Origin of the sequence: Brooklawnia cerclae (assembly GCF_011758645.1) — a bacterium.
Taxonomy (GTDB): Bacteria; Actinomycetota; Actinomycetes; order Propionibacteriales; family Propionibacteriaceae; genus Brooklawnia; species Brooklawnia cerclae.
The window spans coordinates 1662728-1719796 of sequence record NZ_JAAMOZ010000001.1 but is presented as its reverse complement, the minus strand read 5'-3'; the positions used below and the strand labels follow the sequence as shown (position 1 = coordinate 1719796).

Genomic DNA, 57069 nt, shown 5'->3' with positions numbered 1-57069 from the left:
AGGGGCTGCCGTGCTGCTCGTGCTGGCGTTCAACGCGTCGGTGACTGCCTTGATCCAGCTGTACGTGGTGGGTGTGTTCGTGTCGTTCACGCTCAGCCAGACCGGCATGCTGCTCCACTGGACGCGCCATCTGCGCACGGAGACGGATCCGTCGGCTCGCGCGAAGATGTTCCGGGCCCGCACGGTCAACGCGGTGGGGCTGGCCATGACCGGGACGGTGCTCATCATCGTTCTCGTGACGAAGTTCCTGCGGGGCGCCTGGATGGCGATCCTCGCGATGGCGCTGCTGTTCGTCCTCATGAGGCTCATCCACCGGCACTACGACGACGTGGTGGAGGAGACCGCTCTGACCGACTCGTCCGACCGGGCCCTTCCCAGCCGGGTGCGAGCGATCGTCCTGGTCAACGCGGTGAACAAGCCGACGGTCAAGGCCGTGCAGTTCGCACGCGCCTCGAAGGCCAGTACCGTTGAGGCGGTGACCGTGGCGGTGGACGCGGAGGACACCTCGCGTTTCGTCATGCGATGGGAGAGCGAGGACATGCCCGTGCCTCTCAAGGTGATCGACTCGCCCTACCGTCAGGTCACCCAACCCTTCATCGACTACGTGAAGCAGGTGCAGTCGAACAACCCGCGCGACGTCGTGTGCGTCTACATCCCCGAATACGTGGTGGGGCATTGGTGGGAGAGTCTCCTGCACAACCAGACGGCGCTGCTCATCCGCACGCGGCTGCATTTCATGACCGGTGTGATGGTCACCTCCGTGCCCTATCAGCTGAAGTCCGGACGCTCGACCGCGGCCAGGGCGAAGGCCGCAGCGGTTCGTGGTGCCGACCGTGGGCACTGACCGCCAGGCCCGGGCGACGGAGCCTCCTGCGATCGTGGAGGGTGCCGTGGCGGGCCCGATCGAGGTCGGGCCCATCGCCCACGGGGGACACTGCGTGGCCAGGCTCGACGGGCGCGTGGTGTTCGTCCGCCACGCGCTCCCGGGCGAGACGGTCACGGTGCGGATCACCGACACGTCGCACGAGCGCTTCTGGTGGGCCGACGCCGCCACGGTGATCGCGCCGTCCCCCGACAGGGTGTCGCCACCGTGCCCCATCGCCGGCGTGTGCGGAGGATGTGACTTCCAACACGTCCGGGTGGACGCGCAGCGCGGCCTGAAGGCGGACGTGGTGGCCGAGCAACTGTCGAGGCTGGCCGGTATCCACCGGAGCGTCACGGTGGAGGCGGTACCCGGGGACGACGGCGGATTGGGGTGGCGGACGCGGATGCGCTACCTGCTGGCCGACGGCCGGGTGGGGATGCGGGCCTGGCGATCGGGCAGGCTCGTCCCCCTGCCGGACGGCGGATGCCTGTTGGCCCGTCCGGAGGGACGTGACGAGCCGTTCGCCCACACGTCGGAAACCGGAGAACTGCAGGTGGTCGTCGCCTCCTCGGGCATGACGGTGCTCCGGGACGGCGAGGTGCTCGCGGGAAAGGCAGTCGTCGAGGAACGGGCGTCCGGCCGCGCCTACAAGGTGCGGGCCGACGGATTCTGGCAGGTGCATCCGGGGGCCGCTGACGCCTTGGTGGAAGCGGTGATGGCCGGGCTGCGTCCGGAGACCGGGGAGCACGCGATCGACCTGTACTGCGGCGTGGGGTTGTTCGCGGGCGCTCTGGTGGACGCGGGATGCCGGGTGACCGGGGTGGAGAGCGATCGTGCGGCGGTCGAGTTGGCCCGGGGCAACGTTCCGGAGGCCCGATTCCACACCGGGCGCGTCGAACGGACGCTCGGTCGCCTGCCTCGGCGTGCCGACCTCGTGGTGCTCGATCCGCCCCGCACCGGCGCGCGCGCGGCGGTCGTCCGCCATGTCGTCGGGCTCGGTGCCCGGCGGATCGCCTACGTGGCCTGCGACCCGGCGGCCCTGGCTCGTGACCTCGCGACGTTCGCCGACGAGGGGTACGAACTGGCGAGCCTCCGGGCGTTCGACCTGTTCCCGATGACCCACCACATCGAGTGTGTGGCGATCCTGACCCCGGCGGTCCGCGAGTCGTAATACGACCCGCGGACCGTTATTGGGGTGGATCGTGGGTCATAGTCGACCCACGATCCACCCCAATACCTGCTGACAGGTCTGCCTACGCGGTGATCAGTCGAGCGGGATGGCGTAGTACTTGGTCTCGAGGAACTCCTCGATGCCCAGTTGGCTGCCTTCGCGGCCGAGCCCCGACATCTTGACGCCGCCGAAGGGGGCCGCCGCGTCCGACACCACACCGGTGTTGATGCCGACCATGCCGGTCTCGATGCCCTCACCCACACGCATGGCGTTCTTGAGGTCGCGTGAGAAGACGTAGGCGGCCAGCCCGAAGTCGGTGCCGTTGGCGATGTCGATCGCCTCCTGCTCGGTCGAGAACGGGATGATCGGCGCGAACGGGCCGAAGATCTCCTCGGTGAGGATGCGGCTGCCCGGCTGGATGCCGGAGATCACCGTGGGTTCCATGAAGTAGCCGGGCCCTTCGATCGGGTTGCCGCCGACCTCGACCTTGCCGCCCTTGTCGATGGAGTCCTGGACGAACCCGAGCACCTTGGAGCGCTGCTCGTCGTCGATCAGGGGACCGACGTTGACCGAGTCGTCGAGGCCGTAGCCGACCTTCTGCGCGGCCATGCGCTCGGTGAACCGCTTGGTGAACTCGCCCACGAGCGACTCATGGACGATGAACCGGTTGCCTGCGGTGCACGCCTCGCCGAGGTTGCGCATCTTGGCGTCCATCGCACCCTGCACCGCGACATCGAGATCGGCGTCGGCGAGGATGACGCAGGGAGCGTTGCCGCCCAGTTCCATGGACGAGCGCAGCACCCGGTCCGCGGCCTGCCGGAGCAGCCCCACTCCGACCTCGGTGGAACCGGTGAAGGTGATCTTGCGCATGCGGGGATCGGCGATCAGCGGGCCGGTGGTCGCGCCCGAGTGGTTCGTGGTGAAGCAGTTCACCACACCGGCGGGCAGGCCGACGTCCTCGAGCACCTTGCAGAACAGCAGGGTGGTGAGCGGGGTCAGCTTGGCGGGCTTCACCACGACCGTGCAGCCGGCCGCCAGGGCGGGCGCGATCTTACGGGTGGCCATGGCCAGCGGGAAGTTCCACGGGGTGATCGCCAGCACGGGGCCGACGGGCACCTTCTCGGTGAGGATCCGCTTGCCGGAGCTGGGGGCGATCGCGTTGTAGCCCTCGATGCGACAGGTCTGCTCCGAGAACCACCGGACGTACTCGTTGCCGTAGGCGACCTCGCCGAGCGACTCCTTGTAGGTCTTGCCCATCTCCATGGTCATCAGCGCGGCGAAGATCTGCTTGCGCGATTCGATCAGGTCGAACGCCCGCCGCAGCAGTTCGGCTCGTTCGCGTGGCTTCCAGGCGGCCCATTCGCTCGCGGCGTCGCAGGCCGCGTCCAGGGCCGTCTTCGCCAGTTCTGGTGTGGCGTCGGCGACCTCGGCGAATGCCTCGCCCTTGGCCGGGTTGATCACCGGGATGGTGGCGTCGGTCTCCACCCACTCGCCGCCGATGAACAGGCCGTGGGGCAGGGCGTCCAGCACCTGCTTCTCAAGCTCTTCGATCTGTGTCGACACGTGTTCTCCTGATTGATTTCGATTCGGGCAACTGTGGTTCGCCGATGTCAGCCGGCGATGTAGAGGCCGCCGTTGATGGGCACGTCCACGCCGGTGACGAACGACGCGGCGTCCGAGCAGAGGAAGGCGACGACGCTGGCGACCTCGTCGGGCCGGCCGTTGCGTCCCAGCGGGGTGCGCGCGATGAGCTCGGGGCCGGTCTGGGCGACCGACTGGGCGGTCATGGGGGTTTCGATGATGCCGGGCGAGACGGTGTTGGCCCGGATGTTGCGTGGCCCGAGCTCCTGCGCGAGGCTGCGGGACAGGCCGATGAGCGCGGCCTTCGAGGTCGCGTAGGCCGCCTTGCCCTCGCTGCCGCGCTTGCCGGCCCGGGACGAGAAGAACACCATGGAGCCGCCGTCGGCCATCAGGGGGACGAGCTCACGGGTGACCTGGAACACAGCGCGCACGTTGATGGCCATCGTCAGGTCGAAGTGCTCGTCGGTCATTTCCTCGAAGGGCTGGCCCCGGTAGATCCCCGCGGCGGGGATGAGGATGTCGAGCCCGTCCATCCGCTCCCGGACGACGCCGGCCAGTTCGCGGATGTAGTCGAGACTGGTCACGTCGCCGGCGACGTGGTGGACCTCGGTGGCCCCGGCGTCCGTCACTTCCTGGGCGACCGTCTCCAAGCGCGGGACGTCACGGTCCGACAGGACGAGCCGGGCACCTTCCCGCGCCATGAGGAGGGCGGTCTCGCGACCGATGCCGCTGGCGGCCCCGGTTATGACCACCCGGCGTCCCTTGAAGTCAAACAGCATACGATTCAGGCCTCCTTGCCGAAATGTATCCATCTGTGGCTCTCGCTGCCATTCTGTGGCTCCACGTTGCGAGAAGTCGATTGGATTGGATACAATACAACCACGTTTGATGCACAACCTGCAAGTGCATCCACAGCCCAGGCACCCTGGTGGAGAGGTCCCAATGAGTCACGAAGAAGTGCTTTCTCCGGCCGTACCGTGGAAGCAGATCAGCACGACCCCGGAAGACTGGGACGCGGCTGATCCCGCGCTCCTGCGAGCGATGCTCGTCCAGATGCAGATCATCCGATCGTTCGAGGAGGTGGTCCTGAAACTGGCCGGCGCCGGTGCGCTGCATGGTCCCGCGCATTCGAGCATCGGCCAGGAGGGCGGGGCCGTGGGGTCGATCATCGGCCTTCGTCCCACGGACGCCGTCAACGGCACCCATCGCGGGCATCATCAGTTCCTGGCCAAGGGGCTCAACTACCTGCGTGGAACGTCCTTCGACATCGACAACCCGATCGACGACGAGGTGCACGCGTTCATCAAGAAGACCCTCGCCGAGATCCTCGGGCTCGATCAGGGCTTCAGCCACGGTCGTGGCGGCTCGATGCACCTGCAGTGGAAAGAGGCGGGCAACCTCGGGACCAACGCCATCGTCGGCGGCGGCGTCCCGCTGGCCAACGGCAGCGCGTTCTGCCAGAAGCACGCCCAGGCCGACGAGCCCAAACCGGGCGGCTCCGACGTCACCGTCACCTACTTCGGCGACGGCGCGTCCAACATCGGCTCGACGCTGGAGACGATGAACCTGGCCAGTGCGTGGCATCTGCCGTTGTGCTTCTTCATCGAGAACAACCTGTACGCGGTGTCGACGAACGTGTTCGAGGCGACGAACGAGCCCCGGCTGTCGGCGCGCGCGTCCGGCTTCGGCATGCCCGCATGGAAGGTCGACGGCATGGACCCGCTGGCCGTGTACCTGGCGATGCAGCAGGCCGCCGAGTACATGCGCGCCGGAAAGGGCGCGGTGGTCGTCGAGGCCGATCTCTACCGCTACTTCCACCAGAACGGCCCGTTCCCCGGCAGCGCGTTCGGGTACCGCAGCAAGGAGGAGGAGGCACAGTGGCGTGAGCGCGACGCGATCAAGCGCGTCGCCACCGAACTCATCGCTCGTGACCTCACCACTCAGGCCGCCGTCGAGGCCATGACCGACAAGATCGACGCGGTCGTGCAGAGCCTCATCACCGAGTTCACCGAGGACGATCCCGATTCCAAGCGCCCCAGCAAGCGCATCAAGCCGCAGCTGTGGCCCGATCCGTCGTTCGTCGACTACGGGATTCGCGGGGACGCCTCGGAACTGGCGTCCTGGCAGGCCCTCGAGGACGATCAGGTGACCGCCTGGCGCGAGGTGAAGTTCGCCGATGCGGCCGCCGACGTCATGCAGCGTCGCATGGAGACCGACAAGCGCTACGTGACGATGGGGGAGGACGTCCACCGGCTCAAGGGCGGCACGAACGGTGTCACCCGCGGGCTCAAGGCGGAGTTCCCCGACCGCATCCTCGGCACGCCCATCAGCGAGAACGGCTTCGCGGGCCTGGCCGGTGGCATGGCCATGGACGGCAGATGCCGCCCGGTGGTCGAGTTCATGTACTCCGATTTCATGTGGGTCGCCGCAGACCAGGTGTTCAACCAGATCGGCAAGGCGCGTCACATGTTCGGCGGCGAGCACGGCGTGCCGTTGGTGCTGCGGTCGAAGTGCGCCATGGGTGCGGGCTACGGCTCCCAGCACTCCATGGAGCCCGCGGGGGTCTATGCGGCCCACCCGGGCTGGCGCATCGTCGCGCCGTCGAACGCGTTCGACTACGTGGGACTCATGAACGCCGCCCTGGCGCTCGAAGACCCCGTCATGGTGATCGAGCATGTCGACCTCTACGAGAAGAAGGATCGGGTCCCCGAAGGGGATCTCGACTACATCATCCCGCCGGGAACCGCGAAGATCAGGCGTACCGGCAGCGAACTCACGATCCTGTCGTACCTCAACATGGTGGAGCTGTCGCTCCAGGCCGTCGAGGCGGAGGGGATCGATGCCGAGGTCATCGACCTGCGCTGGCTCGATCTGGCCTCGCTCGACTGGGACACGATCGGCGAGTCGATCAAGAAGACGAACAACGTGCTGCTCGTCGAGCAGGGTTCGCCCGGCCCGGGCTACACCGCACGCATCGCCACCGCGATCACCGAACGCTACTTCGACTACCTTGACCAGCCCGTGCAGCGCGTGTACGGGTCGCAGTCGACGCCGACGATCTCGAAGGCGCTCGAGCGGGCGGCGCTCGCCTATGAGCCCGAGATCCGCGAAGGCATCAAGGCCATCCGCCGCAACCTCGGCCAGCAGGCCTGAAAGGACGCGAAATGGCAACCATCATCCAGATGCCGGCGGTCGTCGCCGATGCCGAGGACGCGGTGCTGACGTCGTGGCTGGTCGCCACGGGCGAGTCCGTGACGAAGGGCCAGGCACTCGCCGAGATCGAGACCGACAAGGCCAATGTGGAGGTCACCTCCGACGTGGCGGGGACGGTCGGCCGGCTGCTGGCCACCCCCTCGCAGCGGGTCGCGGTCGGCGCGCCGATCTGCGCGATCCTCGCCGCGGGGGAGGACCCGTCGGCCGTCGACGTCGCACTCGGCGCCCAGCCGGCCCCCGCGCAGTCCGCGCCGCCTCCCGAGCCCGCCGCTGTCGCCGTCGCGGCAACCACGTCGGGGGGCGAGCCCGTCAGGACCGACGGGACGCGTGTCTTCGCATCGCCGCTGGCTCGCCGGATAGCGGCCGAGCATGGCGTCGACATCGGGCTCGTCCAGGGCCGGGGGCCCAGGGGACGCGTCATCCGCGCGGACGTGGAGGCCTATCTCGAAGCTTCCGCGCAGGCCGTGGAAGCCCCCGTGGCTGCGGCGGCGCAATCGGCGGCCGTCGTCCCGCAGCCTGCTGCCACGCCGCAGGCGACGTTTGCCGCCGAGCCGGCACCGAGCGCCGGCGGGGCCTACGTGGATATCCCGCTCACGGGAATGCGGCGGGCCATCGCCCGGCGCCTCACCCAGTCGAAGACCACCGTGCCCCACTGGTACGTGACGGTGGACGTGCGCATGGACGCACTGCTGGCCTACCGCAAGCAGCTCAACGCCGTCGCCTCGGTGAAGATCAGCGTGAACGACCTGATCATCAAGGCGATCGCGGGCGCGCTCCAGGCGCTCCCGGCGGCCAACGCCGTCTGGAACGGCGACTCGATCCGGCAGTACTCGACCGTGGACGTGTCGGTCGCGGTCTCCACGGACAAGGGCCTGGTCACGCCCGTGGTTCGTGGGGTCGAGCGGCTCGGCCTCGAGGCCCTTGCCCGCACGACGCAGGAGTTGATCGAGCGTGCCCGTGCCAACAAGCTGAAGCAGGACGAGATCGAGGGTGGGTCGTTCTCGATCAGCAACCTGGGCATGTACGGGGTGCGCGAGTTCGCGGCGATCCTCAACCCGCCGCAGTCGGGAATCCTCGCCGTGGGGGCCGCCGAGCAACGGCCCGTCGTGATCGACGGTGAGCTCGCCGCCGCGACCGTCATGACCGTCACGTTGTCGTCCGATCATCGCGTCGTGGACGGCGCGCTGGCCGCCCAGCTCCTGCAGGCCCTCAAGGCCCGTCTGGAGAACCCGGCGCTCATGGCGCTGTGACGGGGGACGTGGCATGAAGGCCGTGGTGAAGTTCGCTGCGGGGCCTGCCAACGTGGAGCTCCGGGACGTCCCGGAGCCCACGCCCGGCCCCGGGCAGGCGCTGCTGGAGGTCATCTACACCGGTGTGTGCGGCACCGACCTGCACGTGATGCACGACGAGTACAAGCTGCACCTGCCGGTCGTCATGGGCCATGAGGTGCTGGGACGCGTCATCGGCGTCGGGCCGGACGCCGACCCGGCGTGGGTCGGCAGGCGTGTCGTGGTCGAGACGTTCTTCCGGTGCTGCGAACGGTGCGAGATGTGCCGTGCGGGCCGCAGGAACATGTGTGAGAACCGGGAGTCGATCGGGTCGTTCCGCGACGGCGGGTTCGCCGAGCGGCTCGTCGTCCCCACCCTGAACCTGCATGCGGTGCCCGACAACGTGCCGGACGAGCTCGCGGCTCTCGCCGAGCCGCTCGCATGCACCTGCCATGCCTTGATCCTGCGCAGCAGCATCAAGGCGGGGTCGCGGGTACTGGTCACCGGACCGGGACCGATGGGTTACCTGGCCGCACAGGTGGCCAGGGCGAGCGGGGGACAGGTGACCCTGGCGGGGATCCCCAAGGATGCCGAGCGCCTGGCGGGGCTGGCGGGCACGGGCATCGAGACGACCGTCGAGACACCTCCCGAGATGGCCTACGACGTGGCCATCGAGTGCTCGGGATCGGGGCCGGGCGCGGGGAACGCCATGCGGGCGACCAAGCGCGGCGGTTCGTACATCCAGGTCGGGATCTTCGGGCGCGACGTCACCGTCCCGCTCGACATCCTCATCCTCCGGGAGCTCGTCATGACGGCCGGCTTCTCGCACTCGCCTCGCGCGTGGGATCTGGCCCTGGACCTCATGGGGCGCGAGGTGATCGATCTTCGTCCCGCCGTCGGGACGATCTTCCCGATCGGCGAGTGGAAGCAGGCCCTGGACGCGATCACGGACGGCAAGACCATGAAGGTGCTCATCGACCCCAGGCGATGAGCACGAACAGTCGGGGCCGGCAGGCCCCGAGGAAAGCGAGGAACGACCCATGAGCATTCCCGGTATGAGGGGCATGGACCATGTCGGGTTCACCGTGCCCGATCTTGAGCAGGCCCACGATTTCTTCGTCGACGTGCTCGGGTGCGAGTACTTCTTCGAGCTCGGTCCCTTCGAGTCGAAGGGAGGTACCTGGCTGTCCGAGCACGTCAACGTCGATGACCGGGCGGTGTTCCGCAACCGGCACTATCGCTGCGGGAACGGCTCGAACTTCGAGATCTTCGAGTACGAACTCGACGGGCGGGACGAGCAGCAGCCCCTCAACAGCGATGTCGGCGGGCACCATCTGGGCTTCTACGTCGACGACATCGATGCCGCGATCGAATACCTGAGGTCTCGCGGGGTGGAGGTGCTCGGCGAGCCGACGTCGAGCAGCGGCCCGGCCACGGGCCAGCGATGGGTGTACTTTCTGGCCCCATGGGGCATGCAGATGGAGCTGGTGTCGTATCCGCAGGGCAAGGTGTACGAGCAGGCCTCGCAGGTCCGTTTGTGGAGCCCTGTGCACCCCGAGCGGTGACAGGTGGGTGGTGACATGGACGAGTTGAGCGTACGTACGGTTCAGGGACAACGCGTGGCAGGTGAGCTGCGCGAGCAGATTCTCAGCGGCGAACGGGCTCCGGGTTCGCGGCTGGGCCAGGAAGTACTCGCGGCGGAGTTCGGTGCCAGCCGCATGCCGGTCCGCGAGGCCCTGCGCGCCTTGGAGGCCGAGGGGCTGGTGACCATCAAGTCCCATTCGGGGGCCTGGGTGACCGGTCTGGACGAGGAGGAGTTCGAGCAGGTCTACCGGCTGCGCGAGGCGGTGGAGCCCATGGTCATCATCGAGTCCATCCCCCGGCTGACGGACGACCAGATCGGGGAGGCGGCACGGTTGGCCGACGAGATCGAGCGGACGGGAGGGGCCGGCGGCCTCAACGCGTTCATGCGGCTCGACCGCGAGTTCCATCTGCTGACCTACGCCGGAGCCGGTTGGTCGTACCTGAACGAGCTGGTCACGCGGTTGTGGAACACCACACAGCCGTACCGGCGTGAGCTCGTCCGGCAGATGCCGGAGGACTCGTTCCGTGCCACCTGCGCCGAGCACGCGCTCATCGTCGACGCGCTGCAGCGCCGTGACGTGCGGGCAGGCGCAGGGGTCGTCCAGCTGCACATCCACCGGACGCGGCTGACATTGCTGGAGTCGGACTACGCGGTCGAGATGTGGGCCCCTGATGCTTCCTCACATACCTCCGAGGCATCGCGCGCCGATCTCGGCTGATCGCCATCCACGGGCTCGAATGAAAGGCAGACCCATGAATGACAAGGACAACCGTAGCGTCCTCGACCTCTTCCGCCTCGACGGACGGCGGGTGGTCGTCACCGGGGGCGGGCGAGGTATCGGCCGGGCGATGGCCCAGGCGATGGGTGAGGCGGGGGCCGACGTGGCGCTGGTCTCGCGGACGAGGGAGCAGCTCGACGCCGCCGTCGGCAGCGTTCCGAACTCGGTCGCGGTGCCCGCCGACGTGATGACGGTGGACCCGGTGAGCCTTCTGGACGACTGCCAGGACGCGCTGGGCGGCGCGGTCGACGTGGTCGTCCACGCGGCCGGGTTCCAGCATCGTCAGCCGATCGTCGACTTCCCACCCGAGCAGTGGGATCGGATCCTGAGCGTCCACCTCACCGCCCCGTTCCGCATCAGCCAGGAGCTGGGGCGGCGTCAGCTCGCCGACGGGCGCCCGGGCAGCCATGTCTTCATCGGCTCGCTCAACAACTTCCAGTCGGTGGTTCCCGACATCCCGGCCTATGCGGCCGCCAAGTCGGGGGTGGGTGCCCTGGTGAGGGCGATCAGCAAGGAGTGGTCGGGACGCGGCATACGCGCCAACGGCGTGGCACCCGGTTGGGTGCGCACGGAACTGACCGAGTCGTTGTTCAGCGACCGGGAGAAGGCCGATGGGATCTTGTCGCGCATTCCCATGGGGCGGCTGGCCGAGCCCGCGGAGATGGCCTCCGTGGCGCTGTTCCTGGCCAGTGATGCGTCCAGCTACATCACCGGCCAGATGATCGTCGTCGACGGTGGGTGGACGACGTCGTAGGAGTGGCGCTCGGGGAGCGTCCGCCGAGGCGGAGAGCCGTTGCGGCCGTGGTTATCGTGGAGGGCGGGATCCAGTGGGGATCCCGTGCTCGGGAAGTAGGACGTGACCACGACGATGAACCAGCGACATGCGGCCACGCCGCGCTGCCCGCTTCGTCCCGGCGATCCGTGCAGCCTGTGTCAACCCGGCGCGAGCGGCCCGCAGGACTGCGGCCTGGTCTATCTGGTGATGGACGACCCCGAGTTGCGTGAACTGTACGTCGCTCAGCACACGGCGCACAGGGCCGCGCAGCGGGGGACGGCGACCAGCCTGTCCTGAGTTCGCGGCCGGGGCTCGCCGGCGCGGAACTCAGCCCTCGCGCTCGATCTCGAGGCTGACCTTCGCGAACGCGGCACCGATCGCCGCGACGGCGGCGAAGGTGGGGGCGAGGATCACGGCCAGCGCGCTGCCCGCCAGGCCGAACGACAACGGGACACTGATCAGCGTCCTGCCGCCGGAACTCTTGACGATGACGCGCTTGGCTGACGTGTCCTCCAAGAGCGACTTGACGGTGCTCACCAGCTGTTCGCCGGCGACCTCCACGCGTTCGACGAAACTGCGCCGGCCGTCGGCGCTGTGCGAGTCGTTGACCATGCATCCGACGGTAGCAACCGGGCTCGCCGCGCGTCGGGCGCGGTGGCACGAACTTCGTCCGCATATGTGCTTCGTCAGTGAGTCCGCCGCAGCAATGGGAGGATGACGGGGAGGAACGATCGCATGGTATCTTGACATCAAGATAATTCCAGGAGAGTGAATGAGCATCGACAGCTTCGACGCGAGGGACACCCTCGACGTCAACGGGACGGCGTACACCTACTACCGGCTGGACAAGGTGCCGGGAGCGGAACGACTGCCCTTCAGCCTCAAGGTGCTGTTGGAGAACCTGCTGCGTACCGAGGACGGTGCGAACATCACCAGGGACGACATCGCCTTCCTCGGGCAGTGGGACCCATCGGCGGAGCCCCGGCACGAGATCCAGTTCACGCCCGCGCGTGTCATCATGCAGGACTTCACCGGTGTGCCCTGCGTCGTCGACCTCGCCACGATGCGCGAGGCGATGGCAGGCCTCGGTGGTGATCCGGCCCGGATCAACCCGTTGTCGCCCGCCGAGATGGTGATCGACCACTCGGTGATCGCCGACGTCTTCGGCAGCCCGCAGGCGCTTCGCATCAACACCGATCTCGAGTACGAGCGCAACCGCGAGCGCTACCAGTTCCTCCGCTGGGGGCAGACGGCCTTCGACGACTTCAAGGTCGTTCCGCCGGGCACGGGCATCGTCCACCAGGTCAACATCGAGCACCTCGCCCGGGTGGTCTTCCCGCGGGAGGTCGACGGCGTCCTGACCGCCTATCCCGACACGTGTGTCGGCACCGACTCCCACACCACGATGGTCAACGGACTGGGCGTGGTCGGCTGGGGAGTCGGCGGCATCGAGGCCGAGGCCGCCATGCTCGGCCAGCCCATCAGCATGCTCATTCCCCGGGTGGTGGGCTTCAAGCTGATCGGATCGTTGCCACAGGGCGCCACGGCCACGGACCTCGTCCTGACCATCACCGACCTGCTGCGCAAGCACGGTGTGGTCGGCAAGTTCGTCGAGTTCTACGGGCCGGGCGTGGGGCAGGTGCCGCTGGCCAACCGGGCCACCATCGGCAACATGAGTCCCGAGTACGGGTCGACGATCGCGGTGTTCCCGATCGACCAGCTCACTCTCGACTACCTGCGCCTCACCGGGCGGGACGACGAGCAGATCGCGTTGGTCGAGGCCTATGCGAAGGCTCAGGGCCTGTGGTTCGACCCGGAGGCCACCGCGGAGTACTCGGAGTACCTCGAGCTCGATCTGGCGACGGTCGTCCCCTCGATCGCCGGGCCGAAGCGTCCGCAAGACCGGATCGCCCTGTCGGAGGCCAAGTCGACGTTCCTGACGACGCTTCCCGCCTACGTGTCCGACCCGCTGGCGAGCGTGGACGACACCATCGAGGGCCACGGAGTGACCCTGTCGCACGGCCTGGTGGGTGTGGCCGCGATCACCTCGTGCACCAACACGTCCAATCCCAGCGTCATGGTCGCTGCCGGGCTGGTGGCCAAGAAGGCGGCCGAGCGCGGGCTGACGCGCAAGCCGTGGGTCAAGACGACGCTGGCACCCGGCTCGCAGGTGGTCACGAGCTACCTGCAGCGGGCCGGTCTGGACGCGCCGCTGAGCCAACTCGGCTTCGACATCGTCGGCTACGGCTGCACCACCTGCATCGGCAACTCGGGTCCACTGGTGCCCGCGGTCAGCAAGGCCGCGAACGCGAGCGACATCGCCGTGGTGTCGGTGCTGTCGGGCAACCGCAACTTCGAGGGTCGCATCAACCCCGACGTCAAGATGAACTACCTGGCGTCCCCGCCCCTGGTCGTCGCCTACGCGCTGGCCGGGACCATGGACATCGACCTCGTCCACGACCCGCTGGGCACCGACGACCAGGGCAACGACGTCTTCCTCGCCGACATCTGGCCGACGCCTGCCGAGGTGGAGGGCGTCGTGTCGTCCGCGATCAGTTCGCAGATGTACCAGACGTCGTATGCCGACGTGTTCGCGGGCGACGAGCGCTGGCAGACCCTGCCGACGCCCTCGGGTGAGACGTTCGAGTGGGCGGACGACTCCACCTACGTGCGCAAGCCCCCGTACTTCGACGGCATGCCGGTCGCTCCCGAGCCCGTGGAGGACATCCGCGGCGCCCGCGTCCTGCTGAGGCTCGGCGACTCGGTGACCACCGACCACATCAGCCCGGCCGGGGCGATCAAGCCCGACTCGCCGGCGGGGAAGTACCTGGTGGAGCACGGGGTCGAGCGGAAGGACTTCAACTCCTACGGCAGTCGCCGAGGCAACCATGAGGTGATGATCCGCGGCACATTTGCCAACATCCGGCTGCGCAACCAGATCGCTCCCGGCACGGAGGGTGGTTTCACGAGGGATTTCACTCAACCGGACGGGCCCGTGTCCACGGTCTACGACGCCGCGATGAACTACCGGGAGGCGGGCGTCCCGCTGGTTGTGCTGGCAGGCAAGGAGTACGGCTCCGGCAGCTCGCGCGACTGGGCGGCGAAGGGGACGATGCTGCTGGGCGTGCGCGCCGTGCTCGCCGAGAGCTACGAGCGCATCCACCGCAGCAACCTCATCGGCATGGGCGTGCTACCTCTGCAGTTCCCGGCGGGGACGAACCCCGGCACCCTGGGCCTCACGGGGGAGGAGACCATCGACATCTCGGGGGTCACGCGCCTCAACGATGACGAGACTCCCCATACGGTGAAGGTGACCGCGACGGCACCCGACGGCCGGGTGACCGAGTTCGACGCCGTCGTCCGCATCGATACGCCAGGGGAGCGGCACTACTACCTCAACGGCGGCATCATGCAGTACGTGCTGCGGAGCCTGCTGAAGGGCTGATCGAGGCCGGCCCCTGGCGGGCCCGGGCTGAGCGGAGTTGGTCGGGCGAGGGCGGCGTCCCGGCATTGCGCGTCTGGTCGCGCGGTGGTGGGACGCCGGCCCGGCTCGTCCTCTCGTCCTGGTTGATGCGAGTGATGCTGTAAAATGTGCATCATGCGCACCACGCTTTCGATCGATGAGGCGCTTCTCAAGCGCGCGAAACAACGCGCGAGTGCGCAGGGGCTGACGCTGGGTGGTTTCGTCGAAGAGGCTCTGCGCGACTATCTGTCCGCGCCGCACCACTCGGCAGCACCGGTGGACCTGCCGGTCTTCCCAGGGGGTCGTCCGCGATCGGGAGTCGACCCGTCGTCGAACCGCTCCTTGTACGACATGCTCGACGAGGTGACGCGGGGGCGCTCGTGATCGTCGTCGATGTCAACGTGCTTGTCGCTGCGTACTTCGGTGAGCATCCTCATCACGACCGAGCGAGAATGTTTCTTCAGCGCAGTCTTTCCGAGGACACGGTCGTCGTCCCAGACTCGGTCTGGTCGGGGTTTCTGCGTATCGTCACGAACACACGCATCTTCGAAATTCCGTCGACGCTTGCGGATGCGCTTACGTTCGTACGTGCGGTGGCGGGTGCGGGAGGCTACCGTCACGTCGCAGGACTCGTCGACGGGATCGAGCCTTTTCTTCAACTCGCTGCGGATGCCGAGGCATCTGCCAATCTGATCCCGGATGCCTACCTCGCCGCGGTCGCAGTCCAACACGGCTGCCCGGTCGCGACGTTCGACCGTGACTTCCGGCGGTTCGACGGGCTCGAGATCGTCACTCCGCAGTGAACGTGCACTGAGCAGGCTTGCTGCCCCGTCAGCAGTGGCGTCTGCCGAGCGCGTCGGCCGGACGAGCCCACGGCGGCGGTGCGCGGATGGGAACATCATCACGTGAGCGACAGACCGCGCGATGACGCGTTCACCACGCCGCACTTCGAGAGTGCGGCGCTCGTGGTGATCGACGTCCAGAACGACTTCCTCGACGGTGGTTCCAGCCCGGTCCCGGGCACCTCGGACCGGCTGACGACGATGCGGACGCTGATCGAGGCGTTCCGAGCAGCCCGGTGTCCGATCGTCCATGTGATACGGCTGTACGAGGGCGCCGACGTCGATCTCGTCCGTCGGGCGGCGTTGCTCGCCGGCGCGCCGATCGTGAAGCCGGATTCCGGTGGCGCGCAGATCGCGCGAGAACTGCTGCCGAGCCCCGATGTGCAGGTGGATGCCGCCCTGCTCCTGTCCGGTGCCCTCCAACCGATCGGCGATCGCGAACACATCATGTGGAAGCCGCGCTGGAGCGCGTTCTACCGCACCACACTGCAGCGCAGCCTGGCCGATTGGGGCGCGGACACCGTGGTGATCGCGGGATGCAACTTCCCGAACTGCCCGCGGGCAACGATCTTCGATGCCAGCGAGCGAGACCTTCGGGTCGTCGTAGCGGAGGACGCGATATCGCAGGTGACATCCGACCGGCTAGCCGACGCCCTCGGGCTGGGTGCTGTCGCCATGCCCGCTCGCGACATCGTGACGGCGCTTCGCGTGGCGTCCTGAGCGGCAGGACGTCCCGAGCGACGCGGCGTGTCAGGGTCGTTCGCCGTCCGTGGGCGCGGGGAAAGGTCTTGCTCGGCGTGGGCGGGGTCTCGATCGCATCGACGTGAACACCGTAGGGAGGCGTGATCGTCCAGGGTCGGGAACCCGATGTCGGCGAGCATCCGCGCCACCGCCGCCTCGCCGGGCCTGATCGTCCCGGCTCGGGAGCCCAATGCCGGCCGAGGTGGGCGTCCACCCTGATTTCTGCGCACCAGTGCTCCTCAGAAGGGTTGGAGAGCGCTTGCTTGGGCGTGTCGATGTGCGCTGAGCAGGGTTCGGCACCCGGCGGAGGGCGGGGTGCCCAGGCCGAGCGTGACGTCGCCCTGGCCATGAGCTCGGCCCCCGGCGAAGGGCGGGGCGTCGCTCGGCGGACGCGTGTAGGGGCGGGTTGCCCGAGCCGTGGCCCAATCGTGCTTGGCGGGCACACCAGGGGGCGCTGTGTCTCCCGGCGTGGCGGGCGCTGGGCGAGCGAACCGGGGGCCTCGTTCCGGATACGCGGCGTCCTGGCCTCGGCCGGATTGTCCACAGGTTGTTGTCCGGATGATCCGCCGCCGTGGTTCGCTCCCACCATCTGTTCGTGCATCGACGACTGGAAGAAGAACTCGCGGGCAATGGCGGCGTGATCAGCCGTGCGGCATTGCCGGCGCTGGGTGGGCAGATCGATTGGGCGCTGCGCAGCGGGCAGCTGGTGCGAGTGTTGCCCGGCGTCCATGCGCGTCCGGACGAGGCATCGGGTTTCGCCGTCAGAACACGGGCGGTTGCCCTCGCGGACCCGGACGCGATCATCGCGGGCCATGCGGCCGCAGTGCTGCACGACTGGCTGGTCGCGGACGGCGACCCCATCGAGGTGGCCACGGCACGGCTTCGGTCGCGGGACTGGCTCTTGGCAACCCGTCGGACGGTGCCCGCATGGCTGACGCGCCGAGTCGGCCTGGTCAGGTGCACGTCGAGGGCGCTGACCACGGTCGACCTGATTCCCGAATGCGGCCCCGCGATCGTGGACGAGGCGCTGCGTCGACGCGTCCGGTTGGACGACCTTCGCGCGGCCCTGGCGGCTACACCGAATCGTCCTGGGAACGCATTGCGCCGGTCGGTTCTGGACGACGCCCGGGATCAACCATGGTCGTACGCCGAGCGGGTGGCGCACTGCGCGTTGCGTGAGGCGGGCGTGGGCGGTTGGGTCGCGAACCATCCGGTGATCGACTCGCCCGACGGCCCGCCGCTGGCCGTCCTCGACATCGCCATGGTCGCGCTGCGACTGGGATTCGAGATCGACGGCGCCGAGTACCACGATCGTCCGGACGCGTTCGTTGCCAACCGTCTGCGGGACGAGCGTCTGGCGGTGCTCGGTTGGCAGATGGTCAGATTCGCCGTGCGGCGGGTGCTCGCGGACCCACCCGGTTTCGCGGATTCTGTACGCATGATCGCGGAGATGAGGCGGCGGCAACTCCAGCTGTAGCCGTCGGCTGTGTGCGGACGCGGGATGGGTGGCTCAGCCGGCCGCTCCCTGACCGGGGGCCACTGGCCGACGGGGACCGCTGGCTGACGGGAAGCTCACTGTCGGCCGAGGTCGGCGTCCGCCCTGATTTCTGCGCACCAGTGCTCCTCAGAATGCCTGGAGAGCGCTTGCTCTGGCGTGTCGATGTGCGCTGGGCAGGGTCCGGCACCCGGCGGAGGCCTCAGTCGGCGTCCGGGCCCGACCCATCGTCGGCCTGAGCGTCGCGCGACGCTCCCGTGATGTCGTCGGACGCCGTCTTGTGCTCGTCCTCGGGAGCCGCCTGGGGGCGCAGGCGATTGGGGTTGCCGACGTCGGTGGAGGTCTCGGTGGCCTGACCGGTGCGGTCGCGCATCACCAGGAAACCCTCGTCGAGGTCGAGGCGCCCGGGGCCCTCGCCGCCCTTCTGGGATTCGACGAGGAGCATCTTCTCGGCGCGTTTGACCTCGTCCCAGTGCTTGGCGCCGGGCATGAAGATATTGAAGACGTCGCTCATCGTTGCTCCTCGATCACGGCGCGTAGCCGGTCGCCCACGGCATGAAGCTCGTCGGACGACGGGCGTGTGCGTGGCCAGAAGAATCCTCGCAGGCCGTCGCCCCGGTGCCGGGGTACGACGTGCAGATGGAAATGCGGCACCGACTGGCTGACTATGTTGTTGTTCCCCAGGAACGTGCCCTCGGCGTCGAGCGCGTCCCTCTGCGCGAGGGCGACTCGGCGCGCCAGCGAACAGATCGCGGCGTAGAGATCGGCCGGCAGGTCGTAGAAGGTCTCGTAGTGATCGACGGGGCACACCAGTGCGTGGCCGGGGAAGAGCGGGCGGGTGTCGAGGAAGGCGATGGCCCGGTCGTTGCGGGCGATCACCTCCGCGGGCACATCACCGGCGACGATCTGGTCGAAGACATCCACTGGTCCAGTGTTGCGCGCGGGGCCGAATGTGCGGGCGGTGTCCGCTCTGGGCCCAAATCCGTCGACCGGCGCGGGGTACTGGATTTTGTCAGTGCAGGCGTGCACACTGGAACCAATCGAACACATGTTCGAACGTTGGAACTCCAGCGAGACGCACAGGAGGACGTCATGACTGCCGTCGCATATCGACGTGGGTCTGGGGACGACATGGCCCCGGTCTTGGTTTTTCGTCAGTTCCGGCCCGGCGGGGTGAGCGCAGCCCCCGTGCACCAGACCGGCGGGTCGGCCCATACCACGGCGGGGCATTCCGCGGGGCAGGCCGGCGGCACCGGCTTCGGCCGGCTCGGTCTGCCCACCGGATGGCCTGAGGCGGTTCTCCCGCCCGGTGCGCCCGACTGGGAGCAGAGCGCTTCGGCGTGGTTGTTCGACTGCTGCCCGTCCGGCTATCGCGCGTATCCCGTCTTGCACCGGCATCCGACGGTGCTGGCCAGGTTCGCAGCCGATTTTGTCGAAGGCCGGATCAGATCGAACCGCCGGGCGCTGGCCAGGGCCCGCTCGAGTTCGGACGATCAGCCAGGGCCGCAGACGCTCGACGCCGCGACGGCGATGCTCGAGGCCGACGAGCGGCGACTGGTCCGTCTCCGACGGGCGATCGCGCTGGTCGAGGAGGCTCTTCGAGGAAAGGTGTTCATCCGCAGGCCGTAGGTGCGGGATGAAACCGGGGACCCGGGTCATACGTCCTTGTGCGGTACCGGGCCTAGGATTCGCACCATGCCCCTGTTGGATTCCATCAATCGTCCGGACGATCTGCGCCGGCTGTCGTCCGATGAGCTCACGAGCCTGGCGGCCGAGATCCGCCGGTTCCTCATCACGAACGTGAGCCGAACCGGTGGGCATCTGGGGCCCAACCTGGGAGTGGTCGAACTGACGATCGCCCTGCATCTGGTGTTCGATTCACCCCATGACCCGATCGTGTTCGACACCGGTCACCAGAGCTATGTCCACAAGATCCTGACCGGCCGTCGCGGGGGGTTTCCGACGTTGCGCCGCAAGGACGGGCTGTCCGGCTATCCGTCGCGAGCCGAGTCCGGGCACGACTGGGTCGAGAACTCGCACGCCTCGGCGTCCCTCGGGTGGGCCCACGGACTCGCCCAGGGGTTCCGTCTGCAGGGGGCGAGCGACCGAACCGTGGTCGCCGTGATCGGGGACGGTGCCCTGACCGGGGGGATGGTTTGGGAAGCCCTCAACAACATCGCCGTCACCGAACTGCCGATGGTGATCGTCGTCAACGACAACGGCAGGTCGTACGCGCCGACCGTGGGCGGGCTCTCGGCGCATCTGTCGGCGATTCGCACGAGTCCCCGCTACGAGCCGACGCTGGACACGATCCGCACGTCCATCCGCCGCACACCGGTGGTGGGGCGTCCGGCGTATGAGCTGCTGCACGGGGTCAAGGCCGGGCTGAAGGACGTGCTCGCCCCGCAAGGGCTGTTCTCCGACCTGGACATCAAGTACGTCGGTCCCGTCGACGGCCACGACATCGGAGCCCTGGTGCTGGCGCTCCGGCAGGCGAAGGGATTCGGCGGTCCGGTCGTCGTCCACGCCATCACCCAGAAGGGAAGGGGCTTCCGGGCAGCCGAGCAGTACGAGATCGACCTGTTCCACAGCATCGGGCCCATCGACGCGGTCACCGGGGCGCCGATCAACCCCTCGTCCCACGCCACCTGGACGGAGGCCTTCGGCCAGGAGATGGTCGAGCTCGGCGAGAGCAACCCGAAGCTCGTCGCCCTGACCGCCGCGATGCTGCATCCCGTGGGGCTGGCGCGATTCGCGGCAATGTATCCCGAGCGCGTTTTTGACGTCGGCATAGCCGAGCAGCACGCAATGACATACGCGGCGGGCCTGGCCAGGACCGGCCTGCATCCGGTGTTCGCCGTGTACTCGACATTCCTGAACCGCGCCCTCGACCAGTTGGTCATGGACGTGGGACTGCATCACCTGCCGGTCACGATCGTCTGCGACCGGGCCGGGGTGACCGGGTCTGACGGTGCCAGCCACAACGGTGTGTGGGACGTCGCGCTGGCCGGGATCGTGCCCGGCCTCCGATTGGCGGCCCCACGCGATCAACCGCGCCTGCATGCTGCTCTGGAAGCGGCCACCACCAGGCGTGACGGGCCTACGCTCATCCGCTACGCCAAGGGCAGGCTGCCCGACCCGTTGCCCGCGGTCACCACCCGCGAGGGCCTCGATCACCTCGTGTTCACCGAGCAGAAGAACGTCCTCATCGTGGCCTGGGGCTCGATGTGCCAGGTCGCCGTCGAAGCTGCCAAGCTGCTCGAACGCGAGGGAATCGCGGCGGGTGTCGTCGATCCCGTCTGGGGGTTGCCGGTGAGCGACGCGCTGGTCGAACTGTGCTCCGGTTATCGGATGGTGGCCACGATCGAGGACGATCTGATCGTCGGTGGCCTGGGCTCTCGGTTGGCGTTGGCCATGTCGGACGCGGGTGTCGACGTGCCTGTACGCCATTTCGGTGTGCCGCAGGAGTACCTGCCGACGGCCAGCCGTGCCGAGGTGCTGGCCGACATCGGCCTGACCCCGGGCGCCGTGGCGCGGTCGATCATCGAGGCCGTCGCTGTCGACGAGAACGATTCCGCCGACGATCGGTTGCCTGACGATCGGTTGCCTGGTGCCGTCCGGTATCGGCCCGCCGAGACCGTCACTGAGCCCCGTCGTCCAACCAGGTGATCCTCACCCGAGCAGTTCGACTACCAGGGGAGCGATGAGCGCCTGCTGCCAGGGCCGTGCGTCGTAACCGGCCAGCTGAGCCGACACCGCCTCGACCGTCAGCGGGCCGTCGGGTGCCCACATCAGATGCCGGAGGGCGTCGGGGCTCAGAAGGTTCTCGACGGGCAACGACAGTTCCTCGGCGAGGGCGACGACGGCGGGACGAACCTTCTCCCAGCGCCGCCACGCCTCGGGATTCGACTTCTCCCAGTTGCGGGGTGCGGGTATGCCCGTGCCCGGCAGCCGAAGCGGGGGCAGGTCGGACGTCGGGACGGCCGCGACGCGGTCGAGCACGTCGATCCATGTCGACTGGTACTGGCGTGCGCGACGGCGTTTGAATCCCTCGATCTGGCGCAACTGCGCCGCTGTGGGAACCTCCGGCTTCTGGCGGGGGACGAGCGCGGCCAGCTCGGTGATCGCCGCGTCCGGCAGGATCTTGCTGGGGGCACGGTCGTCGGCTCGGGCCACGTCGTCGCGCGCCAGCCACAACTCGCGGACGAGGGCGAGCCCCCGGCGGGTGCGGACGGTGTGCGTCCCCGATGTGCGCCGCCATGGGTCGACGCGCTCGGGACGCGGCCGGTGCGCCCACGTGATCAGCCAGTCGAACTCCTGCCGGGCCCATTCGTCCTTGCCGGCAGCAGTCAGGTCGTCCACGAGGCGTTGGCGCAGCTCGGTGAGCAGTTCCACGTCGAGGGCGGCGTAGGCGAGCCAGTCGTCCGGTATGGGGCGTATCGACCAGTCGACCGCGGCGTGTTCCTTCAGCAGCCGCACCCCGCAGTAGCGCTCGACCATCGGGCCGAGCCCGACCTTGGGAAGCCCGAGCAGACGTCCCGCCAGCTCGGTGTCGAACAGGCGTTGTGGCGCGAGCCCCAATTGGACGAGGTTGGGCAGGTCCTGGGTGGCGGCGTGGATGATCCATTCGGCGTCGCCGACGGCACGAGCCAGCTCGCTGAGGTCGGCGACCTCCTCGCACGGGCGTTCCAGGGCGACGGGGTCTATGAGGTGGGTGCCGGCATCCTCTCGCCGTACCTGCACCAGGTATGCCTTGGACGAGTAGCGGTAGCTCTGCGCGCGCTCGACGTCCACCGCTATCGGAGTCGTCCCCGAGGCGAGCGCCGACACGGTCTCGTGCCAGGTCGGTGGGGAGCTGACGACCGGCGTCAGGCCCTCGTGCGGTAGCCGCAGGATCGGCAGGTCGTCCGGCTCGTCCTGGGGATCGCGGCTGGTGTCGTCCGCCATCAATGATCCAGCCGGCCGGACAGGGGGATGATGCCGTCGGGCAGCGGAGGCAGGCCCGCGGTCGTACAGAGCAGCGCCTGCCACGCGGCAATGTGGGAGGCGACCTCGTCGTCGGTGGAGAAGACGGGCGTCCAGGACGCGCGGATCTCCACCTCGGCGCGGTCGGCCTCCGTCGCGAGCTGGCCGAAGCTTCGACTCGAGACGGCCGTGACGGTGCCCGAGGCGTCGTGGTAGTCGGCCCCCGCATCGTTGAGCGCCTCGGTCAGCCATGTCCAGCCGACCTCGGACAACAGGGGATCGTTGACCATGTCGAAGTCGACATCGGCGCGGCAGAAGCTCACGAACCTGAAGGTTCCGTCCCAGGCCGGGTTCCCGTCTGGGTCGTGCAGGACGATCAGTCGCCCGCTTCCCACTTCGGATCCCGTGGTGGTCACGACAGACGCCTCGATGGCAAGTGAGGATGGCGCTATACGCTGCGGCGCGGGGATCCGTTCCACGTCGAGCTCGGGGCGCCATCGAAACGAGGCGACTGTGTCATCGACGCGCTCGAAGGGGCTCGTCTTCATCAGAGTCGACATTCCCGAAGGCACACGTCGGAGCCTACGCATCGCATTCCCACCGCAGAGGCAGGCGCGCCGGAACGGATTTCATGCGATCAGGACGCCGACTGGGTGGGTTCGAGGGTGAGGCTGATGGAGTTGATGCAGTAGCGAAGGTCGGTCGGGGTCTGGTAGCCCTCGCCCTCGAAGACGTGCCCGAGGTGGGAGTCGCAGTTGGCGCACCGGACCTCGACGCGAGAGTGCCCGAGGATGGAGTCGTCCTGAAGGTAACGGACGCGTTCCTCGGCGAGCGGAGCGAAGAAACTGGGCCAACCGCAGTGCGATTCGAACTTCGTCTCGCTGCGGAACAGTTCGGCGCCGCAGGCGCGGCATCGGTAGATGCCCACGGTCTGGGTGTCGGTGTATTCGCCGGCGAAGGGACGCTCGGTGCCCGCGCGCCGGAGCACCTGGAACTCCTGGGGGTTGAGTCGCACGCGCCACTGCTCGTCGGTCAGCTTGAATGAGCCGTCACCCGGCAGGGATGTCGCCACGTCGTTCTCCTTTCAACTTCTTCCAGCGTACCTTCGGCTCGCCTACCCTTGCCTCATGGCGACCAACGCGATCGAGCTCGACGTCGGCGGGCTGCCCGTGCGCCTGTCGAGCCCCGAGAAGGTCTACTTCCCTGATCTGGGGATCACCAAGGGCGATCTGGCGCAGTACGTGCTCACCGTGGGGGAGGGCATGCTGGCCGGGCTCCGGTTGCGTCCGACCACGCTCGAGCGCTGGCCGGGCGGCGTCCGCGACGGCATGAGGCTCACCACGCGCACCGACGGCAAGGGGGACGCCTTCTACCAGAAACGCGCACCACAGAGCCGGCCGTCGTGGGTCGACACCGCCGAGGTCACCTATCCGTCGGGACGCACCGCCACCGCGATCACACCGTCCAACCTCGCGACGATCGTGTGGGCGCTCAACCTCGGGACGCTGCGCTTCCATCCCTGGCCGGTGACAGCACCCCGCACCGAGCAGGTGGACGAGTTGCGCATCGACCTCGACCCCCAACCGGGAACGGACTTCTCCGACGCGGTGGACGCCGCCCTCGAGCTGCGGGGCGTGATGGTCGATCTCGGGCTCGATCCGTATCCGAAGACGAGCGGCGGACGCGGCCTGCACGTCTTCGCGAAGGTGGAGCCGGTCGACTTCGTCGACGCCCGGCATGCCGCGATCGCCATCGGCCGCCGGCTCGCCCGGATCATGCCCGATCGGGTGACGGTGGACTGGTGGAAGGAGGAGCGGGGCGAGCGCGTCTTCGTCGACTACAACCAGATGGCTCGTGATCGCCTGATGGCCGGCCCTTACTCGATCCGGCCGGTTCCGCAGGCGAGGGTGTCGGCACCGCTGACCTGGGAAGAGGTGCCGAGCGCCCACCCGGACGAGTTCACCGTCGTGACCATGCCCGACCGGTATCGCGAGCGGGGTGATGTGTGGGCGCCGTTGCACGCGTCCGAACCCCGCAGTCTCCGCGAGGCCTTGGCGCTCTACGCCGCCGACGATCGCGACGGTGGAGCCGAGATGCCGTATCCCCCCGAATATCCGAAGATGCCGGGGGAGCCTCCCCGGGTGCAGCCGAGCAAGAAGGCTCGTCCGGACGACGAGTACGCCTCACCCCCGGTATGAGTCCGGAACCCGCCCGTCGGGCGGTGAGGGTGGGACATACTGTGGCGATGAGCAAGAAGGAACCGAAGTCGCTGTCGCCTTTGCTGCGTTGCCAGGCCGGCCCCGTCGACGTGACGGGCTTCGACCCTGGCGCCACACCCGGATACCCCAAGGACAAGCAGAAGGAGGACGGCGACGACCTCAGGTCGGATGTCGAGCCGCTCCTCGACGATCTGCAGGAGAGACTGTTCGCCGCCGGGATCGACGACTCGAACGCGCCGAGGGTCCTGCTCGTCCTGCAGGGGCTGGACACGGCCGGCAAGGGCGGGACCATCCGCCACGTGATCGGCATGATGGATCCGCAGGGCGTGCACATCCACTCGTTCAAGCGGCCGACGGACGAGGAGTTGGCCCACGATTTCTTGTGGCGCGTCGAGCGGGAACTGCCGCGTCCCGGGCAGGTGGGCATCTTCGACCGTTCGCACTACGAGGACGTGCTCGTGCAGCGCGTCGACTCCCTGGCGCCGGCCGACGAGATCGAGCGCCGCTACGGGGCGATCAACGAGTTCGAGACCCGGCTCGTGGAGTCGGGGACGAGGGTCGTCAAGTGCTTCCTCAACATCTCGCGGGCCGAGCAGAAGCAGCGCTTGACCGAGCGTCTGGAGAATCCCGAGAAGTACTACAAGTACAACCCCGGCGATGTGGACGTCGCCTCGAAGTGGGACGCGTACATGGATGCCTACTCGGTCGCGTTGACGCGCTGCAACTCGGAGGTGGCGCCCTGGCATGTGGTGCCCGCCGACAAGAAGTGGTATCGCAACTGGGCGATCACGCACCTGCTCATCGAAGCCCTGGGCGACCTCGATCTCGGTTGGCCGCCGGCCGAGTTCGACCTGGACGCGGAACTCGCCCGCGTCCAGGCGTTGCCCGAGGGATAGCGGAAGGCCCCTTGAGCCTGTCGAAAGGAACCTTTGGGTGGTTCGGCTGGTCCCTTCGACAGGCTCAGGGATCGACAAGCTCAGGGATAGCGGAAGGTTCCTTGAGCTTGTCGAAAGGAGCCTTTGGATGGTTCGGCAGGTCCCTTCGACAGGCTCAGGGATCGCGGAAGGTTCCTTGAGCTTGTCGAAAGGAGCCTTTGGGTGATTCGGCTGGTCCCTTCGACAAGCTCAGGGATCGACAGGCTCAGGGATCGACAAGCTCAGGGATCGACAAGCTCAGGAGTGGCGGAAGGTTCCTTGAGCTTGTCGAAAGGAGCTTTTGGGTGGTTCGGCTGGTCCCTTCGACAGGCTCAGGGATCGACAACCTCAGGGATCGACAACCTCGAAGGCTGCTCGGTCGCCCCTCAGATCAGAGAGCCTGGGAGGTGGTGACCGCCTCGGACTCGTCGTCCAGCAACTCCATGGCGGCGAAGGCGTAGCGGGCCATCGCCAACTCACCGATGCGGGGGTCGGCGCCGAGGGGCGCTCCGACCGCGAGGGCTCCGGCCGACATGGCAAGCTCGGCCTGCTGGCGGTAGTCGTCCGTCGGTGCCACGAACAGCGAGCCCACGGCGATGCTGCGCCGACCGATGTCGCGCAGCGAGTCGATCGAGGTGACGACGTCGGGACCGCTGCCGTCCGCGTGGGCGACGAGCACAGGCAGCCTGTGGTGGGCAGCCCATTGACGGGCGCGGCGAGCGATGAGACCGCTGCCGCGGGTGTCACCCCAGTCGGGGACCGACAGCACGAGGCCGTCCAGCTCGGTGGCGTGGATGGTCGAAAGCGCGTTGCGCAGGCGGATGTCGAGGATGTTCAGAAGCTCGACGGCCGGCCCGATCGGGTTGGCGAGGGCGATCTTCACCTCGGGGCGGTTGTGACGCACCGCCTCGAGAACGCCCTGCATCTGGGACGAGGAGTCGCAGACCCGAGTGAAGTCGAGGGGGACGAGCACCATCTCCTCCACGCCACGGTTCGCCAGGGTTGCTACTACCTGGGGCCCGGTGGGAGGGCAGTGATCACTGAATGCCAGGTGCACCGAAATGGAGGGGCGCTGCACCTGTAACTCGTGTCGAAGCTGATGGTAGACCTGCTCGACTCGCGACTCGGTCGACCCCTCAGCAAGGAGAATCAACGCGGGAGCACCCATTGGCGACAGCACCTGCCTTTCTTCAGTTCCGACGAAAGGGCCCGGCGCCGTTGCCGCGTCTCTGCACGTACTTTCCGCCTGAAGCCCCCTTCAATGCAAATCGGATCTCACGATACGAGACGGCAATGCAGCAAAAGAGGGCGTCCCGCACCCGACGTGTTCGATTGGCCCCGGGGTGAACCCCCATAGATTCTTCGGCGTGGGCGCGTTCCCGACGGTGTGGGGCCAGGAGCCTGACCAGCAGTTGGACGAGGTTGCGCGGAGCGTGCGGTTGACGCATCATCCGCGGGCATTGATCGCCAAGCACGGTGACGATTTCACATTATTGGTGACACCATTGTCGCTGATCCTACCGCCGGTCGTGAATCCGGATGTCGGTTAGGCTTACCTAACTCGGTCTGACTAGCGGTGATTCGGGGCGGCGACCGTTTCGGAAGAGGCCGTGGTGCGAGATGCCGTTGCGGTCGCGGCACAGGGCGCGCATGCCGAGTCTCGGAGGATCGTGCGACGACGACCCCGACGGCGTCAGTCTGCGAGCGGGCATGCACGAAAAATCCTGCGGCGTCCGGCAGCACTGGATCGTCCGAGACGGCAGATTCTGGTAGCTGCTATTCGCCGGTTGTCGTGGTTGCCTGCCGGGCTACCGGCAGGGTTCTGCCGCGGGTTCCCTCATCGGGAGTGCGAGTGCCGATGGTGCGCGTCGGGGTAGTGCTCGTGTGAGTGCTCCAGGGCCTCGTGGGTGTGCTCGTGCCTGTGCCAGCCCGGCACGGCGGCCGGGACCTGCTCGGGGTGGCGGTGCTGATGATGCTCGTCGTGGGAGTGCCAGTGCTCGTGGACGATCGGTTCGTGGGTGTGCTCGTGGGCGTGACGCTCGGTCAGGTGAAGCCATATCCCGAGGCCCATGAGGCAGGCCGCGGCCACCAGGGGCCAGGTCACGGGCTCCCCGAGCGCCACGGCGATGAGCGCCCCGAAGAACGGTGCCACGGAGTAGTAGGCGCCGGTTCGCGCCGTGCCGATGTGCCGCATGCCGACGATGAACAGTGTGAGCGACACACCGTAGGCGAACAGGCCGATGAGCATGGCCCCGGCGATCGTCCAGCCACTGGGCAGGGTCGCGCCGAGGACGAGCGCGAGCACCAGGTTCACCGGTCCGGCGACCGCCCCCTTGACGGCGGCGAGCCAGGTGGCGTCGGTCAGTGCGATCTTGCGGGTGAGATTGTTGTCGAGACCCCAGCACAGGCAGGCACCGAGGATGGCGAGGGCCGGCCAGGGGGAGCCGAAGCTGGCGCCGGTCGGGACGCTCAGTACCACCGCACCGGCGACGATCGCCACCATGCCGAGGGCGATGCGCCGATCGAAGTTCTCGCGGAAGACGAACCAGGCGAGTAGGGCGGTGAACACCGCCTCACCGTTGAGCAGCAGGGACGCGCCCGAGGCGGGCATGTTCGCCAGCCCTGCCATGAGGAGCACGGGCGCGACGAGCCCGCCGAAGAACACGGCCCCGACCAGAGGTGGAATCTCGCGGCGCCGGATGTGCACGCGTGGAGCGCGGCGGACGATACGCCAGGCCGTGAGGCCGACCCCCGAGCCGGTGTACAGGAGGCCCGCGAGGAGCCACGAACTCACGTCACCGAGGAGGAGTTTCGCGAACGGGGTGCCGGCACCGAACAAGACTGCGGACGCCAAGGCGGCCTGGACGCCGACGTTACGGAGGCTTCTCATGGCATCGAGTATCGCGCATCGGTGGGGGACGAAAGGCCGGCAGAAGCGCGAGGAATGACGAAATCCCTGGCTATGCGGGGATTTCGATGGTGGGCGATACTGGGTTCGAACCAGTGACCTCTTCGGTGTGAACGAAGCGCGCTACCACTGCGCCAATCGCCCTCGCGGGGGTCAACGATAGCGGAAGACCCGGCGAAACCCATAATCCGGTCTGCTGGGCATACCGCCTTCGAGTACTCCCGCGTACTCCCGGGAACATGTGAAAGGAAGACGTTCTGATGCTCCGCGACACGCGTCGGAGAGGGTCGAGATCGGATTTGAACGCCGTGTGACACGTAGGCTATGGTGATCCATGCACCTGATCGAGGGGGTAAGTCCCCAAGACAGCATGCGGACGTGGCTCAGTTGGTAGAGCATCACCTTGCCAAGGTGAGGGTCGCGGGTTCAAGTCCCGTCGTCCGCTCGGGGAGGGCCTCGCGTCCCAGGCCACGGCTCTCACGTGAAGCGCTCCGGCGTTGGTGGGTTGGCCGAGAGGCGAGGCAACGGACTGCAAATCCGTTTACACCGGTTCGAATCCGGTACCCACCTCGATTGTCCTTCGGGATGACAACTACACAATGGGCGGTTGGCGCAGCGGTAGCGCGCTTCCCTGACACGGAAGAGGTCACTGGTTCGATCCCAGTATCGCCCACCCAAACATCCTTACGGGAACACGCGACATCGCAGGATGCGGTGTGTTCGTGTTCCGTCTCGTTGCCTCGTGCGGCGGCTGTGATCGTCGCGAACGGCTCAGCCAGCACCGGGTGTAGTTGTTCGTCCCCAGTGATTTCGAGCCGGGTGTAGAAGGCTTGGTTGGCGAGCCTGCGATTGCCGTCGTCGGAGTGCGCGTAGGCGCGGTGGGCGTCGGTGAGCAGCCGCAAGGAATCGTGGAGGAACGCACGCCCTCCCGCGTGGTGCTGGTCATGCTCGGCGAGGCGGCGGTCGATGTCCGCGAGTCCGGCCCTGATCCTGTCCTGGTGCCGTTTCAGGGTGGGGAGGTCTATCGCGTCGGCGAAGTGCGCGGCGAGGAGCTTGTCGCTCTCGGCTTCCAGGCGCGCTCGGTTCGCGGTCAGGTCGGCGAACTCCTGGTCGCGCCCAGTGGATCGCTCATCGAACGCCGCGTCCACTTTGGCGGCGAGGTCACGGTAGTCGGTTTCGCTGATCGTGATGGAGGCGTAGGAGTCCGCGACGAGGCGTTCGGCCAGGTGCACGGGGACGGCGCGGCGGGTGCAGGGGGTCTTCTTGGCGGCTCTCCCGGAGCAGACGAAGTAGGCGTAGGTGGTGCCGCGGGGGTTGGTGGCGAAGTCCAGCAGCATGCGTGATCCGCAGGTGCCGCAGTGCAGCAGCCCTTTCAGGTGATGCGCGTGGCGGACGTGCCGGGTTGCCCGGGCGTTGCGAGCCTTCAGCAGCGATTGCACCTTGTCGAACAGCGCGGGCTCCACGATCGGCTCATGCACTCCGGGGTGCAGGGCGCCCTTGTAGCGGATCACGCCTGCGTAGTACGGGTTGGTCAGCAGTGCGTAGAACGTCGCCTTTCCCAGCGGCTTGGACGGCCGCTTCGGGGACGGCACCGTGGTCAGCCCGCGGGCGGTGAGGTCGCGCAGCAGCTCGGCCACGGAGACGCCGCCGGTGGCGTACTGCTCGAACGCCGACGCGAGTAATGGTGCGCGTTCGGGATCGACTTCGACGGTGCGGACCTCGCGGCCGTGCTCGTCGGTGCGGCGGACGTTGAGATAGCCGACCGGGGCGCGCATCGGAGTGCCGCCCTGGGCGAGCTTCTGCGTGAGCCCCTTGGTGACCTCGGTGGCGAGGTTCCGGCTGTAGAACTCCGAGATCGAGGACATGATCCCGTGGACGAGCATCCCCGAGGGCGTCTGGTCGATCGACTCGGTAGCCGAGACAAGGGTGACCCCGGCAGCCAGGAGTGCCTGATGTATCTCGATGTCGTCGGCGCGGTTGCGAGCGAGCCGGTCCAGCTTGTGCACGATGCAGAACTTCACCGGGCTGGCGGCGATGAACGCGAGCATGTCCTGGAGCCCGTCACGATCCGCGGAACGGGCAGACTCGCCCGCGTCCACGAACTCCTGCACCACCCGTGCACCCAAGTCGTCGGCCTTGCGCTGGTTGGCTTCGCGCTGGGCGGGGATGGAGAATCCTTCCTCGGTGCCGCCGCGCTCCGCCTGCTCCCGCGTCGAGACACGCAGATACGACACCGCCAGCAGCGGCGGTGCGTCTGCCTCGGCAGCGGTGGTCGTGGGAGCGGTGATGCTCATGACGTGCTCCGATCAATCGGTTCACGCTGTTCCATCGTCTCCTCCATCGGACCGTTCGGCGAGGTCGGGCCGCGGGAGCCCGTAGGGGTCAGGCTCGCCGTTCAGGTAGGCGCGGTGCCGGACCTCGGCGATGTTCAGCACCCACTCCAGGAGGCGATCCACGTCGGGCTGCTCGCGCCGCGTCACCCGCAGCCGCAGGTTCCTCGCATCGCCGTTCATGCCAGGTAGGTGCGCACGCCCTCCCACGAGGCCGCACGCTCACCGGATTACTGCCTCGCGGATCGCCCTGTTTCGAGCTACCACGCATCTTGCAGATCGAGGTACAGACCTGTAGGTATGGAATTGTTCTGAAACCAGGCTAGCGCGGTCCCGCCGAATCCGACAGCGCGATCCTCGGAAGCCCGAGCAGGCCGCGACCGAGCGCCGCGGTCAGCAACTCGTTCGCACTCGCCTCGAACTCGGGAGCCAGCAGACGCGCCGCAGCGTCCGCGACCTCCAGGTCATCGTCGGGCTGATCGTTCCGAAGACCGAGGACGATCGTGGCCCGGACGTCATCGCACCACTGCTGGATCGCGGTCGCCAGCGGCTTGATCGCTCCGGTCACCGGGTCACCGAGCAGCCGGATCAACGCTTGCCCCTCTCTGCGTGCGAACAGCCGATCCAGCGACGCCGCGATGCCCGCGTGAATCACATCGGGGTCGGCGTCTGGGCTGTGCGGAGCTTGGCCTTCGAGGAACGCGATCGCGTGGCCGCGCATGTGGCTGATCGCGTCGAGCGCGAGGTCTTCCTTGCCCCGGTAGTGGTGATACAGGCTCCCGTGCCCCATCCCGGAGCGTTGCAGCACCATCGTGGGACTGGTCGCCTCGAACCCCCGCTCCGCCAGCAGCGCGCACGCGGCGGCGACGAGCTTCTGCTTCGAGTCATACGCCGGACGCCCCGGACCCCGCCGCTTCTCCACCACCACCGGCCCCATCCCGATCCTCGACCGCAATTCCATACAGACTAGTCCGGTGCCTCGTCTGAAAGACGTGTGCCTGCTCGCCTGAAGCAGTCCCATGCCACGGAGCTCCACCGCGTTCCAGGTCGTCCTGTCGGCCCCGTGGGCGCCTCGATGTTGGACTGTCCGACTCAACACTGCGGTGTCGGCGGTTCCCGATAGGCTGGCGCCACAATACGAGGGAGCAGGCGATGGCAGGTGAAATCGAGCTGATCAGCGACGGCGAGGGCGTCGTCGTGGTCGGCGAACGGTCTGTCGTAGAACGGTTCCTGGATCACGCTGGCCTCTTGATACAGGCACGGGAGTTCAGTCTGGGCAAGCTCGGTGACGTACTGAGGATCGGCGCTAACGCCTTCGAGACGGCCTCCGGCATCGTTGAGCAGTCGGCGTTGTACCTGAAGTTGACGCCCGAGTCTGCGAAGCGGCTCCAGGACGCGGGCGGTCTGATGAAGACCAAGACCAAGGGCATCAGTCACGCGATGCTCGGTGAGACGGGCAAGAAATCGCTCAAATGGCTCCAGGTTGAGGACGGGCCGGCCTCGTTGCTGACGAACCCGGCGGTGCTCTCCGGTGTGGGCGGGCTCGTGAGCCAGTTCGCTCAACAGGCCGAAGCGCAAGAACTCAAGGCGCTGCTGGTCAGGATTGACGAGAAGCTCGACGACGTGCGTCGTGCACAACGAGACGCGGTTCTCGCCAGAATGAAAAGCGCCGCGGATGCTATCGAGGAAGCCATGACCCTCCGGGAGCACGGCGGCGACCCGAGAACGCTGTGGGACAAGGTGAGCGGCGTCTCCGAGACGATCTTGAACGTACAGGAAGAGGCGTTGCTCGCGCTCCGTGCTCTCGCCGACAAGGTCGACGGGAAGCGCAACACCGGAGAGCTGAAGAATGTGACGCAAGAGATCGAGCGCGAGGTTGCGGTCCAGTTGGCGATCCTCGCGCGGTGCTTCGAACTTCAGGACGAGTTCAGAGTCGTTGAACTTGACCACGTGTTCGCCACAGCGCCAGAGAACCTCGAAGGTCACCGGCACGGACTTGGGGTTGCGCGCCAGAAGCGGCGGGCGAGCGTACTCGAAAACACGAAACGGTTGATGGCTCAGATGGATGCAGCCGGTGGCATCGCCAACGAGAACATCCTCCTCCACGCGAGAGCTGCACGATCCGTGATCGACTCCCTCAACTCCACCGCCGCAATCGTTGACGACTTCTACAGTCCACTCGGTATCGAGTCGACTCGCGACGTGCTCACTGCTACCCCGTGGCGCGAGGCGTTCCGAGACCCGCAACAGCGTAGGACCGCGGGCAAGGAAGTTGGACAGAAGGCGCTCGTCGGAGCCGGTTTCGTAGTCGGTGCTATTGGCCTGACGGCTCTCGCGGGGGCAGCAAAGAACGGCTCAAACTCCAGTGCTTGAACATCGTCACGCACGCCAGTGCGTTCCAACCGGCGCCCCACTTGATGTTGCTCAGGCCGATCGGCTCAGTGCGAAGAGTAGTGATTCCCGGTGTGCCGCCGCTGTCGAACTTTCCTCGCGGACAAAGCGGCTCGAAGGACTCGTGGCTATGACTTCGTATTCGGCATGAGGTAGTGCGGGCCGATGAACCCAACATGAATCTTCTTCGTCAATCCTGTGGTGTCGTCGTAGAAGTAGACGCGTGGCGCGAGATTGCCACCGCCCTCGGCAATCTTCAAGTGCGACAGCATCAGCACTCGTCCCGCCGAGTCGACGTCCGTCGAGACAGGCAGGACGCGCTTGTCAGACAACGAGGAGTTGTTCCGCACGGTAGTGCTTTCGGTCATTGACAGCTTCTTGGGCGTGGCGGGCCAGCCCATCGGCGGGTCGCTTTTGCACCAGTCATAGAAGCTTCCAGCGAAACCGGTGCTTCGGGCCTCGGCGAACGCAGCGAGTGCGCGAAATCCTCGCCATATGGTGTTCCCCCACGCTGTCGACTGCGGTGCTGTGTTGATCCCGTCCAAGTCCTGCGGTGCGCTGTCGTGGATGACCACCCAGTCGCTCAAATAGTCCATCGCGAGGATGATCGCCGTGTCCACACTGTCTGCTTCGTCGGGTACCCCAGAGCCGGGATCGTGCTGCGTCTCGTAGAACAGGTCGAAGATGCTGCGCTGCTCGAGTGCGCGGTGCAGGCGGTCAAGATGCCCGACCTTCATGCTCAGCTCACGCGACAGCTCTTCTTGGTCCTCGATGGCTGCGCGCGCGTCCCCGGTGGCGGCGTCCAGCTTCACTTGCTGGTCACGAATGATCGTTTCAGCGTCCTCGATCGACAGGTACTCCGACAAATCGACAGGAGCATGCGTCGGCATCGCGAACACATCGAACGCGGGGTCGGGGCGGCGCCGGGTCGAGAGCGAGCACACTCCGTAGACGATCCGGTCGATCTGCACGGACTCGCTTGCCTCGTCATCGAACAAGTTGCGCAGCGTATAGCGGTGCCGGTAACCCTCGCCGTCCACCACTGGTATAGGCGCGTAAACGCGGATGCTGCCATCCCATGCCGCCAACTGGCCGAGCTCGTGGCTGAACGCCTTCACGGCCTGACGATCGATCGTCATGACCGTCGCTACTCCGACGACGCGACGAGCGACTCGGTTGGCCCGGCGCCGCCATGCTCCACCGTCTTCGCTGTTCGGTTGACTCACGACGATGGTCGGCAAGGTCCGATCTGCGGAGCGCAAGTGCTCGACGAGGATCGGCACGCCATCGGCGGGGATGCTCAGGGATTCGATCTGCAAGCGGCTACCACCGAGGTGCGCGTCAGGGCTCGCGCCAAGTAGATCGTCCACGACGCGCGGCCGTCCCACTGACAACCGTACCCCGATAGCCCGGTCGGATTCGGCTTGATTCTCAACCCACACACGAGCCGTGCCATCGGAAGAAACCACGCGCACCAGGGTCGTCCATGTCATGCCATCCGATGTCTCGCGTGTGGTTCCTTCGAAGCCTTTTGGTGAGTCGGCGTCGCCAACGGCCCGCAGGCTGACGGAGCGCTCGACGGCGTAGTGTTGCTCATCCCCGTCGATGAGCCGTGTCCGGGTCAAGGTGACGGCAGCAGTGCCGTCTTCGAGGCTATGACCATCGGATTCCTCTACTGCCCACGCCGAGAACAGTTGACGTGTGCGAGCGAGATGCTCGGAGGGGCTATCGGACTTCGAAGCCCACAGCGCGCGGTAGAGGACACTCATGCTCCAAGTATCGTCGCGTGGGCGACATCCCGCGGCCCGGTCCGGATCCGACGACAGCCGAATGACCGAGGCGAAGTGCTCTGTAGCGATGTCGAGCGTTCGAGTTCTCCACAGCAGAGGGCGACGCTTCGAGTCGTCGGGTATGATTACGGTAATGCCCCGGTGGAGCGCTGGGCCTGGCGACAGGTCTACATCTCGCCGGGGCTTTGACATACCCCGTTGAGCCCGAGGGAGTGCCGTGCCCGACCCGAACCCCGACGCCTCCGGCGAGGTCGCGGCGGGCGTGTGGGTCGAGGAGTGGCTATCCGCACGGCGATTCGCCCGCTACCTCACCGAGACCGACGGGGACCGTACTCGGGCGCTGACCCTGTACGAGTGGAATCTGAAGCTCGGGGCGGCACTCATGCGCGACATCGCGCACGTCGAGGTCGCGGTCCGCAACGCCTACGATCGCACGATGCAACAGCGCTGGCGCGGAGCGCAACACTGGCTGCTCGACCCAACCTCCCCCGTACAGGCCCCGTTGTGGCGCACCCTGCGCGGGCGGCGAGTCGACCTGAACACTCGCAACAGGGCGAACATCGGCGACGCCGTCGCCCGCTGCGGCGGCACGCACGCGAAACCGGACGCGGTGATCGCGGAGCTGTCGTTCGGGTTCTGGCGACACTGCACCGATCCAGCGCACGAGAAGACCCTGTGGGTGCCCTATCTGCACCGCGCCTGGCCGAGGAAGACCGACCGGGCAGCGCTCGACCGCGCATTGGCGACGATCAACACCGCACGCAACCGCGCGTCGCATCACGAACCGCTGTTCGGCACGCGCCCCGGCCGAGACCTTTCAGCCGCACACCGCGAGGTGCTGCGTCTGCTCGACCTGTTGCTGCCTGAACTGGCCGAGTACGTCCGCGCGACCACGGCGATCCCCGCGATGCTGACCGAGCGTCCCTGATGCCGGCCACGTTCAGACGGCCCGCGTCTTCGCCCACACCGTTCCGCGGTGAATCCCGTACTGCTTCGCCAGCGCGTTCACGCTGACGCCATTCCCGCGGGCTGTTCGCATAGCGTCCACTTCCTCATCCGTGAGTCGTGTTCGAGGTCGTCTCCTTGGTTCCGCTGACGCCCTGATGAGCGGATCATCCGACTCGCTCGAAGGCCCGCTGTCCGCGACAGAGCCTTGAGTCCAAGCGGAAGCAAGCCCCTCCACGCGCTGTCGCCTGTTCCCGTAGTGCTCGGTCAGGTCCACCCAAAGTGGCCGCAAGCGGACGCTTGTGTCCCTCCCTTTAGCCACCCCTGTTGATCGGTCACCTTTACGTCGTTTGCGACCCCTCGTCCTCTCGCGGGGCTTGTCACGCGGACGCAACCCTGATTTCTGCACACCAGTCGCTCCGAATCGGGCCGGAAAACGCTTGCTCTGGCGTGTCGATGTGCACGGAGCAGGGTTGGCGGTGCGGACGACGGCACCACGGGGTGCGCGAGAGCAGCTGCACGATGCGTCACGACATCAGAAACCGAAGGACGCGCACCCGGTGCCGTCCGGTCACTCGCGGACGAGCGCTCACCTGAACCCCGCCCGGTAGAGACAGGGAAGATCGATGCGGCCGTCGCGGCGGTATTCGAGGACGCCGATGCCCGCGAGCTCCTGTATCGGGGCGTTCCAGCTCGAACTGACATGCGGTAGTAGTGGCCGCGGCCCGGTCGACCGACCGAACTGGGCTTCGGGAGGGCCTCCGGGCAAGGCATGCTGCCAGATCGCGATCAGTTGGTCTTCCCTGATCGGCGTGTGGTGATCGGTGAGCGGCTTGATTATCGTCGGCACCCAGGGATGGTTCTCGGCGATGTCGTCGGCCGCCTGGATGGACGCTGTCAGAACACCCTTTCGGATGCTGTCGCTGTGCAGAGCCCGCGGGAGCGGAACGTCGTCGTGCCGCCGCCACGAGTCGAGGGCTGCCGAGTCGATCGCTGTCAGGAACGACCGTGGCGACGTCCGTCTTCTGCCATCGGTCAGGTGGCTGTGGATCCAGGTGTAGGGGACGCCCCGGTTCCATGCCGTGCCGCGTCGAGGCGTCGCCGCCATCGTCTGACCGGCAAGTGCGCCGAACAGGTAGCGCTGAAGCGTCTCGTCGGAGTTGAGCGGCTGCGCCAGGTTCCAGACGCCGCCGGTGTGCGAGTACGCGGGGAAAGGGAGCACGCCCCGGGTGAGCGCCCGAATCGTGGCGCCGGCTGCGTCCGGAGCGTTTCCGAGGCGTTGCCAGAGCAGTCCATGGAGGTCTGGGGGAGCCCACGTGAGGTCAGCTCGTGGGATGAGGGGCCGCCAAGTGGGGGGAAGGCTCGCCACGACGCGCTCGAACTGATCGTCGCGCAGCAGCACTTTCATATGGAGGTTGGAGTACGAACGGACGAACAGCGCGGCAATCACCAGGTCGCGGACGATGACATCGGAGAGCCGGCGGTCTCTGACGATCGAATCCGTGTCGTCGAACACCACAAGCACATGCCGGCCAGACCTGCGGTATCGCTCCTGCACCCGCTCGATGTCGATCGTGACCTGCTGGGAGTGGTTGCGCGTCCAGTCCACGGCCATGGGCCAGCTGCCTAACGGGGCATAGGTGCTCGGCCCGAACGGCTGCAGGAACATGCGATGCATGATCGTCCGCCACACATCGATCGGCTGGAAGGGGGAGGAGGTGCCCAACAATTTGGTGAGCGTCTCATGGTCGGGCTGTGCCGGTGTCCGGGGCCACCTCTCGTATCCGATTCGTACGTCTGTGCGGGTGAGAACAGGTTCGACGCTTTCGAGGCGTACTCGCAGGAGCGGATCGCTGAGCGCCGACAGCAGGACAGACTTCCCCGATCCGCACCCGCCGACCACGAACGTGGCGTCGAGGCGCAGTGCCTGGGAGTAGCTGTGCGGTACGTAGATCGATCCGGGCTGCATGGGTTGCTCGGCAGCGCGCGATGTGAGATCCGCGGCGAGGATCGCTTCGCGGATCTCATCGGCTGGTGGCATCGCGGTATGGCCATCCCTTCGTCGTCCACAGTGCTTGGGCGACGCCAGCTGCACGGGGTGGCTTGATGCAAGCGAGACTCTGGTGAACGACGATGCGGGCTGGTCAGCCAACTCGCGTCGTTCGTGATGCCCAACGGGGCTCGTCCGCCATTCGACCGCTCGCGGAGACATAGCGGAAGTGACCCCCTCGCATGGTATAGGGAATGCCTCATTTATGGCCACCGGATTGGCTGCTGGAGCACGAGTGAGACGATCGCGCACGATCAGCCCGCAGCAGGCGATGTCGGGTCGAGGAGACCCTCGACATTCTCAGCGATCCCGAAGCGCTGGCCGATATCAGAGAAGCAGACGATGCGTACGCTCGCGGCGACGTCCTGCGGGGTGTCGACGCGGTCAGGAACCTCCGCAAGTGAGCGAAGGCTCTGCATTCGAGCTTGTTCTCACCGCACCCGCGGTCCGGGTGATCCAAACTCGGCTCCCGGAAGCCGTCGCAGCAGCAGCGATCGAGTTCATGACAGGGCCGCTCGTCGACGATCCGTATCGAGTGGGCGGACAGCTGCGCAGGGAGCTTTCTGGGCTGTGGTCAGCGCGGCGGGGCACATACCGGATCCTCTACCGCATCAACGATGATGCCCGCGAAGCTGTCGTCATCAAGATTGATCACCGCCGGGACGTCTATCGGTGATGTGGCCTGAGAGGACCGAGCACCGCCCCGAGTGAAAGCTCGCGCCTGTCAGCAGCCTCGCCGTATGGTGTCGGTGCTTCCCGGAGGCTTGTTAGTATCGTGGCCATGGCCCGCAGGTGGAACCCTCGTGACTGGTTCACGGACGATCTGCGCGCCAATATCGGCTTGGTCGGCGTCCCGGTGCTTGTGGTGGCGATCATCGCTTTGGTCGTCATGGCGTTCCAGATGCAGAGGTCTCAGCAGGCATCGGTGACCGCACGCGCACAGACATCGGTGACTTCCACGACGTCGGCTTCGGCGCCGGCGTCGTCCCACTACCCGTCGGCGTCGTCGGTCTCGCCGGCGACGCAGGCCTCCTCGGCGGCCGCACCGTCCACCACGCTGCCGGTGGCCGTGTTCGTGGGCGATTCCTACAGCCTCGGCGCCGGGGGAGACGGGACCAACTGGACAACCCTGCTCTCTGCGGCAGCGGGCTGGACCGAGGTGAACCTGGCACGAGGCGGCACCGGCTACACCACGGGATCGAACGGCTCCACCTGCGCACTCGACTATTGCCCGAGCTACCAGGAGATGATTCCCGAGGTGGCCGCCGCTGACCCCGACATCGTCGTGGTCTCGGGTGGACGAAACGACGGCTCCGGGTTCGACCGCGAGGCCATAGGCACCTTCTACTCGTCCCTGCGCGCCGCGGTGCCGGACGCGCGGATCATCGCGGTCTCGCCCCTGTGGGACAGCGAACCGACCCCGGACTGGCTGGTAACCCTCGAGGAGGACGTGAGATATTCGGTGACGACGTCGGGAGGGGAGTACGCCGACATCGGCCAGCCCCTGCTCGATCATCCCGAGCTCATCGCGACCGAGGGCGTCTACCCGAATGCGGAGGGGTACACGGTGATCGCCTCCGCGATCGAGAACGTCTTGGGGGTTGGTTAGCTGTGTCTGAGCAGCGCCAACAGGGCGGCTGTGTGGTGTTCAACAGCGGATGAGCTTGCCAAAGCTGCTTCGACGCGCAGTACGAGACTAGCCAGAAGAGGCGGGAACTGTCCGGGACGGCTTAGCCTCCCATCGCGGGTGTCTGCGTACTGTTACATGAAAAGTCGGGCTCACAAGCTAAGCTGACCTTGATAAAGCAAGATGCCCCCACCCGCTCGCTGTACTTAAGGGGGCCACGATCCGGGAGGCACAGTGACGCTTGAGGACTTCCTGAAGCTGGCCCTTCGCAACATTGGGACCATTCTGCTGTGTACCTTCGTCGGTGGGCTTGTAGGCGTCGGGGTGCTGAAGATCACCCCGATCACCTATACCGCGCAGTCGACTGCCTATGTACGGGTGTCGCTGCCTGAGGACGACTCGACGTCCGCCTACTACAGCGCATCGCAGCTCGCACTGTCGAAAGCGAAGGCATTTGTGCCAGTGTTCACTTCGACTCCGGTTGCGGAGGCTGTGATCAATGAGCTTTCTTTGAGCGAGACTCCGGCAGCGCTGGCATCCCGGGTCTCGGCAACGAGAGCCACAGACAGCCTCACAATTGAAGTATCTGCGAGCGCGTCGGACCCCGACCTCGCCCAATCAATCGCCGACGCGGTCGTTAAGGCTGCGGGTGAACAAGTCAAGGTACTGGAAGGCGACTCCTCGCCGGTTGAGGTCGTGCCTATGGCTTCGGCAGCACTATCGTCAGTCACAGTGAAACCACAGCCTATGCTGTACGTCGGCATAGGCTTGTTAGTTGGTCTTGTGATAGGAATCGGCATCGCTGTTGTGCGGGACCAGCTAGACACAACGCTGCGCACAGCAGAGGACGTCGAACGAGGATTCAACGAGCCGGTGTTGGGGGTATTGCCGCGGTCGAAGGTGCTCAGTCGCGCGCACCCCGACCTGCAGGGGGATTTCCGCGCTAGCGAGGCGCTCCGTAAACTTCGTACCAACTTAAGGTTCGTCAACATCGATCAAGAGCTACGTTGCATCGTTGTTACATCGCCGCTAGCTGGTGAAGGTAAGTCATCGGTGGCCTCGAGTCTGGCACGTGTAATGGCGCTAGCCGGTCAGGAGGTGCTGCTGATTGATGCTGACTTGCGCAGGCCGACAGTGGCCAGCACCTTCCAGGTCGCCAAGGAGATCGGGCTTACTCAGGTACTTGCAGGAGCCGTTCCGCTTGAGGACGCCGTTGCATCAACAGAGACCACGGGGTTGCATGTGCTGCCCGCTGGTGAGACGCCCCCAAACCCCTCAGAATTGCTCGGATCGCAGCGCATGAAGGATTTGCTGGAGTTTCTGCGCTCGTGGTACTTCGTTATTGTTGACGCGCCGCCGTTGTTGCCAGTGACCGATGGGGCGTTGCTTGCGAAAAACTCTGATGGTGCGTTGGTGGTGGCTGCCGCACGTAAAACCGGCACAGAGCAACTTCATCGTGCTATCAGCAATGTTGAACAGGTTCAAGGGCATGTGCTCGGTATCGTCCTGAACGGCGTAGCCTCCGGGAGGTTCTCGCGGCTCAAGTATGGAGACCCAGAGTATGGGTATGGGCTTCACTATGACCGGTATGGTGAGTATCGAGCAACAGAAGCGAAAAAGTCATCGCAACCAGGATCGGGGCCGAACGGCGATGAACCTAGGCACTTCGACGAACACATAGATGTTGTTGGGAGTTCGGCTTCGATCAACGGAAGTCATCCTGACACTTCGACGCGAATGGAAGCATCATTACGGCGGGGCAGTCACTCGGCGTAGCGCGCCTGCTCTCAAAAGGAATTGAGCGATCTTTGTGCGTCAGAAGCCGACGAGCTCAGGGCCTCGTAGTTGATCTATGCTACGGAGCGAGGCTGAAGGTTGCCCAATATGGCGGGCGCGAGTGCGTCATAAGTCACGGATTCGCTTCGGTGTTTCCTGTCGCGTTGATGGCTGCGTGTCTGAGCCGTCAGCTTGGGTATATCGAATCACTGGGCGGCACCGGGAGGCATGCTCCACGCCATCTTTCTCATGTACCGGCGGGGACAGGCACGCATCATGCGAGGATCAAGGTTATGCTGAAATGAATATTCAGGTATGAGACAAAATTTGATTCTGCGAGAAGGCTGAGAAGTTGAAAACTAATCCAACTGCGGTCATCATCGGAACACGGGGGTATCCGAGCTACTACGGGGGCTTCGAGACTGCCGTGCGTCAGTTGGCGCCATTTCTTGTGGATGCGGGCTGGGATGTGACCGTCTACGGCCGTGAAAAGAGTGTGAGACGGGACGACCCAACGCGTGACCGGCGTGTCAGGTCAGTATTCACTCGTGGCGTGGAGAGCAAGTCAGCGAGTACTCTTTCTTTCGGTCTAACTTCTGTTCTCCATGCAATGTGGAGGAAGCCTTCTGTTGCTTTGGTTATGAACGTTGCAAATGGCTATTGGTTGCCGCTTTTGCGTCTGCGAGGTATCCCGACCGTTGTAAACGTCGACGGGATAGAGTGGGAACGTGAGAAATGGAACAGACTAGGGCGGGCGGTTTTCAAGCTGGGGGCGCGGATGACAGCTCGCTTCGCCAAGGTGATCGTATGCGACTCCATTGAGATCGCTCGCCGGTGGCGAGAAGAGTTCGGACGCGAGAGCGTCATCATTGCCTATGGCGGAACGTTCCGTCCACGAAGCGCGCTACCCCCACTGGGGCTTCCATCGCGACGCTATGTCTTGTTTGTCGCGCGTTTTGTTCCTGAAAACTCTGTGCAGCAATTTCTCGAGGCGGTTCCAGCCATCGCCAAGCAGGCCGATGTCGTCATCGTTGGAAGCTCTGGTTACGGGGGAGTGGTCGACGAGCAAGTCCAGGCCTTGTCCGCTGCCAATCCCCGCGTGCATGCCCTTGGACAAGTGAGCGACGACGATCTGCTGTTCGGACTTTGGGAACATGCCGGTGTGTACTTCCATGGGCATAGCGTCGGCGGAACGAACCCCGCATTGGTTCAGGCTATGGCGTGCGGAGCGCCGACGGTGGCGCGTGACACGGTGTTCAATCGTGAAGTATTAGCAGAGCATGCTGAGTTCGTGCAGCCTAACGCCAATGAGATTCAAGAAGCCGTGCTTGCCTTGTTAAGCAATGTTGGTCGCGCGGAAGTTCTTTCGCGAGGGGCTCAAGAACGAGCGCATAAGGAATACTCTTGGGAGAAGATCAATCACTCTTACGAAACGACGCTTCGCGAGGCTAGTAGGCGGCAGAGTTGACTACTTTGAGGATGATACCCGAGCTTCGTTCAGCCCATGTTGAGCGTCATGATAGTTGGGGTATAGACGAGGTGGTGATGTATTACAAGACTAATTGGGATCTGACCAGAATTCCGATTTCGAGAAACTTTATACCTTTCTCATTTCCCACCCTCATCCGTTTCCTCTATCGCTCCGAGATCCGTGTCGTTGAGATTCCCGAGCCACTCTGGATTCGTGAATCAGTAAGGACGTTTATTTCTGCTTTTATTGTGCGAATCTTAAAGCCCAAAACGCAAATTGTCGCATATTGCATCGAGAATAACGAAGTTGCGAATATTCTGGGTTTCCCAGATCCATTCCGACAACTTCTTACTTCACCGATCGTCCTTTTAATGAGGTGGTGTATAGGGCTCACGGTTGACCGGTTGGCATATGGCAGCTGCGGTGCACAACAGACCTACGAGTCGTTATCGCTCCCCCAACGTGTACGCACCCGTGTGATCTTGGAACTGCCAGCTGCAGCCCCAACACGGACCTCTGGGGATCCTAAACATGTACTTTTCGTCGGCCGTTTGGAAGCGCGCAAGGGCGTTAAGGAACTAATGATGGCTTGGGAACAGATAGTACGTTTTGACGACGACGCAGTCCTGACGATTGTGGGTTCGGGTCCTCTGCGTGAAACCATTGAAGAATGGGTGGAGGGTGCCCCCAAACAGCGCAGATTCGTTGGGCATGTCGAGCACGGGGACCTCATCACCTGGTATTCATCTAATAGGATTCTCGTTGCTCCCTCTATTAGGTCCGGTCGGTGGCGTGAGCAAATTGGGCTGCCGGTCAAGGAAGCTCTTTCCTACGGGCTTACGGTTGTATCTTCCGCAGAGACGGGGCTCGCTTCTTGGCTGCAGGCGAACGGCCATATGGTTGTCGAGGATGTTGCGGCTTCGTTGAGCATTGCACTTATGCGAGCTATGTCCGCACCGCTTGATCAGGGTGTGGTGCAAGCGAGCCTACCCGCAGTGGAAGGTCGAGAGGAGGCTGATCGGTGGTTGAAAAATCTGAACTGATTGACGACGTATGGGCGATTGTTGTTCACCACAAGCGCTTAGATACTATCGGCTCAGTCGTCCGGGTACTACTCGACGAGGGGATCCCCCCCGGTCATCTCATGGTCGTAGACAACTCGGATGATGAAACTGTGCTTGCGGCGCTTCAGGCAGGGCTGCCGGAAGGGGTTGTCGTGGTCGATGTAGCAAATCGCGGATATGGGGCAGCAGTAAATGATGGCCTCCGTAAGCTTCGCCTGCGTGGGACGGTGCCCCAATATTTGCTTGTAGCGACTCACGAAGTTCGTGTAGAGCGCGGGAGCGTTCGCAAGCTTCGAGCGGCTCTTGTACAAGACAATAACTTATCGGCAGTTGGGCCCACTCTCTTATCATCCGAGAAAGACGGTTCGACCTTTATCTGGTCGGCGGGCGGGTATTCGACGCGAACCGGAACTCTGCGGCATTACGCACACCGGTCTTCCAGTGCATGGACGGGTCATCCGATCGAACATCGCGAATGGCTTGATGGAGCCTTTGTGCTGTATCGAGCATCTGCTCTTCCTTCGAAACCTTTCGATGAGAGCTTTTTTATGTATATGGAAGAAGTGGATCTGCACCGGAGGCTCGGCTATGCCGGGGGGAAACTAGGTTGGGTTCCTGAGGCCAGAGTGTGGCAAAGCTCGGATGGAGTACCGCCAAGATACTTCGGACGTAACACGCGCTTGCTTGCCCGCAAGCATCATTCATTTGTATGGCGTCTTTGGGCCGTACCCGTAATTGTCACCCGGCGAGCGCTGAGCCTGGTTGTGCACCGTCGTCCTTACGAGCTTCGTCAGTTAATTGCTGGTTGTCTTGAACCCCTTCCCTCGCGCGAAGAGCGTCTAGTCATCGTTAACCCGCTTGGTGCTGCACTGGCTCACTACGGAACTGAGGTGCGACAGATCTGCTCAGAGAGCAACATCGCAGCTGATGAGATTGGACTCATGGAGCCATCAGCATCGGGGAGATCTCGATTTGGCTGGCTCGGTAGCTATCTGTCGGCTATCTGGCGTGCGAAGAGAATCGCGGGATCGACCCCGATTGTCTCAGTCTGGCCTGTGATTGGGCACCTCGATCGCGTAGTTCTCTCGCTCCTCGCCGGACGAAGCTACCTTATCATCCACGACCCACTCCCTCTAGTCGCTGCGGTCGGATACGGTTCGCTTGCGCGGAGAATAGGAAGGAGCTTTGGTAGAACCTCCATAGTCGTTCACAGCAAACAGGCCGCGCGGGAACTTCAGAGAGGCGGCGAACCTGAAAAGGCCATTGTCTTCCTGCCTCACCCGATATCGGTGGGAACCGAGAGTGTCCGTGCCGCTCATCTCCCTGGAGTCATATCCGTCATGGGGCAATACAAACCGGACAGAGACGTCGAACTCATGGAAGTCCTTGCGGCGAGGTCGTCCGGTAAGTGGGATTTTCGCGTTTTCGGACGAAACTGGCCAAAGGTGTCCGGGTGGAAGGTTGATTCGCGATTCCTCTCGGAAGATGAATTTGATAGGCATCTGCGGGAGTCCTCTGTCATCCTGATCCCCTACCGACGCTTTTATCAAAGCGGTGTCGCGATCCGAGCACTGGAGGCAGGAACTCCGGTCGTGGGGCCTCGCGACTCAGTGCTTGACGTCATCCTGGGTCCTGACAGCGTGCTGACAGTAGGCAGTCAAGTTGAGGAGTGGGAGACGGCTATCACAAGTGCTTTGGCTCTGTCTGAAGAAGAAATCACCCATATCCAGTTGTCCTACGCCAGCCGCGTTCGAGAAGGATGGAGGGAGTTCGTTGATGAGTTCTTCGTTCCGAACAGACGTCACTAATTATTATGATCACGATTTGACGGTAGTCACATTATCTAAGGAGCTGGGAAGTAGTGCGTGGATGGAAATGGATCAGGTCGAGCGAGTGATAAATCTCGCCTGGGCTTCTCCAAGCGGAAGACGATTCGGTCGACTTTCACTAGGCCTAGGTATTGACTCCCTCGCCATTGCAGTGAAAGCACGCGTCTTTCAAAATTCCGGCGCCTATCTGGTCACAAATCCGTGGATCGCCTTCTTCCTTTCTTACCTTACTCGCCGACCGCTCTTTGTAACAGGCATTTATGCATCGCCCGGATCACGTAGTTGGACTTGGCTAATGCGAGCTTTGAAGGAAGCAATGATCATTACGACGGCACATATCGAGGCGGAGAACTGGTCGAGGGCTGGGGGACATGCCGTGTCGGTGTTGTATGGGAACAATTTTCCATATGATATGGATATCGAGCCAACAGATTCTACTGACCGAGTTCGAATCTTCGTAGGAGGTACGTCCGACCGCGACATGCAGCGTGTCGCTCAACTGGAACAAGAGGTTCTCGAATCTGAACTCAATGTTTCTTTAGATGTCGCCGTTGGAGGCCAAGAACTTAACCTTGCGAGAGGCGGTGCCCGAGTGCATCATTTAAGACAGCTGTCGCAAGAGGAGTTTGGTCGGCGTATGGCGTCGGCAGATGTGGTTTATCTTCCTTTGCGGAAAGATTCGTGCCGCGCAGCGGGGCATATGATCACTGTTGGGGCACTACAGGTGGGAACGCCTGTGGTGTATACACGCAACATCGGAATGGCCGAATATGATGATGGGCGCTTTGTTAGGCGTTTTTTGCCCTCGGACTCTCAACTCGAAGGTCTCTTGAATATGCTGAATTCAGCTCCCGGACGCGACGAGACGCGAGCGTACTGGCAACAGAATTTCAGTAGGCAAGCGTATGTGAGGCACGTCGGGGAAGTAATCCGTCAATCTCGGCATAACAGCGACATAGAGGACGGGATGCAACTTTGACGGAGGCTAGCAATGACCATATACACCAGGACACCGGTATAATTCGTGTCCTCGCTTGGCCTGCACCAAGTTCGGACGATCCTAACCCCTATGTCGCGCTTTTGTATGGCAACATGAGTGGGATAAATTTGACCGGGTTTTCTTTACTTGGATCCATGCGAGGCAATTATGACATATGCCATATGCATTGGCCTGATTGGGTGATCGTACCAGCTTCGCCGTGGCAGGCTTATTCACGCACTTTCCTACTTATGATCTCGCTTGCTGTGCGGAAAGCTCGTGGCACGAAGATCATTTGGACAGTTCACAACCTCAAACCGCATCAATATCGCTCAGCCCTGCGCGAACGAATTCTTTACACAGGGCTTTCGCATCTAGTCGACCATCAGATTCATCTGACGGAAGGTACCTCTTATGAGATGGAGCATCTAGTTCACCCCTGCCGAAGGACGCCAAGTACGGTCATCCCTCACGGGCTCCTCGCGAATCCGCAATCGTTTCCTGATAAATTAGACGCACGACTAGAGCTAGGGCTAGAAGAAAGTTGTAGGATCTACCTATTTTTTGGCGGCATTGATGAATATAAAGGAGTCGATGCACTCATCGAAGCTTTTCGTAAGTTTCCAGACACTGGTTCTCGACTTATTGTGGTCGGCAAGCCTTCTTCTAGAACTATCGAGCGAAGCCTGGAGAACTTAGCGGATGGAGACCGGAGGATCACTCTGGATCTTAGATTTCAGAGACCGAGTGAACTGCGACGCATAATAGCTGCATCCGACGTCGTAACTTTGCCTTATAGAACTGGGTTGAATTCAGGAAGTGTCTATTTAGCTCTAGCCGCGAGGAGACGAGTTCTGGTGCCGTCCACTCCCACTTTCGAGGCTGTTGCTCGTCAGGTAGGTTCTGGATGGGTTCATACTTTTCGAGGTAATATTGCATCTCGGGACTTCGAACGCGTGGCCATCTCCTCGACGTCAGAACCTTCGGTTCCGCACGTACCTTCATGGTTAGATATTAGTGAGCAGACTAGAGCGTTATATTGTCGTCTAGTCGCCTGTGGGTCCTAGCCGACTCGGCCTGACGAGTACACGGATCGACTCATCGTATCTACAGGGTATTCTTAGCATTATTCGGAGGTGCACCCGATTTTCAGAGCCGCATTACTCGCCGTCTAGCCGTCGGCTATGTCTCACAACGATGACCCCTCAGCTATGTGGAAGTTGAGGGCTTGCTGAAGCACTGGGGGATCTTGGTTGCGTTTTGCGGCAGCAGCTGGGACAAGGATGGCGTAGGCGCCATGCTTCGAGCGGGGTAGCCTAGAAGACAACTTCTTCGAACAAAGCCAATCAGTGACGCAATGCCGTTGTCGGATCGACTCGGCTCAGTCGAATCGCTCGAGCGACATACAACCTGTACGCTAGCGGTATGCTTCAGGTTTTGGCAGCATGCCTCCTCGGTACGGTCGGTCTGTTACTTCTAGTCACTTATCGTTCAGATCGACTGGCAGCGCTTGTGGCCACCTTCGAAATTTGCGCCTATATCCTCGTGCCGACCTTCTATCTGGGGCCAGTCACGTCGCTGCGATCTTTTCTGCTTGCGTCTACAGTCGGGATGACAATTGTGCTTCTCGCAAGACGGCACATTGCATCGGCGAGGGTCATGGGTGCGTGGCTCTATCTCGCATATTTTTTTGCAATACTTACGGCCAGTGTTCTCAATCTTGGACATTCGAATTTGGGCCTCTATGTAAATGCGATGGTTCCCGGAATGGCGGTGCTCCTTGCTGCTCTTTGCGCCGACGTCTTTGAAAGGCAGATCATCCTTCGAAACTTGGTTCTGCTCGCCGGTCTTGAAGCCGCCTATGCGGTCGGGGAAGCGGTTGGCGTGCTACCGCGTCTCTGGTCGAACACCGTCGTTTATCCGCATCAACTCGTTACCGGACTCACCCGCGCGGAAGGAACGCTCGGGCACCCATTAATGCTTGCATTCCTGCTCTTGGTCGCCTTGAGCTTCTCGTTAAGAGGGTTCGGTTCACCTGGACCTATGCGCTTAATCCTCGTTCCCCTCTTGCTTGCGGGGCTATTTGCAACAGGAAGCCGGTCGGGACTTGTCATCGCCATTATCTTCATGATCTTCACGATCGGTCGAGGTTTCACAAGAGTTGTGTTTGGCGTACTTGTTTTTATTGGACTTGTTGCATTCCTCGTGATAACTGGATTCTTCGAAGGGAATGTTGTATCGAACTTTCTTTCCGGAGATTCCGTCGGACATCGTAGCGGTGCGCTAGAAGCGGTGCCGGGGTTGTTGACGCATCAGCCTTTCTTGAATGTCATGCTAGGAAATGGATTCTATTCAGCGTCGTCGGTGTTTCAAGCTGGCCTATTACAGTCCGGGACATTTTACGCGATCGATAACCAATTTGTCTTAACCTTGGTCGAGGGAGGAGTGGTTACTGTCGTCCTTCTCGCCAGTTTTATGACTCGTATCCTGCTGGTCGGAAAGAAATCGAGGTTGCCTATAATGGCAATCTTGTTTTTCTTCTTTACGTTTGATCTTCTCGCATGGTCAGTCGGGAGTGCGGTGGTCGGTCTAGTTGCAGCAGTCGCATTATCGTCGCCGTCTGGCGACTCCGCAGAAGGGAATCAGAAATCGTTGGTTGAGAGGGAGTTCCACACATTTCCACGTAGTAGTTAACCACTTTTTTTGAGAGAATGAAAAATGCGGACCACGTCTGCGCGAAGGGAACGGAATGCGAACGTGCCGAGAGCAATTCCTACGAGCCAGATCGCGAGACCAACGGCGATACGGATCCAGGCATTTTCGGTGGAAAGAAGGGAACCCGTACCAAATGTTACGATCCCAAGAGTCAAGTTTACAGCGAACGGAAGCAACATCGCTCTCAAAAAGGAGGTCGCCGAAAGCCCCGCCCGTGGTACCGCTAAGAGAGTCATTACAAGCCAGTTTATGATGAGCCCTGTGGCTGACGCAACAGCAATTCCGAATGCGCCAAAAGGCAGCCCTATGAACATGAAAGCCGCTATCAGTATACGCGTAACGATTGAGAATTTTAGCTGCATTCCCGTTTTCGCACGCGCAAGCATGGCCCAGTAGTAAACGTTTCCAACGACCTGAAAGTAGCCGCCGACTGCGAGGACCGACAGTAGGGGGACCGCATTGGCCCAGGTATCACCTAGCACGACTTCTATCACGGAGGAGCTGTTCGCGGCGAAGAACGCGAGCGTTCCTCCTACCGAATACGAAAGTATTCGCAGGGCTGTGTTAAGTATGTCTTGCATTGCTTTAGTATCATTTTGTCGTCGTGAGAGAGTCGGCAACATGACCCGAGTCAGCGGCGTCGCAATTTGTTGCGACGGAATTTTATAGAGTTGGTCGGCACGGTTGTAAAGTCCGGTCTCTACTGCTGTCCCGGTGCGTCCTAGGAGGATTGCAGGCAGGTTCCCCGTGAGATACGTTAGCAGTTGTACACCAAAGGTGTTCACTCCGAAGATAATGAACTCCCTCATTGGCACTCGGGAGGGAAGTCTCGGATACCAGTCAGATGCTATCAATGTGATGACGAGGATGACCAAGGGGATCGTGAGTTGTTGTGCGACTAGCGCCCATTCTCCAACGTCGAATACAGAGGCGAGAATTATGGCGACGGTTAGTCCTGAGATCTGGGGAAGCACATCAAGTAAAGCGAGCAGACGAAATCGCATGGAGCGTGCGAAGTTCGCAAGGAATTGGGTTGTTGCGCCCTGGATCAGCGCAGCCAGTGCCAGAGTGATCACTATCCATCGCAGCTCTGGATGCCCGTAAAAGGATGCTATCCAGGGAGACGCAATAATGAGAATTGTGGCAACAAAGGCGCCAATAGCGATATTGATCCAAAAAAGGTTGGAGCGTTGAGCATTGGAAATTTCTTTTGCTTGGATCGAAGCTGAAGAAAATCCAAAGTCTCCAACAACGTTTGCCATGCCTGTGATCGCTACGACCATCGCATAGAGTCCGAACTCGTTCGGGGTTAGTAAGCGAGCAAGGATGACCAACCCAATGGCCTGGGTCGCGAACTTCATCCACTGCCCAAGCAACGTCGCGCGTGCGCCGTCTGCGATGCTGGTCAAGGTGTGCTTCCTCACTGCTTGGAGCTAGCGCTGCTCCCGCTTTACGTTGAACGACCCGCCGCAATATTTTGGCGCTCCGCGAGTCTTCCGGTTGGGTAATGCTTCTACTGTCGTGATGCGTCCGTGCGATAGGGAATCTGGGCGGCGCAATATTGCTGCTTTGAAAGGTTTCCCTATCTATTATTGCCATATTCACCATTGCTGCGTCAGGGTGTGCCAGTTGTTCTGCTAGGTATTCGCGATAATAACATAAGCATGTTAGGGGCTCTTTCGAGGCTGGGAGGTCAGTTCCATAACGTTTGCGAGCCTAGCCGTATCAGTTTGACTGACAGCTGGCCTTTTTTGGGGTAATCATGCTGAGTTTCGGCGGCCCTTACTTCTGCTTAGCCGGAATTGTTTTACGAATTTCTCGTCGTGATAGTTGCAATGATGTCGTTGTGAAACTCATCCTTTCTCGAAAAGGTGTCGTGGAAAGGCTTCTATTAAACCGTTTGGCTTCTCGGCGTATGGCTCAATTCCGCCAATTCGGATAGCCTGTTCGACATTTTCAGCAGGCGCGGGTGCATCTCGTCCGGTTCCTTCGTAGTAATCGATGTATTTGAAAGGACTTTCGACGGATGAAGTCACCCAGCGCGACGGCACCCCCAATACATCTGCGAGGATTAGCGCGTGTAGCGATGAACCGACCACGAGTTCGCTGGTCGCGATTTCCCGAGCGACTGTAAGAGGATCTTGAAGCGGCGATACGAATCCAGGATGACTGCGATAAGTTGATATATCGTTCAGATTCGGGATCACGGTAATCCTGCGCGTCTTCTGTTGTGTATTTAGCTGGAAACGCTTATCTACTTCAGCAAGCAGAATTGCCGGATCGCCAAAAACGTGCGGTACGTTGAAACCATGTTGCGTGAGAACGCCCCAGGTACGCGGGCCGCGAACTGCATAGATCTCCACCTCGTCAGGCTTCACCCGAATTGGATCGGGAATTTTTCCATTGATCCCGGTTCCCCAAACATGATCCCCGTGTCGCAGGAAGTGCATCACAGATCCCACTGTGACGAGCCGTTCCGTTCGCTCGGCATCTTCAGGTGAAGGCAATCGGAGGCAAGTCGTCATACCCCGCACTACGATAGGGCCAAGTTCATCTCCAAAGTTGGCGTATTTTCTGCGCGGTGACCACCGGCGGACTAGCGGAAGATCGAATACAGGCCTGCTCGGTTCCCATCTGTAGAGCGTGACTGTCACGAAGCACTCCTGCCACCACGAACGGCACGAGCATCGCACCGTAAAGCTATCTTCGCATGGATTGCATCCAGCGGGACTGCTGCGCGGATAGGTGACAGTCTGTAGTCACACCGGCAGTGAGGCGGTCGTGTTCATGATGGTCTAGAACTTGATCGGCGTCAAACGGCCCAGACGGGCTTGACATCGGCGACGGTGGTAGGTCTGCTCGATCTGAGTGCACCACGCAGCCGACAACATCAGCGCGCATCAAGGCGGCGTTTTCGAGCGCCCGGACAGCCAGACACGATTTCGTCCGCAAGTCGATCGAGTACCCGACGGTTTGGCCAGAGAGCACCTCCTTGATCGCGTAGAGGTAGAGGTGACCTTCCGCGGTCTTGTGCTCCGTGACGTCCGTCAGGCAGAGCTCGTTGGGCGCGTCGGCGGCGAACACGTGCCGTGTCCGGCCGTGCTCGTCGACGACGGCGCGGAGGTTGTCGTGCGCGGGTGGGCCGGGACGGCGGGCCTTACGACGGTCGGGTTTCCCGAACGCGCAGAACCAGCCGTTGTTTGACGCAATCCGCCACGCGGTCCAATCAGACATCGCCGCACCCGCGTCCCAGGCTTCGTCGGAGAGGAATCGGCGACCGAACTCGGGGTCGTCGTGGTGTGCGTCGAACGACGCGTTCGGGCGATACGCCTCCACCAGTTCACTGGCGGTGATGGAGCTGGCCAGCCACAGGTAGTAGGGGTTGGCGAGCGAGCTTGAGCACCTGGCACGTCACCGTCACGGGCATCCCCGCGTCGGCGAGTTCGGTCACGAGCGGGTGGAGCCTTTCCTAGGAGATGCGCCTACGACAGAAACGCCGCCGCTCGCTGCAGCACCTTATTCTCCTGCTTGAGGAGCCGGATCCGCCTGCGCGCTTCGCGCAGTTCGGCTGCCTCGGTTCGTGACTGGCCCCGGGCTTCCGACCTTCGCCGGCATCAGCGTGGCGCATCCGCTTCTGCAGCGTCATCGGGCGAACCCCGAAGTCGCGAGCGACCTCTTGATCGTCACTCCGGGCTCACGGTTTCGCGCGACGCGCACAACCTCGCCACAAAACTCGCTCGGATAGGGCCCGGGCACAGCAATATCCTTCCAGGCCGCCCCCGCGGGCAAGCCATATCAGATGTCACCTACTCGTGCAGCAGTCCCCTATGACTCGACGCTCTATTGACGACATCACGGCGCGCGCTGATGAGTTCGCCGATGCCTTCGAGAACTACGACCCGAAGCCTGGTGACCAGGGCGCGTCGCTCTCGCCGGTCGTGGTAAAGCGTGATCAGAGCCTGTCGCCGGACCGGTTGCGATTGCGGCACGTTGTGGGGGAGGTCTGCCAAGCCCTGGTTGTCCCGGCGGCCGTTGACCCTATGCAATGGCCGCCAGATCGTCCGGGTACAAACGGGTGCAGTTCAAGTCGGCGATGTTAGTTCGTTCCGCTGCCTGGCGGAGGTCCGGCTTGACGCCTGGCGTTATTGACGCGTCGCGTTAAGCTCGGCATACTGTGTGGCGTGATCAGATCGTTCACCGACCGCGACACTGAACTTATCTGGCGTCGTGAGCCGACGAAACGACTTGATCCGCGCATTCACTGGGCAGCCAACAGGAAGTTGCACATGCTCGACGCTGCCACCGAACTGAGCGCCTTGCGCGTGCCGCCTGGCAACCGTCTGGAGGTGCTGAAGGGAGACCGGGCCGGTGAACACAGCATCCGGATTAGTGACCAGTGGCGGATTTGTTTCCGCTGGACGGACGCAGGCCCGGAGGATGTGCAGATCGTGGACTACCACTGAGGAGGGATGATGACTGAGAAACTGTATCCGCCCGTGCACCCGGGCGAGGTCCTGATGGAGGACTTCATCCGGGGGTTCGGCATCACGCAGAACAAGCTTGCGGTGTCGATCGGTGTGCCGCCGCGCCGGATCAACGAGATCGTGCACGGGAAGCGTGCCATCACGGCCGACACTGCACTCCGCTTGGGGCGCTACTTCGGTGTTGACGCGCAGTTCTGGCTTAACCTGCAGACGCGGTACGAGCTGGAGCTCGCGCAGGATCGGGTGGCCGAGCAGGTCGCCTCGATTACGCCGCTGCAGGTCGCTTGACCTTTGCGGCACGTTGCGGGGGAGGTCTGCCAAGCCCAACTTGTCCCGGCGGCTGCTGACGTCATGCAGTGGCCGCCAGGTCGTCCGGGTAAACGACATCAATTTCGGTGATGGTCTGTGGGAAGTCCTTGTGGTTGTTGGTGAGGAACCGGTCTGCTCCCGAAGCCACCGCGGTCGCGAGGTGTGCGGCATCTGCGGCGTGTAGGCCGTAGCTGATCGCCAATGCGAGAGCAAGGCGCGCCGTGGCCTCGTCAAACGGGTGCAATTCAAGTCGGCTGAGAAGGCTGATCAGTGTTGCTGTCTCGTCGGAGTTCGGATCGTTACGCATGGGTTTCGTCAGCACTTCCGTGAGCAGCAGCACAGATCCGGTGCCGACAGGGTCGGCGCCGGCGAAGAGCGCGGCAACCCGCGTGCCGAGCGGGTGGCCCTTCGCGGCGGCGTAGATGATGACGTCGGCGTCAAACGCCGTCACTGTGCTCAACGCGCGGATCTGTCTACGCGGATGGCCTGGACGAGTTCTTCCGCGCGTTCAGGGCTGATCGTCGGGGGCCGTACGGGTTCGCCTCGTGCGCGCTCGAGCAGCGCACCGATGTCGTCCGCCCGGTTCCACGCCTCAGGGGCACGACGTGCCCTGAGCGCATCGGGGGACACAAGTACGGCGACGACGCGTCCGTGCCGTGTGATGGAGACTTCCTCGCCCGCCTCCACGCGGTCGAGTTGGGCGGGAAGGGTTTGACGGGCGGTACTCGCACTGATCGTCACCATGCAGCTATTGTACGTTGCTGTACAACCTTGTACATAGCTTGCTGAGCACAGCGAACGGTGGGCTCAGGCCTCGATCGAAGGTTGAGGTCTCGGGCGTGCGTCCTGTGCCTACCCTGTGGCCACTATGGCGTTTTGTCAGGGTGAACCCTTAGGGTGATGACTAGCGCTGACTGCGCTGACAGTGCTATGCGGTCCAAGAAGCCGTACGACCCCGGGGGCACCCTCATGACAGATGTGGTGGACGACGCGTCGCAGGAACATGTGTTCGCGGCGACGGCGGTCGCGCCTCCACAGCGGGTGCTCAGCGACGATCACCGGCACTTCGCGCGGACCTTGCTCGTCGGGGACGTAGCGGCCATGGTGCTGTCGCTCGCGGCGGGGCACTTCATCAGGTTCGGATTCACTGACCCTGACGTAACAGGGCTCGGCAGCGTCCCGCTGTCATATCTCCCCTTGTCTGTGGGCATCGCAGTCGCCTGGATCGCGCTTCTGACGGCTTATCGCGTATACGATCATGCGATCTTCGGCAGCGGTAGCGAGGAATACGAGCGGTGCTCCCGGGCCAGCTTCGCGCTCTTCGGGGGAGTGGCGATCGTCAGCTACCTGTTGAAGATCGATGTGTCGCGCGGGTACTTCGCGGTCATCCTGCCGACAGGTGTGGGGCTGCTCCTGCTGTGGCGATGGCTTGCTCGCAAGCTGCTGATCCGGGAGCGCAAATCCGGCCGGTTGATTCACAGGGCGCTGATTCTGGGCGGCGAGCCCGCCGGAGTGAGGCGGCTCGCCATCGAGCTCGACAAGCGTCCGGAACTGGGCATCGACGTGGTGGGGACGTGCCTGGGGGAGAGCATGGGGCTGACGTTCCTACCCAACTCGCGCGTCCCTGTGCTCGGGGAGACCGACGACATTCTCGATGCGATGAGGCTCCAGCAGGCCGACACGCTGCTCGTCACGGCGAACGCCGGGCTCACTCCTGACAGGATCAGACGGCTCAGTTGGGCTCTTGATCCGGAGTCGCAGCATCTCCTGGTGGCTCCGCCGTTGCTCGATATTGCCGGCCCGCGCACCCAGTTGCGTCCTATCGATGGTGTGCCGCTGATTCAGGTGGACATCCCCAAGTTCTCCGGCGGCAAGTTCATCATCAAACGCACGATGGACATCGTCGTCTCGGCTCTCCTGATCGTGCTCCTGACGCCGGTCTGGCTGATCGTCCCGCTGCTGATCTGGCGTGAGGACCGCGGGCCTGCTTTTTTCCGGCAGTGCCGGGTCGGGTTGGGCGGCCGCACCTTCACCATGTACAAATTCCGATCCATGCGGCCCAATGCAGAAGAACTACTGGCCAGCCTCCGAGCACAACGCGAACTACACGGCGTTGGTAATGAGGTGTTGTTTAAGTTGCGGGATGATCCGCGTGTGACGCGGGTTGGTCGGGTGTTGCGGAAGTTTAGTGTTGATGAGTTGCCGCAGTTGTTTAATGTGTTGCGTGGGGATATGAGTTTGGTGGGTCCGCGTCCTCCGTTGGAGCGTGAGGTGGAGCTGTATGAGGCTCAGGTGCGGCGTCGGTTTTTGGTGAAGCCTGGGATTACGGGTATGTGGCAGGTGAATGGGCGTTCGAGGTTGTCGTGGGAAGAGTCGGTGCGGTTGGATTTGTATTATGTGGAGAATTGGTCGTTGGTGGGGGATCTGCGTATCTTGTTCCGCACCGTGAAAGTCGTCCTCCACCGCGACGGCGCCTACTGACACTGTCACCGCCAGGGGTCGATCAGTTCGATTCCGCGCGCAGTG

The 57069-nt window shown here is 63.9% G+C and carries 52 protein-coding genes, 4 tRNA genes and 2 pseudogenes (1 of these 58 running past the window's edge); 38 read left to right on the top strand and 20 right to left on the bottom strand.

What is annotated here, in order from left to right:
• A protein-coding gene (locus tag FB473_RS07960) for an amino acid permease (protein ID WP_167166255.1) crosses the window boundary here: on the top strand, nucleotides 1-844 show its 3' portion. The gene continues 1157 nt to the left of window position 1, outside the view; only the last 844 of its 2001 coding nucleotides appear in the window; the start codon falls outside the window, past its left edge; it ends in the stop codon at nucleotides 842-844.
• Nucleotides 845-875: 31 nt separating this feature from the next.
• Nucleotides 876-2036 (top strand): class I SAM-dependent RNA methyltransferase, encoded by a 1161-nt coding sequence (locus tag FB473_RS07955; RefSeq protein ID WP_341770135.1) that lies wholly within the window; start codon nucleotides 876-878, stop codon nucleotides 2034-2036.
• A gap of 93 nt (nucleotides 2037-2129) precedes the next feature.
• On the opposite strand, the gene FB473_RS07950 is transcribed toward FB473_RS07955, so the two are convergent.
• Entirely contained in the window at nucleotides 2130-3599 is a 1470-nt protein-coding gene (locus FB473_RS07950; protein WP_341770071.1) for an NAD-dependent succinate-semialdehyde dehydrogenase, read from the bottom strand.
• A 47-nt stretch (nucleotides 3600-3646) separates the two neighbouring features.
• A complete protein-coding gene (locus FB473_RS07945) occupies nucleotides 3647-4396 on the bottom strand; it encodes an SDR family NAD(P)-dependent oxidoreductase (RefSeq protein WP_167166251.1) in 750 nt (249 codons plus the stop codon).
• A gap of 163 nt (nucleotides 4397-4559) precedes the next feature.
• Here FB473_RS07945 and FB473_RS07940 point away from each other — a divergent pair, with 163 nt between their 5' ends.
• From FB473_RS07940 to FB473_RS07910, 7 genes are all read left to right on the top strand, one after another.
• On the top strand, nucleotides 4560-6770 hold the full coding sequence (locus FB473_RS07940) for an alpha-ketoacid dehydrogenase subunit alpha/beta (RefSeq protein WP_167166249.1): 2211 nt from the start codon (nucleotides 4560-4562) through the stop codon (nucleotides 6768-6770).
• Between the two features lie 11 nt (nucleotides 6771-6781).
• Nucleotides 6782-8080, top strand: coding sequence for a dihydrolipoamide acetyltransferase family protein (locus FB473_RS07935; RefSeq protein ID WP_167166247.1), 1299 nt, complete (start codon nucleotides 6782-6784; stop codon nucleotides 8078-8080).
• Nucleotides 8081-8093: 13 nt separating this feature from the next.
• Nucleotides 8094-9089, top strand: coding sequence for a zinc-dependent alcohol dehydrogenase (locus FB473_RS07930; protein WP_167166245.1), 996 nt, complete (start codon nucleotides 8094-8096; stop codon nucleotides 9087-9089).
• 49 nt (nucleotides 9090-9138) lie between these two features.
• Entirely contained in the window at nucleotides 9139-9663 is a 525-nt protein-coding gene (locus FB473_RS07925; protein WP_167166243.1) for a VOC family protein, read from the top strand.
• A gap of 15 nt (nucleotides 9664-9678) precedes the next feature.
• The gene (locus FB473_RS07920) at nucleotides 9679-10401 is read left to right on the top strand and encodes a GntR family transcriptional regulator (RefSeq protein WP_167166241.1); all 723 of its coding nucleotides are present in this window, start codon (nucleotides 9679-9681) and stop codon (nucleotides 10399-10401) included.
• A gap of 34 nt (nucleotides 10402-10435) precedes the next feature.
• On the top strand, nucleotides 10436-11215 hold the full coding sequence (locus FB473_RS07915; RefSeq protein ID WP_167166239.1) for an SDR family NAD(P)-dependent oxidoreductase: 780 nt from the start codon (nucleotides 10436-10438) through the stop codon (nucleotides 11213-11215).
• 102 nt (nucleotides 11216-11317) lie between these two features.
• Nucleotides 11318-11533, top strand: coding sequence for a DUF6767 domain-containing protein (locus FB473_RS07910; protein WP_167163664.1), 216 nt, complete (start codon nucleotides 11318-11320; stop codon nucleotides 11531-11533).
• 30 nt (nucleotides 11534-11563) lie between these two features.
• Here the strand turns inward: FB473_RS07910 and FB473_RS07905 are convergent, their stop codons facing one another.
• Complete coding sequence (locus tag FB473_RS07905) at nucleotides 11564-11848, bottom strand: DUF4342 domain-containing protein (RefSeq protein ID WP_167166237.1); 285 nt, start codon at nucleotides 11846-11848, stop codon at nucleotides 11564-11566.
• Between the two features lie 160 nt (nucleotides 11849-12008).
• On the opposite strand from FB473_RS07905, the gene acnA reads away from it, so the two are divergent.
• The 5 genes from acnA to FB473_RS07880 all read left to right on the top strand — a co-directional run bounded on the left by acnA (nucleotide 12009) and on the right by FB473_RS07880 (nucleotide 17759).
• Nucleotides 12009-14681 (top strand): aconitate hydratase AcnA, encoded by a 2673-nt coding sequence (gene acnA / locus FB473_RS07900; protein ID WP_167166235.1) that lies wholly within the window; start codon nucleotides 12009-12011, stop codon nucleotides 14679-14681.
• A 153-nt stretch (nucleotides 14682-14834) separates the two neighbouring features.
• On the top strand, nucleotides 14835-15083 hold the full coding sequence (locus tag FB473_RS07895; protein WP_208390481.1) for a type II toxin-antitoxin system VapB family antitoxin: 249 nt from the start codon (nucleotides 14835-14837) through the stop codon (nucleotides 15081-15083).
• The gene (locus tag FB473_RS07890) at nucleotides 15080-15502 is read left to right on the top strand and encodes a TA system VapC family ribonuclease toxin (protein WP_167166231.1); all 423 of its coding nucleotides are present in this window, start codon (nucleotides 15080-15082) and stop codon (nucleotides 15500-15502) included. The genes FB473_RS07895 and FB473_RS07890 overlap by 4 nt, the downstream gene beginning before the upstream one ends.
• Before the next feature lie 102 nt (nucleotides 15503-15604).
• Nucleotides 15605-16261, top strand: a complete 657-nt coding sequence (locus FB473_RS07885) for an isochorismatase family protein (protein ID WP_167166229.1) — start codon at nucleotides 15605-15607, stop codon at nucleotides 16259-16261.
• Between the two features lie 616 nt (nucleotides 16262-16877).
• Nucleotides 16878-17759 (top strand): hypothetical protein, encoded by an 882-nt coding sequence (locus tag FB473_RS07880; protein WP_167166227.1) that lies wholly within the window; start codon nucleotides 16878-16880, stop codon nucleotides 17757-17759.
• 220 nt (nucleotides 17760-17979) lie between these two features.
• Here the strand turns inward: FB473_RS07880 and FB473_RS07875 are convergent, their stop codons facing one another.
• Nucleotides 17980-18291 (bottom strand): hypothetical protein, encoded by a 312-nt coding sequence (locus FB473_RS07875; RefSeq protein ID WP_167166225.1) that lies wholly within the window; start codon nucleotides 18289-18291, stop codon nucleotides 17980-17982.
• Nucleotides 18288-18701 (bottom strand): HIT family protein, encoded by a 414-nt coding sequence (locus FB473_RS07870; RefSeq protein WP_341770070.1) that lies wholly within the window; start codon nucleotides 18699-18701, stop codon nucleotides 18288-18290. The genes FB473_RS07875 and FB473_RS07870 overlap by 4 nt, the downstream gene beginning before the upstream one ends.
• 168 nt (nucleotides 18702-18869) lie before the next feature.
• On the opposite strand from FB473_RS07870, the gene FB473_RS07865 reads away from it, so the two are divergent.
• Both FB473_RS07865 and dxs read left to right on the top strand, forming a co-directional pair.
• Nucleotides 18870-19406, top strand: coding sequence for a hypothetical protein (locus tag FB473_RS07865; RefSeq protein ID WP_167166221.1), 537 nt, complete (start codon nucleotides 18870-18872; stop codon nucleotides 19404-19406).
• Nucleotides 19407-19472: 66 nt separating this feature from the next.
• Entirely contained in the window at nucleotides 19473-21446 is a 1974-nt protein-coding gene (gene dxs / locus FB473_RS07860; RefSeq protein ID WP_167166219.1) for a 1-deoxy-D-xylulose-5-phosphate synthase, read from the top strand.
• A gap of 3 nt (nucleotides 21447-21449) precedes the next feature.
• Here dxs and FB473_RS07855 read toward each other — a convergent pair whose 3' ends face one another.
• From FB473_RS07855 to msrB, 3 genes are all read right to left on the bottom strand, one after another.
• Nucleotides 21450-22724 (bottom strand): HRDC domain-containing protein, encoded by a 1275-nt coding sequence (locus FB473_RS07855; protein ID WP_167166217.1) that lies wholly within the window; start codon nucleotides 22722-22724, stop codon nucleotides 21450-21452.
• The gene (locus tag FB473_RS07850; protein WP_167166215.1) at nucleotides 22724-23290 is read right to left on the bottom strand and encodes a DUF3000 domain-containing protein; all 567 of its coding nucleotides are present in this window, start codon (nucleotides 23288-23290) and stop codon (nucleotides 22724-22726) included. The genes FB473_RS07855 and FB473_RS07850 overlap by 1 nt, the downstream gene beginning before the upstream one ends.
• Before the next feature lie 89 nt (nucleotides 23291-23379).
• A complete protein-coding gene (gene msrB, locus FB473_RS07845; protein WP_167166213.1) occupies nucleotides 23380-23814 on the bottom strand; it encodes a peptide-methionine (R)-S-oxide reductase MsrB in 435 nt (144 codons plus the stop codon).
• Between the two features lie 55 nt (nucleotides 23815-23869).
• Here msrB and FB473_RS07840 point away from each other — a divergent pair, with 55 nt between their 5' ends.
• The gene (locus FB473_RS07840; RefSeq protein ID WP_167166211.1) at nucleotides 23870-24940 is read left to right on the top strand and encodes a DNA polymerase domain-containing protein; all 1071 of its coding nucleotides are present in this window, start codon (nucleotides 23870-23872) and stop codon (nucleotides 24938-24940) included.
• A 47-nt stretch (nucleotides 24941-24987) separates the two neighbouring features.
• Complete coding sequence (locus tag FB473_RS07835; RefSeq protein WP_167166209.1) at nucleotides 24988-25857, top strand: PPK2 family polyphosphate kinase; 870 nt, start codon at nucleotides 24988-24990, stop codon at nucleotides 25855-25857.
• Nucleotides 25858-26266: 409 nt separating this feature from the next.
• Here FB473_RS07835 and FB473_RS07830 read toward each other — a convergent pair whose 3' ends face one another.
• Complete coding sequence (locus tag FB473_RS07830; protein ID WP_167166207.1) at nucleotides 26267-27043, bottom strand: sirohydrochlorin chelatase; 777 nt, start codon at nucleotides 27041-27043, stop codon at nucleotides 26267-26269.
• A gap of 199 nt (nucleotides 27044-27242) precedes the next feature.
• Here FB473_RS07830 and FB473_RS07825 point away from each other — a divergent pair, with 199 nt between their 5' ends.
• Nucleotides 27243-27425 carry a hypothetical protein gene (locus tag FB473_RS07825; RefSeq protein WP_167166201.1) on the top strand — a complete coding sequence of 61 codons (183 nt, stop codon included), beginning with the start codon at nucleotides 27243-27245 and terminating at the stop codon, nucleotides 27423-27425.
• Nucleotides 27426-27712: 287 nt separating this feature from the next.
• Here FB473_RS07825 and FB473_RS07820 read toward each other — a convergent pair whose 3' ends face one another.
• Together FB473_RS07820 and FB473_RS07815 are read right to left on the bottom strand one after the other, a co-directional pair.
• Complete coding sequence (locus FB473_RS07820) at nucleotides 27713-28765, bottom strand: DMT family transporter (protein WP_167166199.1); 1053 nt, start codon at nucleotides 28763-28765, stop codon at nucleotides 27713-27715.
• An 87-nt stretch (nucleotides 28766-28852) separates the two neighbouring features.
• Nucleotides 28853-28927: transfer RNA gene (locus tag FB473_RS07815), tRNA-Val, on the bottom strand.
• A 228-nt stretch (nucleotides 28928-29155) separates the two neighbouring features.
• Between FB473_RS07815 and FB473_RS07810 the strand changes: the two genes are divergently transcribed.
• From FB473_RS07810 to FB473_RS17965, 4 genes are all read left to right on the top strand, one after another.
• Nucleotides 29156-29228 (top strand) — tRNA-Gly (locus tag FB473_RS07810).
• Nucleotides 29229-29282: 54 nt separating this feature from the next.
• Nucleotides 29283-29353 (top strand) — tRNA-Cys (locus FB473_RS07805).
• Between the two features lie 31 nt (nucleotides 29354-29384).
• Nucleotides 29385-29456, top strand: a tRNA-Val gene (locus FB473_RS07800).
• A 235-nt stretch (nucleotides 29457-29691) separates the two neighbouring features.
• The gene (locus tag FB473_RS17965) at nucleotides 29692-30126 is read left to right on the top strand and encodes a hypothetical protein (protein ID WP_243863505.1); all 435 of its coding nucleotides are present in this window, start codon (nucleotides 29692-29694) and stop codon (nucleotides 30124-30126) included.
• Here the strand turns inward: FB473_RS17965 and FB473_RS18600 are convergent.
• Together FB473_RS18600 and FB473_RS07790 are read right to left on the bottom strand one after the other, a co-directional pair.
• Nucleotides 30046-31077: pseudogene (locus FB473_RS18600) on the bottom strand (recombinase family protein); the annotation flags it as partial. The gene FB473_RS17965 and the pseudogene FB473_RS18600 overlap by 81 nt on opposite strands.
• A 358-nt stretch (nucleotides 31078-31435) precedes the next feature.
• Nucleotides 31436-32050, bottom strand: coding sequence for a TetR/AcrR family transcriptional regulator (locus FB473_RS07790; RefSeq protein ID WP_167166197.1), 615 nt, complete (start codon nucleotides 32048-32050; stop codon nucleotides 31436-31438).
• 215 nt (nucleotides 32051-32265) lie between these two features.
• On the opposite strand from FB473_RS07790, the gene FB473_RS07785 reads away from it, so the two are divergent.
• Nucleotides 32266-33486, top strand: a complete 1221-nt coding sequence (locus FB473_RS07785) for a hypothetical protein (RefSeq protein WP_167166195.1) — start codon at nucleotides 32266-32268, stop codon at nucleotides 33484-33486.
• A 146-nt stretch (nucleotides 33487-33632) separates the two neighbouring features.
• On the opposite strand, the gene FB473_RS07780 is transcribed toward FB473_RS07785, so the two are convergent.
• Complete coding sequence (locus FB473_RS07780; RefSeq protein ID WP_167166193.1) at nucleotides 33633-35273, bottom strand: hypothetical protein; 1641 nt, start codon at nucleotides 35271-35273, stop codon at nucleotides 33633-33635.
• A 238-nt stretch (nucleotides 35274-35511) separates the two neighbouring features.
• Here FB473_RS07780 and FB473_RS07775 point away from each other — a divergent pair, with 238 nt between their 5' ends.
• Nucleotides 35512-36222 carry a hypothetical protein gene (locus FB473_RS07775; protein ID WP_167166191.1) on the top strand — a complete coding sequence of 237 codons (711 nt, stop codon included), beginning with the start codon at nucleotides 35512-35514 and terminating at the stop codon, nucleotides 36220-36222.
• A gap of 606 nt (nucleotides 36223-36828) precedes the next feature.
• Here FB473_RS07775 and FB473_RS07770 read toward each other — a convergent pair.
• Nucleotides 36829-38280 (bottom strand): hypothetical protein, encoded by a 1452-nt coding sequence (locus FB473_RS07770; RefSeq protein ID WP_167166189.1) that lies wholly within the window; start codon nucleotides 38278-38280, stop codon nucleotides 36829-36831.
• Nucleotides 38281-38689: 409 nt separating this feature from the next.
• Here FB473_RS07770 and FB473_RS18455 point away from each other — a divergent pair, with 409 nt between their 5' ends.
• The 10 genes and pseudogenes from FB473_RS18455 (at nucleotide 38690) to FB473_RS07725 (ending at nucleotide 49729) form a co-directional block, all read left to right on the top strand.
• On the top strand, nucleotides 38690-38965 hold the full coding sequence (locus FB473_RS18455; protein WP_208390479.1) for a type II toxin-antitoxin system RelE/ParE family toxin: 276 nt from the start codon (nucleotides 38690-38692) through the stop codon (nucleotides 38963-38965).
• 105 nt (nucleotides 38966-39070) lie between these two features.
• Entirely contained in the window at nucleotides 39071-39898 is an 828-nt protein-coding gene (locus tag FB473_RS07760) for an SGNH/GDSL hydrolase family protein (RefSeq protein WP_167166188.1), read from the top strand.
• Nucleotides 39899-40150: 252 nt separating this feature from the next.
• On the top strand, nucleotides 40151-41692 hold the full coding sequence (locus FB473_RS07755) for a polysaccharide biosynthesis tyrosine autokinase (RefSeq protein WP_167166186.1): 1542 nt from the start codon (nucleotides 40151-40153) through the stop codon (nucleotides 41690-41692).
• A 352-nt stretch (nucleotides 41693-42044) separates the two neighbouring features.
• A complete protein-coding gene (locus FB473_RS07750) occupies nucleotides 42045-43160 on the top strand; it encodes a glycosyltransferase (protein WP_208390478.1) in 1116 nt (371 codons plus the stop codon).
• A gap of 77 nt (nucleotides 43161-43237) precedes the next feature.
• Nucleotides 43238-44206 (top strand): glycosyltransferase family 4 protein, encoded by a 969-nt coding sequence (locus tag FB473_RS07745; protein WP_167166184.1) that lies wholly within the window; start codon nucleotides 43238-43240, stop codon nucleotides 44204-44206.
• A pseudogene (locus FB473_RS18645) lies at nucleotides 44185-44901 on the top strand (glycosyltransferase); the annotation flags it as partial. The gene FB473_RS07745 and the pseudogene FB473_RS18645, both read left to right, overlap by 22 nt.
• Nucleotides 44902-45117: 216 nt before the next feature.
• The gene (locus FB473_RS17955; RefSeq protein WP_243863504.1) at nucleotides 45118-46035 is read left to right on the top strand and encodes a glycosyltransferase family protein; all 918 of its coding nucleotides are present in this window, start codon (nucleotides 45118-45120) and stop codon (nucleotides 46033-46035) included.
• Nucleotides 46004-47035, top strand: coding sequence for a glycosyltransferase family 4 protein (locus FB473_RS07735; protein WP_167166180.1), 1032 nt, complete (start codon nucleotides 46004-46006; stop codon nucleotides 47033-47035). The genes FB473_RS17955 and FB473_RS07735 overlap by 32 nt, the downstream gene beginning before the upstream one ends.
• 113 nt (nucleotides 47036-47148) lie before the next feature.
• Complete coding sequence (locus FB473_RS18595; protein ID WP_167166178.1) at nucleotides 47149-48102, top strand: glycosyltransferase; 954 nt, start codon at nucleotides 47149-47151, stop codon at nucleotides 48100-48102.
• Nucleotides 48103-48460: 358 nt separating this feature from the next.
• The gene (locus FB473_RS07725; RefSeq protein WP_167166176.1) at nucleotides 48461-49729 is read left to right on the top strand and encodes an O-antigen ligase family protein; all 1269 of its coding nucleotides are present in this window, start codon (nucleotides 48461-48463) and stop codon (nucleotides 49727-49729) included.
• Here the strand turns inward: FB473_RS07725 and FB473_RS07720 are convergent.
• From FB473_RS07720 to FB473_RS17645, 3 genes are all read right to left on the bottom strand, one after another.
• On the bottom strand, nucleotides 49726-51159 hold the full coding sequence (locus tag FB473_RS07720; protein WP_167166174.1) for a lipopolysaccharide biosynthesis protein: 1434 nt from the start codon (nucleotides 51157-51159) through the stop codon (nucleotides 49726-49728). The genes FB473_RS07725 and FB473_RS07720 overlap by 4 nt on opposite strands.
• Before the next feature lie 444 nt (nucleotides 51160-51603).
• Complete coding sequence (locus FB473_RS07715; RefSeq protein WP_243863854.1) at nucleotides 51604-52200, bottom strand: polysaccharide pyruvyl transferase family protein; 597 nt, start codon at nucleotides 52198-52200, stop codon at nucleotides 51604-51606.
• 250 nt (nucleotides 52201-52450) lie between these two features.
• On the bottom strand, nucleotides 52451-53086 hold the full coding sequence (locus FB473_RS17645) for a hypothetical protein (RefSeq protein ID WP_208390477.1): 636 nt from the start codon (nucleotides 53084-53086) through the stop codon (nucleotides 52451-52453).
• An 845-nt stretch (nucleotides 53087-53931) separates the two neighbouring features.
• On the opposite strand from FB473_RS17645, the gene FB473_RS07705 reads away from it, so the two are divergent.
• Together FB473_RS07705 and FB473_RS07700 are read left to right on the top strand one after the other, a co-directional pair.
• The gene (locus tag FB473_RS07705; protein ID WP_167166170.1) at nucleotides 53932-54213 is read left to right on the top strand and encodes a type II toxin-antitoxin system RelE/ParE family toxin; all 282 of its coding nucleotides are present in this window, start codon (nucleotides 53932-53934) and stop codon (nucleotides 54211-54213) included.
• A 9-nt stretch (nucleotides 54214-54222) separates the two neighbouring features.
• Nucleotides 54223-54522 carry a HigA family addiction module antitoxin gene (locus FB473_RS07700; RefSeq protein ID WP_167166168.1) on the top strand — a complete coding sequence of 100 codons (300 nt, stop codon included), beginning with the start codon at nucleotides 54223-54225 and terminating at the stop codon, nucleotides 54520-54522.
• Between the two features lie 61 nt (nucleotides 54523-54583).
• On the opposite strand, the gene FB473_RS07695 is transcribed toward FB473_RS07700, so the two are convergent.
• Nucleotides 54584-54994 (bottom strand): PIN domain-containing protein, encoded by a 411-nt coding sequence (locus tag FB473_RS07695; protein ID WP_341770134.1) that lies wholly within the window; start codon nucleotides 54992-54994, stop codon nucleotides 54584-54586.
• A gap of 5 nt (nucleotides 54995-54999) precedes the next feature.
• Nucleotides 55000-55287 (bottom strand): type II toxin-antitoxin system Phd/YefM family antitoxin, encoded by a 288-nt coding sequence (locus FB473_RS07690; protein ID WP_167166164.1) that lies wholly within the window; start codon nucleotides 55285-55287, stop codon nucleotides 55000-55002.
• Nucleotides 55288-55512: 225 nt separating this feature from the next.
• Between FB473_RS07690 and FB473_RS07685 the strand changes: the two genes are divergently transcribed.
• Nucleotides 55513-57024 carry a sugar transferase gene (locus tag FB473_RS07685; RefSeq protein WP_167166162.1) on the top strand — a complete coding sequence of 504 codons (1512 nt, stop codon included), beginning with the start codon at nucleotides 55513-55515 and terminating at the stop codon, nucleotides 57022-57024.
• Nucleotides 57025-57069 lie beyond the last annotated feature (45 nt).

Excerpts from the sequence above, each read along its gene's own strand:
- FB473_RS07945 (WP_167166251.1), bottom strand. The coding sequence starts at position 4,396 with ATGCTGTTTGACTTCAAGGGACGCCGGGTGGTCATAACCGGGGCCGCC.
- FB473_RS07940 (WP_167166249.1), top strand. The coding sequence starts at position 4,560 with ATGAGTCACGAAGAAGTGCTTTCTCCGGCCGTACCGTGGAAGCAGATC.
- FB473_RS07935 (WP_167166247.1), top strand. The coding sequence starts at position 6,782 with ATGGCAACCATCATCCAGATGCCGGCGGTCGTCGCCGATGCCGAGGAC.
- FB473_RS07930 (WP_167166245.1), top strand. The coding sequence starts at position 8,094 with ATGAAGGCCGTGGTGAAGTTCGCTGCGGGGCCTGCCAACGTGGAGCTC.
- FB473_RS07925 (WP_167166243.1), top strand. The coding sequence starts at position 9,139 with ATGAGCATTCCCGGTATGAGGGGCATGGACCATGTCGGGTTCACCGTG.
- FB473_RS07920 (WP_167166241.1), top strand. The coding sequence starts at position 9,679 with ATGGACGAGTTGAGCGTACGTACGGTTCAGGGACAACGCGTGGCAGGT.
- FB473_RS07915 (WP_167166239.1), top strand. The coding sequence starts at position 10,436 with ATGAATGACAAGGACAACCGTAGCGTCCTCGACCTCTTCCGCCTCGAC.
- FB473_RS07905 (WP_167166237.1), bottom strand. The coding sequence starts at position 11,848 with ATGGTCAACGACTCGCACAGCGCCGACGGCCGGCGCAGTTTCGTCGAA.
- acnA (WP_167166235.1), top strand. The coding sequence starts at position 12,009 with ATGAGCATCGACAGCTTCGACGCGAGGGACACCCTCGACGTCAACGGG.
- FB473_RS07895 (WP_208390481.1), top strand. The coding sequence starts at position 14,835 with ATGCGCACCACGCTTTCGATCGATGAGGCGCTTCTCAAGCGCGCGAAA.
- FB473_RS07875 (WP_167166225.1), bottom strand. The coding sequence starts at position 18,291 with ATGAGCGACGTCTTCAATATCTTCATGCCCGGCGCCAAGCACTGGGAC.
- FB473_RS07865 (WP_167166221.1), top strand. The coding sequence starts at position 18,870 with ATGACTGCCGTCGCATATCGACGTGGGTCTGGGGACGACATGGCCCCG.
- dxs (WP_167166219.1), top strand. The coding sequence starts at position 19,473 with ATGCCCCTGTTGGATTCCATCAATCGTCCGGACGATCTGCGCCGGCTG.
- FB473_RS07855 (WP_167166217.1), bottom strand. The coding sequence starts at position 22,724 with ATGGCGGACGACACCAGCCGCGATCCCCAGGACGAGCCGGACGACCTG.
- FB473_RS07850 (WP_167166215.1), bottom strand. The coding sequence starts at position 23,290 with ATGAAGACGAGCCCCTTCGAGCGCGTCGATGACACAGTCGCCTCGTTT.
- FB473_RS07840 (WP_167166211.1), top strand. The coding sequence starts at position 23,870 with ATGGCGACCAACGCGATCGAGCTCGACGTCGGCGGGCTGCCCGTGCGC.
- FB473_RS07835 (WP_167166209.1), top strand. The coding sequence starts at position 24,988 with ATGAGCAAGAAGGAACCGAAGTCGCTGTCGCCTTTGCTGCGTTGCCAG.
- FB473_RS07830 (WP_167166207.1), bottom strand. The coding sequence starts at position 27,043 with ATGGGTGCTCCCGCGTTGATTCTCCTTGCTGAGGGGTCGACCGAGTCG.
- FB473_RS07820 (WP_167166199.1), bottom strand. The coding sequence starts at position 28,765 with ATGAGAAGCCTCCGTAACGTCGGCGTCCAGGCCGCCTTGGCGTCCGCA.
- FB473_RS07790 (WP_167166197.1), bottom strand. The coding sequence starts at position 32,050 with ATGGGGCCGGTGGTGGTGGAGAAGCGGCGGGGTCCGGGGCGTCCGGCG.
- FB473_RS07785 (WP_167166195.1), top strand. The coding sequence starts at position 32,266 with ATGGCAGGTGAAATCGAGCTGATCAGCGACGGCGAGGGCGTCGTCGTG.
- FB473_RS07780 (WP_167166193.1), bottom strand. The coding sequence starts at position 35,273 with ATGAGTGTCCTCTACCGCGCGCTGTGGGCTTCGAAGTCCGATAGCCCC.
- FB473_RS07770 (WP_167166189.1), bottom strand. The coding sequence starts at position 38,280 with ATGCCACCAGCCGATGAGATCCGCGAAGCGATCCTCGCCGCGGATCTC.
- FB473_RS07760 (WP_167166188.1), top strand. The coding sequence starts at position 39,071 with ATGGCCCGCAGGTGGAACCCTCGTGACTGGTTCACGGACGATCTGCGC.
- FB473_RS07745 (WP_167166184.1), top strand. The coding sequence starts at position 43,238 with ATGTATTACAAGACTAATTGGGATCTGACCAGAATTCCGATTTCGAGA.
- FB473_RS07735 (WP_167166180.1), top strand. The coding sequence starts at position 46,004 with ATGAGTTCTTCGTTCCGAACAGACGTCACTAATTATTATGATCACGAT.
- FB473_RS18595 (WP_167166178.1), top strand. The coding sequence starts at position 47,149 with ATGAGTGGGATAAATTTGACCGGGTTTTCTTTACTTGGATCCATGCGA.
- FB473_RS07725 (WP_167166176.1), top strand. The coding sequence starts at position 48,461 with ATGCTTCAGGTTTTGGCAGCATGCCTCCTCGGTACGGTCGGTCTGTTA.
- FB473_RS07715 (WP_243863854.1), bottom strand. The coding sequence starts at position 52,200 with ATGCACTTCCTGCGACACGGGGATCATGTTTGGGGAACCGGGATCAAT.
- FB473_RS07700 (WP_167166168.1), top strand. The coding sequence starts at position 54,223 with ATGACTGAGAAACTGTATCCGCCCGTGCACCCGGGCGAGGTCCTGATG.
- FB473_RS07690 (WP_167166164.1), bottom strand. The coding sequence starts at position 55,287 with ATGGTGACGATCAGTGCGAGTACCGCCCGTCAAACCCTTCCCGCCCAA.
- FB473_RS07685 (WP_167166162.1), top strand. The coding sequence starts at position 55,513 with ATGACAGATGTGGTGGACGACGCGTCGCAGGAACATGTGTTCGCGGCG.